Here is a 55,331-nt window from a genome sequence, read left to right on the forward strand (position 1 = left end):
CGTCTCAACCGTCTTTCCAGTCCGTCAGCACCGTCTCCAGCGCCCCAGCACCGCCTCAGCAGCGCCGGTGAAGGGGGTTCTAAGGTTTACCGATGGCCTCTGCAACAGCAAAATGACAAAAAGCGAAATTTTTTTGCGAAACTCTTTTTCTTTTATATTTCACAATCACTTAGGCTGCGCTTCGATGACGGAAACCTGCGTCCACCCATCGCAATCACCTAAGTACGCAAACGGCGAACCTCCAATCCAGTCTATATATAGTGGATGATACCTGTTTGGCCACAATAACGCCCGAGTCGAAGGGTGGATTCGACTCGGAATCCGCCCACCCAAAACCAAGTGAACCGCGCCAAAAAAACCAATTTCAACAGAACAGCCCCAGCTTAACCTTGCGCAATCTGACCTAATGGGGTCAGGTCGCAGTCAGGATAAGCGCGCATCATGAAATGACCTCTAAATACGCTGACACTTTTCCCTGTATTCGCACCGTTGGCTTCGACGGGCTGCTGATCTCATTTGCAGATACCATGGCTGAACCTTCCAACAGGGCGGCATTGGCATTTCGAGGGGTAATCGACGCGTTAAACTGGGCCGGCGTTCTTGAGACATCGGCCTCATTGGCGTCGGCCTATGTTCGTTTTGATCCGGCCGTGCTGCCGCATTCTGACATCAAGGACCGGTTGACACACCTGTTAGCACAACAGGACTGGTACAAAGCGGCGATGCCTGCGGGTCGCAGGCTTTGGACCGTCCCTACTGTTTATGGTGGTGAGCTTGCGCCGCAATTGGATGACGCCGCCCAGGCCGCTGGTCTGGAACCGGCCGAGGCTGTGCAGCGCCTCAGTGCCACGCGGGTGCGGGTACTGACCATTGGTTTTGCCCCTGGGCAACCTTACCTCGGGCCGCTTGGGCCGGAATTCAACATTCCGCGCCTCAAGGATCTGACCCCTATGGTGCCTGAAGGTGCCCTGGTTCTGGCCATATCGCAATTCGTTCTGTTTTCGGGGCCTACACCCACGGGCTGGCGGCATGTGGGGCAAACGGCGTTCCGATGCTTCCGTCCAGATGCGCCCGACAGCTTTGCCCTAAGACCCGGTGACGAGATGCAATTCGTTCCCATATCTGCCGATGAGTTGAACGCCATCCGCGCAGACAATGGAGACGGGATGGGCGGCGCGACGTGTCAGGAGATCGAAGGATGAGCCTGTCAGTTCTGCGCATCGGTCCCGCCTGCACCATACAGGATCAAGGCCGCACCGGATATCTGGATCAGGGCCTGTCGCGTTCGGGTGCCGCGGATATTACGGCCCTTCACGAAGGCGCGGCGCTGTTGGCGCAAAGCACGGATTTGGCCGCGTTGGAAATGGCCGGAATGGGCGGAGACTTCGAAGCCACTCTAGGCACTGATATCGCCCTGACCGGTGCACCGATGCAGGCCAGCATTGATGGCAGTCCGGCCATGTGGAACGCCTCGCACAGGTTGGAGCCAGGTCAACGTCTGTCCATTGGGGCGGCCACGCAAGGCACGTATGGCTACCTCCACCTGAGCGGCGGTATTGATACGCCTCTGTTTCTGGGGTCTCGCGCGGCCCATCTGACCGCCAAGGTCGGACGGGCCGTTCAGGCCGGGGATCAGTTGCCTGCCAAAGGCGGGGCTGGACGAGCGGGTATGAAGCTGCGGCCCGATGATAGGTTTTCCGGGGGGCGTCTTCGCGTTTTGGCCAGCTTCCAGACTTCTCTGTTCGATCAGGACACGCTGGATCGGTTCGCGCTGACCAGTTTCCAGCGGGGCGCGCGAGCGAACCGGATGGGGATGCAGCTTGAAAGCGCGGGCGAGGGCTTTGCCGCCAATGGGCAGCTCAATATCCTGTCCGAGGTTATTACTCCCGGAGACATTCAGATGACCGGCACGGGCAATCCTTTCATCCTGCTCCCCGAATGTCAGACAACGGGCGGTTATCCCCGTATCGCGACCGTACTGCCTTGCGACATTCCCCGCGCGGCGCAAACCCCGGCTGGGGGTGAGATACGGTTTGAGTTTGTGTCTCTGGAAGAGGCCATCACCCTGCACGCCGCCTATTTGGCCGATCTGGCGCAGCTGCCCGGCCGTGTTGAGCCGATGGTTCGCGATCCGCACGACATCCCGGACCTTCTGTCTTACCAGTTAATCGGCGGAGTGATCTCAGCCACCGAATAAAGGAGAATTGCCGATGCCCAGCGTCGATCTGAATGCGGATATGGGGGAAAGCTTTGGCCCCTGGAAGATGGGCGATGATGACAGCCTGCTGAAGATCATCACCTCGGCCAATATCGCATGTGGCTTTCATGCAGGCGACTGGGATGTGATGGCGCAGACGATGACGCTGGCCGCAGAAAACGGCGTTGGGATCGGTGCGCATCCCGGCTTTCCCGATCTACAGGGCTTTGGTCGCCGCAACATGAAAATACCACATGCGTCCTTGCGCAATCTGGTGCGCTATCAACTGGGGGCCGCGTTGGGTATGGCGCAGGCGGTTGGTACCAAAGTCCGGCATCTGAAATTGCACGGCGCGTTGGCCAATATGTGCTCGGTTGATGTGGATATGGCGCGCGCCTGCTATCAGGGTGCGTTGGACGTGGACCCCGATATCATCATCATGGTGCTGGCCGTCACCAAGCAAGAAGAGGCCGTGCGCGACCTTGGCTGCAAATGGGTCGGAGAGATTTTTGCCGACCGCGCCTATAATGACGACGGAACGCTGGTGGATCGAAGCTTGCCCGGCGCTGTCATCCATGACCCCGACCTAGCTGGCCCACGCATCCTGAACATGGTGCGCGAAGGGGCCATCATCACAGAATCCGGCAAACGGCTAGAAACTTCGATCGACACCATCTGCCTGCACGGAGATGGCCCAACGGCAGTGCAAATCGCAGCCTCGGTGCGCGAAAACCTGATTGCAGGCGGGGTCGAGGTGACGAAGTTCATCCGCTGATCAGATTGGCTTAAGACGAAGCGGCTACACCCTTGGTGTTGCCGGGGTCAGTTTCAGCCCCTAGCATGACCACAAGTCCATGTTCTGAATACCACAATCCCGGCAACACCCTGCGCCGCCTTTGAGGCGCAGGAGCAAGGAGATAGCTTAATGTCTTTCGACCTGATGTCTTACCAACCGCGCGGCGACAAGAAAAACTCGGATTTTTTCACCGAATATCTGCCCAAAATCTACGAACGCCGCACCAGCTCGGGCGTTGCCGATCTGGTCGGGGCGATGAAGGCAATCGTGATACAGGTGGAAACTGATGCGCTGTTTGACACTCTGGTCGAGCTCTACGTGATGACGCCCTATCGCCACACGGCCAGCTATCTGGGGCACACACATAAATTCTCGGTCCTGCACTCGCATCCCGACTATCCGGCGCTGGTTGTGATGGCGCCACTCAATCCATCGTTCGAAGACTTTATCCCCCGCATCAACCGTATGTATCCGCTGGCGCGGAAGACCCCGCAGACCCGCTATGTCGGAGAGGTTTTTGCCGCTTCCGACCTGACTGCGCTGACCCAAACGCTACAGGATCAGAATATTCGATTCGAATATTCTGGGGACACCGAAAACCCGTTCTACACGCTGGATGGCCTGCGCTTCACAACCCCGTCGGATTTCACCTGCAACCGGGTGGGCTATTCGACGCTGGATTTCAACGACACCGACAGCCTGGGCCTAGGCGACCGGGTTTTGCTGAGCGACGACGGAAAAGCCCATCTGGATCAGGCCGCCGCATTTGGTGCGGACAGCAAAATTGCACCGCTGATGCTGGGCATTGACCACCTCGCCACGCGGGTTCTGGCCGGCGAGCGTGAGGACGCGATCCTCGAATTTCTGACCATGGTGCCCTACTATTTCTGGGGGGCGTACAACATCTCTGAGATGAATTCGTCCACCAATGTGAACCGAAACCCAAACGTAGATGACGACAAGAAATCGCCTGCCAAAGTGTTCACCGCCAACAACACGCCGTCCTTCGTGAATTCCTTCGCCAAGCTGCCGATGCCGACCGAGGATTTTGTCCGCAATTTCGGCCGTCGCCTGCATCACATGGCGGTCGAAGTTCAGGATGGCGATCACGGCGCGGGTGAAAAGAACGTGGATTTCGTGGTGAATACGCTCAAGGACAAGGGCGTGCCATTTCTGGCCCATGTGGTGGGTGAATGTAAGGATGATCCGAACCTTAAGCAGATCTTCTCGAAACACTCGAAAAACACGCTGCTGATCACCGAATATATCGAACGTTGCCACAAATATGATGGCTTTTTCACCAAGGATAATGTCGCCGCGCTGACCGCTGCGGCCGGGCAGGATGAGCAATATCAGCACGGCCATGTGTTCGACTGAAGCGCTGATGTCTTGTATAAAGCGCAAAAAAGGCTGCGAGTTTCCTCGCAGCCAAATCCAACCAGGAGAGAGAATGTCGGGTCTTATGACGGCCCGATCATGAAACAGGTGACGTTACGGGCCTGCAGCCTGCGGCACGCCAGATCGGCCTGTTCGCGGGTCATGCCCTGAAACGTCGCATCGAAGCCACGCGCGCTTTGGTTCACTTTGCGCAACGTGCCTTCCAGAGTGGTCATTTCTGCCAGAGCGGTTTTCAACAACACCTTCTCGGCCTCGTATCGCGTGGTATAGCGGCCCACATTCACACCCCACAAATGTCCACCCGAGGTCGACAGACGGGTGACGATTTCGGGCTCGGGTTCTGGCTGAACATTCGGGTCGGTCGAGGCCAGAACCAGGCTATCCGGGCGCGCTGCAGGGCGCGGTGTGTCCCCCGTCGGGGCCTGCACATCCGCCTGCGCGATAGCTGCGGCGATCCCATTCTGGATGCGTGTATTATGCTGCGCCGCCGTGGCCGCGACGGCCCCGGCCAACTGCACAGTCGCCGCGCTTGGGCGCAAAACCGGACGCAGGCTGGTGGTCGGGGCACCGACCAGTCGCGCAACCTGCACATTCAGCCCGGCATTGCCCGCATAAGCCGGACGCGAAGGCTTGCGAATGGGCGCGCGCGACGGAGCGCGGCGGAAGCCCATATCCAGCAATTCTGCCACTTTGGCATTGCGCGATGCACCCGATTTGCCGCCAAAGACGGTAGCGATGATCCGTTCATCCTTGCGCTTGGCCGAGGCCACAAGGTTGAAACCCGCAGCCCGCGTGTAGCCGGTCTTGATCCCGTCCGCGCCTTTATAGGCGGCCAAAAGGCGGCGGTTCGTATTGGGCACCGTCTTGATCCCGGCATCGGTCGAACGACGCGAGAACAGGTTGTAATATTGCGGATAATCATACAGCAGATGCCGCCCCAGCGTGGTCATGTCGCGCGCCGTGGACAGGTGGCCCGACTCGGTCAGGCCATGGGCGTTCTTGAAGGTCGTGCGGTTCATACCCATCGCTTTGGCGGTCCGGGTCATGCGGCGGGCAAATGCTGCTTCGGAGCCGCTGATGGCGATCCCGATGGCCGTCGCCGCGTCATTTGCGGATTTCACCGCCGCCGCGCGGATCAGATACCGGAAAGCAATTCGCTGTCCCGAGCGCAAACCCAACTTGGACGGAGGCTCTGCAGCCGCCGCTTTGGTGATGCGAACCTGCGTGTCCAGCTCAATCTCACCATTCCGAACGGCCTCGAACGCGATATAGAGCGTCATCATCTTGGTCAGTGACGCAGGGTGCAGCCGGGTGTCGGCATTGCGCGAATGCAGCACCTCGCCGGTGCGTGCGTCAATCACCATCGCTGCATAAGGCGCGGCGACAGATTGCACCGGCACCAAGGAAAGCAGCCATACGAATGCTATAAGAAATAAGCCCATTCGGGCCGGAACTGTCCGCCGAACCTGCACGATCTTTGCCTCTGTCTACCTCGGGCCGCCGGGTTTTCCCGGTCAGCAAATCATTTATTTTATTGCCCACCAGCGTAACACAGAGGTCGCGCGAAAGAAACCGAAAGCTGGTTAAATCGTCGTTTGTTTCAAGGCGTGTCGCACCACAATATGTAGAACAGAACCACCGCACACCCACTAAATCAGCGCCTGACGCAGCGCCTCCACGCCCCTTGGCATCATTTTTTTGTAACTGGGGCCATTCGGCAACATCAGGAAAACGTGTTGATGAACCCCGACAACTCCCCAAGATCCCGCAGCTCTTTGTAGCGCTGTGAGGTGGATGGGACCTCGGCTTCTTCGATCTCCCATATCAGCCCGTGGGGTACATAGACGCCCCAACACCCAGCCTGAATCGGGGCGACCACATCGGACCGCATCGAATTGCCAACCATCATCGCATGTTCCGGCCCATCCCCGTGACGCGCGAAAATTTCGGTGTATGTCCCCGCGGTCTTTTCCGAAACGATCTCGACCTCATCAAACAGCTCGCCCAAACCTGATTGGGCCAGCTTACGCTCTTGGTCGATCAGATCACCTTTGGTGATCAAAACAACCTTGTGAGTCGTCGCGACAGCCTCGATCGCTTCGCGGGCATGGGGCAGCAATTCGATAGGGTGGGCCAACATCTCTTGCCCGGCTTCGATCAATTGGCGAATGACCGAGGCAGGCACTCGGTCTTCCGTCACCTCAATGGCTGTCTCGATCATCGACAAGGTGAAGCCTTTGATTCCATAACCATAATGGCGGATATTACGCTTTTCAGCGGCCAGAAGGCGGTCCATCAGATGATCCCGCTCGGCGTGATCTACCAGAAGGTCGGCGAAATGCGCCTGTGTAAGTTGAAAGAAACGCTCATTGTGCCACAACGTGTCATCAGCATCGAACCCGACGATGGTCAGCTTGTTTTCCATTGCATTTGCGTCCTGCTGGCTCTTTTCTCTGGCCCCTTGGACGTTATATAACCGCTCAGATAAACCGAAGCCTGAATCGGTATAGGTGCGCGCAATGTTAAAAAATGAATGGACAATGTCTGACAAATCGGATGACGAGGGTGACTCGTCTGTCCTGGTCGAGACGCGCCCAAAGACCAAACGCCCGCCGCTGTACAAAGTCCTTCTGCTGAATGATGACTACACCCCGATGGAGTTCGTGGTTCATGTGCTTGAACGTTTCTTCGGCATGACCCACGCGCAGGCGTTCGAGATCATGCTGACCGTGCATAAGAAAGGCGTCGCCGTCGTTGGCGTCTTCAGCCATGAGATTGCCGAAACCAAGGTGGGTCAGGTGATGGATTTCGCCCGCAGGCACCAGCACCCTCTGCAATGCACCATGGAACGCGAAGAGTAACACTACTCTTCCCGTAAATCGCTGATGTCCCCTCGTCTTGATCTCGCCTTGAACAGCGGCCTTGCGCTGTCACAGCCGCTGACTGTGATCGGTCCGACACCTACCCACGACCTGTCCGCGATGCCGCGCGACGCGCAGGTGGTGCAGTCGTTCAAACCATACCACGACCATTTTGAAGCGCAGGGGTTTGACGTCACACCCGAGGCCAGACATGCGTGTCAAGACGCGGTAATCTTTCTGCCCCGCGCCAAGTCGCTGGCTCGCAGTCTTGTGCAACAAGCCTGTTTACGCGCCGAGGGCTTAATCGTTGTGGACGGAGCCAAAACCGACGGGGTGGACAGCCTGCTGAAGGACATTCGCAAACGCGTTCCAGTCGAAGGGCCGATTTCCAAGGCGCATGGCAAGATATTCTGGTTCACCTCCGATCCAGCGGCGTTCGCCGATTGGGCTGCGCCCAAGTCGCAAGTGGTGGACGGGTTTAAAACTGCCCCCGGCGTCTTCTCAGCGGACGGAGTTGACCCGGCCTCGGCGCTGTTGCTGGACGCATTGCCCACTAAACTAGGCGCGCGGGTGGCTGATCTGGGCGCGGGCTGGGGCTTCCTGTCCGCCAACCTGCTGCAAAAACAAGGGCTGCGCAGTCTGTATCTGGTTGAGGCAGACCACATCGCCCTGGCCTGCGCCAAGACCAACGTCACCGACGAAAAGGCATCGTTCCATTGGGCTGACGCCGTGACATGGCGTGCGCCCGAGGGGCTGGACGCGGTTGTTATGAACCCGCCCTTTCACACTTCGCGCAGCGCAGACCCCGCGCTGGGTCAGGGCTTTATTCAATCCGCTGCGCGCAATCTGGCGAAGCACGGAGAGCTGTGGATGGTGGCCAATCGCCACCTGCCCTACGAAACAACTCTGAACGACACATTCGCGCGTGTCGAAGAAGTGACCGGAGACAATCGGTTCAAGGTGTTCCACGCCTCTCGCCCTCGGCGATGATCCCGGTTAACCTGCGCGCAACTCAGGGAGGTTCCGCATGTCCTTTTCCATAACAGGCAAGACCGCCATAGTGACCGGCGGCGCCAATGGCGTTGGCCTGGCAATCGGTCGGCATTTTGCGGATGCAGGCGCCAATGTGATGTTCGCTGACATGGACGAGAAGCGCCTGGCCGAGGAACTGGGCGAACAGGCCGATGACAGCAACATCCGCTTCTTCGCGGGCGATCTGCGTGAAAAACTGACCATTGCAAACCTACTTTCGGCCACGATAGACGCCTTCGACCAAGTGGATATCCTGATCAATGGCTCACGGCAGGTGATCCCGTCGGACCCGCTGGATACCGATGATGACTCGGTCAAAACCTTGCTGAATCAGAACCTGATGCCTGCTCTGCGTCTCAGCCAGGTTGTGGCCAAGCGCATGATCAAACAGGCCGGTGACGGCGACGCGCCCGCCGGATCGATCATCAACCTTTCCTCGATTGCCGCACGCCGTACGCACCCGGACCTGATGGCCTATTCGGTCTCGACCGCCGCGTTGGATCAGATGACGCGATCGTTGGCCGTGGCCTTCGCCCCGCATCGCATCCGCGTAAACTCGATCGCGTTGGGGTCGGTGATGAGCGCCTCGTTGCAGTCCACGCTCAAGGAAAACCGCGATTTCCGCGATGATATCGAGAAACACACCCCGCTGGCCCGCATTGCCGCCCCGACCGAATTGACCGAGACGGCGCAGTTCCTGGCCTCGGACGCGGCAGGGTTCATCACCGGACAAATCCTTACCATTGACGGCGGTCGCACCCTGCTAGACCCCGTCGCAGCCCCGGCCCACTAAGCTTATGTTCGAGATCGAAAAATCCACCGCCTCTGCCTGGTTCCGCCAACTGCGCGACGACATTGTAGTCGCGTTTGAAGCGCTGGAAGACAGCCACGACACCGGCCCCTTTGCCGCAGCTCAACCCGGCCGGTTCGAGGTCAAGGAAACCAAGCGCCATTCGGATGATGGGTCAGACGCGGGCGGAGGATTGATGTCGGTCATGCGCGGCGGTCGTGTGTTCGAGAAAGTGGGCGTCAACGTCTCGACCGTTTACGGCACGCTGGGCGAGCGAGCGCAGCACGCTATGGCAGCGCGCAAGGGCATTCCGGGCATGACCGAGGACCCGCGGTTCTGGGCTTCGGGCATTTCGCTGGTGGCGCATATGCAAAACCCACATGTCCCGGCGGTTCACATGAATACCCGAATGTTCTGGACCCCTCACGCCTGGTGGTTCGGCGGCGGGTCGGACCTGAACCCGTGTATCGAATATGAAGACGACACCGCCCATTTCCACTCCGTCCAAAAGGCGCATCTGGACCCGCATGGGCCGGGACATTACCCGCGCCTCAAAGAGTGGGCGGATGAGTATTTCTTTATCCCCCACCGCAAACGCGCACGCGGTGTGGGCGGGATATTCATGGATGACTATTGCACCGGTGACTGGACGGCGGACTTTACGTTGACTCAGGATATCGGCCGCGCGTTTTTGCCTGCCTTCCTACCGCTTGTTGAAAAGCGCCGGGTGCAGGGGTTTGATGACGCAGACAAAAACACCCAGTTGGTGCATCGCGGACTCTATGCGGAATACAACCTAGTCTATGATCGGGGCACCAAGTTCGGGCTGGAAACCGGCCACGATCCCGATGCTGTGCTGATGAGCTTGCCACCTTTGGCAAAGTGGGTTTGAGGTCAGAACCCAAACTCCAGGAAATTGTCAAAGCAATAGCCCTGCGCCGAGGCTGCCGACAGATTTTCGCCCACACGTTTGACGGTGACGGAATAACTCGTGCTGGTATCCGCGCCCTCCGGCGGCGTTAGGGAGAACTGCACGGTGCGGGTCTGTTTTTCGTAGGCGCGGTAGATATAGATGCGCTGTGTCGCCTTGGTTCTGAGCGTCCGAATAGCATAGTCGCCAATACCACACCAATAGGCCACCGGCGCCGACGTTCCCCGCGTCGAGACTTCGTAAACGCCATTGCCCTTGTCTGCCACATTGATCCGAATGGCCGGGTTCAACCTGAACCCCACCCCAACAGCCTGTGCCAGGCCCGGCACTACAATAGCGATTGCCACAATCGCCGCTTTCCATGATGTCATCTGCGTCCTTAATCGGGCCGAATTGGCCGCGCTATTTCTTCCTTCGGAAATCAATAACGCTATCATAGCACAGGTTTTCGGCCCGCGACGCAGATAAGTTTTCCCCCACGCGGTTAACAGTGAGCGAATAGCCAGGGGTCGTGTCGATGTCCGCCGGAGGATCGAACGAGAATTTGACGGTGCGCGCACCCGGCACATAGGCTTCGGCGATGTAGATACGCTGAGTTCTTGCCTTGCCCAAGGTCTGAACCGCGTAGTCCCCAATACCACACCAATAGACCGGGGCCGACGAAATGCCGACCGGTTCCACCCTGTAGACGCCACCCTTCTCAGGCGTGACAATCACTTGGAACGTGGGGAAAATCCCCACCCCCGGTCTGTTTGACTGCGCGGTCGCGGACCCTGCGACGACAACCAGAAAAATCGCGGCCAGAATAGCTTTCATGAAAATACCTCCGTCCTAAAGGCCTGATGCCACTGGGCTTAGGTCCATAAGACGAATTGAAATATTTAGTTACAAGCGCACGCTTGACCACGATTGCGTTACCCAATTGATAACAAAAGCAAGAGGTTAGCTTTGATTCACCCGTCCGCCCACGTCATGCGGGGCAAGCGCAACTGTCTTGATGACCGCATAACATTGCATCCCGGTTTGCAGACCCAGCGCATCGACCGAACGGCGCGTGATGCGGGCCAGAACCGGACCGGCAGTGGTTTGCAGCGACACGATAGCGCCCGGCCCGTCGCCTGCGCGGATCGTGTCGACCGTGCCAGACAGCACGTTCAGGGCCGAAAGCCCCTCGGGCGGTTTGTTCGACAGGATGACCTCTTGCGCTGGGATGCGGATACGCAGGGTCTCACCAATTTGATGCGGAATACGCGGCAGAAACAGGCTGGCCCCGCCCGCATCCAATTCCGTGAGGCCATCCGCATGGTGCTTCGACACCAGAACCTGCAACACCGCGCCAACCGCGCGGATACCCGCAGGCGCAACCGACGGGTCGGCCAGAACCTCGGAGGCCGGTCCGTGCCGTACCGCCTTGCCGTCCTGCAGAGCAACGACCGAAGTTGCCAGCCGCGCGACCTCAGCCGCAGAGTGGGTGACGTAGAGGATTGGGACCGAGACCTCATCCCTGAGCCGTTCGAAATAGGGCAGAATCTCACCCTTGCGCGCATCATCCAGAGCGGCCAGAGGCTCGTCGGCCAGAATAAGGCGCGGGCTGGCCAGCAAGGCCCGGCCAATCGCCACACGCTGTTTCTCACCCCCCGACAGGCCCGCAGGGCGGCGGTCCAGCAGATGGCCAATACCCAGCATCTCGATCACTTTGTCCGGGTTTTCACGCCGCGCGCCCTTGGGTGCGAACCAACGCCCGTAGGACAGGTTCTGGCGCACGGTCAGGTGGGGGAACAAGCGCCCTTCCTGAAACACATAGCCCAGGCGGCGTTTATGCGGTGGCAGCCACAAGCCCTGTTCGGTGTCAAACAACTCCCACCCGTCCACGGCCACGCGGCCCGAGGCAGGTTTCAGCAACCCCGCCACGGCATTGACGACAGTGGTTTTGCCCGAGCCAGACCGCCCGAACAGAACCGTCACGCCTGAAGGCGCATCAAAGCTGAGATCCAGCTTGATATGAGGCAGATCGTGCTGCAACCGGACAGATAAGCTCATGACCCGGCCACCCTTGCCGCAACACGGCGGCCGATAAATTCCGACAGCAAAAGCGCGCCCATGGCGATCATGATCGAGATCACGACCAGTCGAGTCGCCGCCGCCTCACCGCCTGGCACCTGAAGGAAGGCATAGACTGCCGAGGGTAAGGTCTGGGTTTGTCCGGGGATGTTGGAGACGAAAGTGATCGTGGCACCAAATTCGCCCATCGCCTTGGCAAAAGCCAGAATAGCGCCCGCTATCACGCCAGGCAGGATCATCGGCAGAGTGACGGTTGCGAAGACCATCAGGCGCGAGGCCCCAAGCGTCGCCCCCGCCTGCTCCAGCTTTGGGTCAACCGCCTCGATCGACAGACGGATCGCGCGCACCATCAGCGGAAAGGCCATGATGCCGGCGGCCAGCGCAGCGCCGGTCCAACGGAATGCGAAAACGATGCCGACCTCCGCCAGCACGCGTCCCAGGGGTCCCTGCAGCCCAAAGGTCAGCAACAGCAAATACCCGGTGACAACCGGAGGCAAGATCAAGGGTAGATGCACCAGCCCGTTCAATACCTGCCGCCCCGGAAACCGCCAACGTGCCAGCGCATAGGCCACGAATATCCCAAACGGCAGCGTCACCAGCGTCGCCCAGAATGAAACGCGCAGCGACAGTCGCAACGCCTCAAGCTCATCTGGTCCCAGCCAACCCATGCGTTACTGGCCCAGCAGGGAAAATCCCTGCCTCTCGAACACCGCCTGCGCGGTCGGGGATTGCAAGTGATCCAGAAAAGCTTTGGCCTTTGATCCCGCTATTGCGGTCAACGCGGCTGGATAGATGATAGGAGGATGCAAGTCGTCCGGAAAAGTCGCCATGACGCGGGCCCGGTCCTCGACCGTAGCATCCGACCGATAGACGACACCCAAAGGCACCGCACCTGCCGCGACAAGGGCCAGCGCCGCGCGCACATTATCAGTCTGCGCCACCTTGCCCTGCACATCGTCCCACAGGCCCAAATTAGTCAGAGCCGCTTTGCCGTAAATCCCGGCGGGCACCGCATCGACCAGCGCCATGGCCAGATGCCCGTCTTCTAATGCCGCCAGCAGATCAGTCTCGACCGCGAACCCGTTCAGCCCTGGGACCGTTGGGCCACCAATCAGAACCAACCTATTGCCCAGCAGATCAACCCGTGATCCGGGCGCAATCAGGCTGCCCTCCTGCAACACATCCATCCACTCGGCATTCGCCGAGATGAACAGGTCTGCCGGAGCGCCCTGCTGAATCTGGCGCGCTAGAACCGAAGAGGCCGCGTAGGACACCGTGACCTCTTGCCCGGTCGCGTCCTCGTACTGGATGGCGATTTCGTCCAACGCGTTTTTCAGGCTGGCGGCAGCAAAGACCAGAACGCCGTCGGCCCCCGCACGCATCGGGGTCAGCATCAGGACGCAGAAAGCGAAAACCGTGACCAGCGCCCGGCGCAGATGTGACAGGATCATTCCCAGCCCGCCCGTTAGATCAACATCCCCTCGGGGATATCTGAGGCAACAGGGCGCACGCAAGTACCGATGCACTTCGACCCCGTCCAGACGCCCGAAATTACGCACAAAAAAGGCGGTGCCGTGTCGCAAAGAGGATTGATCTGCCCAACCGCTGGAAGGATGCTGCTCTGAGCCACAGAACAGGACCACCGTAATGCTGCACACTACTCCCGGTCTGATTGATGCGATCCGCGCGCGCTTTGCCCATGTTGAAACCTGCCCGTTTCAAGGGCCCCGCATCTTCTTTGAAAACGCAGGCGGCGCGCTGACGCTCAATTCGGTGGTACAGACCTCGGCCAAATTCGCCGCGATCCCCGACAATCAGGGCCGCGACAACGTGGCTAGCCATGCGCTGGTCGATATCATCAACACAGCCAAGGCCGATTTGTCGGTGTTCATGAATGCGTCTTCGGGTCAGTTCTTTGTGGGCGAAAGCGGGACCGAACTGCTGTTTCGGATGATCCGCACCGCCTGCGTGAACGCGCCCAAAGGCAGCAAAGTGATCGGCAGCTCGATCGAGCATCCCGCTAGCCGCAGCGCCGCCCGACGCTGGGCCGATATTGCGGGGCTGGATTATGTCAACGTCCAGCACGATGACGAAACGGGGCTGGTCACCGCCGATGCCTACCGCGCCGCAATGACCCCAGACGTCCGTGTGGCCACGATCGTTCACGCGTCGCCCGTGACCGGTATGGGTATGGACGTTGCCGCCATCGCGCAGGCCATCCGCGACGTCTCGCCTGACTGTTTCATCATTGTCGACGGTATCCAGCACGCAGCCCATGGGCAGTTGGATATCGACAGCTACAACGTCGACGGCTATGCGATTTCACCCTACAAAGTGTTCTCGCGTCACGGCTATGGCATTGCCTGGATCTCGGACCGGTTGACCGCCCTACCCCATGACCAGTTGATCGACGCCCCCTCAGACGGGTGGGAGTTCGGAACCCGCGACACCGGCTCTTACGCCACCATGTCCGATGTCGTGGCCTATTTCGACTGGCTGGGCGCGCAGGTCTCGAACGCCACGGACCGCCGAGCAAGGATCGAGGCCGCGGGCCGCGCCATCTACGCCTATGAAACTCATTTGACAAACACCATGATCAACGGCACTGGCAACCTGCCCGGCCTGCGAGATATGGAGCATATCTCAGTCCTGGGCGGCGCAGATAATCCCGCGCGCGAAGGGTTGGTGTCTATCGTGGTGCACGGGAAACCCTCGGCCGAGGTCGTGACCCGCCTGAACGATCAGGGAATCCGCACCCATATCCGCAAAGCCGATCACTACAGCGGCAACGTTCTGACCCCGCTGGGCTTGAACGACTGCATCCGTATATCACTTTGCCACTACAATACCGAGCAGGAAGTAGCCCAACTTCTGGCCGCATTGAAAGAGATGACGGACTGATCAAAGAATTTCTGTCCAACCCTCTTGCGCCCGCGCGCAGGCTTGGCTACATGCACCGTCACGGGTGATTAGCTCAGTTGGTAGAGCGCTTCGTTTACACCGAAGATGTCGGGAGTTCGAGTCTCTCATCACCCACCATCCTTCCCCACAATGTATCAAGGTCTTGCGCGACTAGTGCCTATTGTTGTGCTGCGCGAAAAACTGTTTCCGCTGCGCTTAGACAAAAAAGCTGTCTCCAACACAGGAGAGATAGGCCATGGCAACAATCATAAAACGGCCTACCGAAAAGTGGCAGGCGACGGTCCGGAACGACGGCAATCCCGATCCAAGACCTTTCAAAAGCGTGCTGATCCGGCGAAGTGGACGTGAGAGATTGAGGTGCGCGCCAAGGAGGGTCGTTCACGGAGACAAACAAAGCGATCATTCAGCCGCGTCGCAGCATTCGGCACATTGGGCTCGGAGTGGTCATTCTGATCTGACGGGCAGCTGCCATGCGGACAAAGCTACCCAAAGCTGATTGGTTGCTGATGATCGTTCTCCATTCTAAAGCAGACTTTGGTTTTTTCGCTACTCCGAGGTTCCGCGAATTAGTTTGTTCTTCGTTGTTCTGACTGACTGGGTTTGGATCCGCCTGTTTTGGACATCATGGCCTTCGCGTAGTCGCGTTTTGCCTGCGCAGGGTCCTCGAAGCGAGCATGTACGACGCAAAAGAATAGGCTCTGTCATCTCGTCCGTTGCGAGGTGTGAACCAATCAAAGGGATCGCTCGGCTTTACCGATGCAGTCTGATTGGTTGGCGAAGTCGCAGGTGCGACACTGGCTTCACTGTTTGAAATGTCATCAAGCAGTGTTGGTCGGGCAGTGCCAGTATCCGGCGTAAGAATACCCATGATCTGCTCGCGACCAGCCGGAACAAAGCGCCCACTTTCTTCAACTGGAAACCGGATTGGCTGCCCAGCATAAACATCTCGTTGGACTTCGCTGTTCCGAACAACAATCGTGCCGTTAACAAGCACATGCGGAATGCCTTCTGACGGAAGACCTTGCTGACCGAGGGTATAGTTCGCCTTTTCGGTCACAGTCTCCGGATCAAAGATCGTGATGTCTGCGACCATGCCTTCCTGCATACGCCCACGCACCTGCATTGCGCGCAAGCCCGTATCTCCCAATCGCTTCGCATGTATGTAGCTTAGCTGTGTGAGCGTAAGCATCAGTGGCACATTCGCTTCGCGGGCCAATCTGAGGACAAGCGCGTGGCTACCTGCTGACCGAGGATGCCCGGCATAGTCTTCGTAGGGTGCATCCCAACTCATCAGATTGCCCTCGATATCCAACCCGGCCATACCGTCGCCCGAGATGCCATAGCCTGCGATAGTGATCCAATCATTGAGCCATTGCTCTCTTGGAGGGCTAAAAACAATGGCTGTCCGTCCCGGTTCATTCTCGGCAAAGCTCAAGAACTCGTCTTTGGTCACAAAGCGATCGAGTTGGGGATCAAAGATAGTGTCTTCGTATTTGTACCCCATCGAGCCTTCCCAATTTTCGGGGGCGATGATGGAGGCTCCGTAGTTTCCCGATCCGGCGGTCCAGGGATAGTAACTGGACCAGACGTTATAGCCTTGGTCGCGGGCCATCTGGAGTTTTTCCTGATTTTCCCACCACCCATAATCGTTGTCGTGATGAATGTGCAGCGGCGCGTCGAGCACCATCGCATTGACTAGGATTTCGTTGACGCCGGTCTGTGTCTCAGTGGGTGTCGAGGCACTGGGATGAAACCGGTGATGCACCGAAGTTAAACGCCCGTAACGCGCCGCAGCCCGCTGTGCTTCGAACATCTCGTAGGTTGTGATGCCTTCGCGGGCGTAGCCGATGGTCGATCCCACGCCGAGTGCTCCAAGACGTAGTCCTTCATCCAGTTGGGCAGTGATTTCGTTCATCTGCTCGCGGTTGCTTGGAACCGACGACCACCCTTCGACGCCGTCTTCCACAGATTGTGCCCGCAGTGCGAAAAAGTTCCGGAAGTCTATGTCCCCACCTTCCAGCACAAGGCCGTCATGCACCCGCATCCGCGCGAATTCTTGTCCAACGACCGTGCCATAGTTTGCCTGCGTCACGCCTTGGCGCGCTGCGTACCAGTCGTCGATATTCGCGGCCCCGACCTCAAAATCCATTTGCGTCGTAACACCGTCACGAAGGTTGACCTTGATACCCCAAGGATCCAGCCCGTGTTGTTCAAGGTCGATAAACCCGGGCGCCACAACGTGCCCTGTCGCATCGATGGCTTCGCTGCCGCCGATGTCTTCGTCGGTAATCGCAGTGATCCAGCCGTTGCTTATTCCAACATTAGCGATCTGGTCGAAACCGGTTTCCGGATCCATTACCCGACCATTGAGAATGACCACGTCGTACGTCTGCGCGACACATAAGGTCGAACACACAGACAATGTCCCAGCCAGAAACAGGGTACGCATGGTTAAGTCCTTTCTTTGGTCAGCAATTCAGGATGTTTCGTAATTTCTTGGCGTCTGCTTTCGCGACACATCAGAAAACGACCCGGGTTCTGAGGCTGAACAGTGTAATGCTGTCCTGCATGGGATTCAGCAGAGGGTTGGAAACGTATTGCAGGGACGGTGTGATCTGCAGCCCGGGCGAGATTGAAAACCGGTAGAAAGCTTCGAGCGTGAACTGGTCACCGTCTATGCCTCTTGCCTCGGCCCAGTTCAGGCCCAGCCCGGCCAAATCGGTATTGCGACCATAGTAGCCCAGACCTGCAGAGACGGACCGGTCATAAAGCGCTGCGGTCCCCTTTGAGGCCCCAGCCCGAAAGAACGGCATCCACTTGTTGTCAACAAACCATGCCGCTGAAAATGCTGCGCCGTAATCTTCCGCTCGACTGCCATCGTCAGCCGCATCCGCATGCCAGAGGGTCAGATGGATATTGTCGAAGTAGATGCGATCAAAGGCGGAGGTGTAACCAAGTTCGAGTGACTTGAAGAGATTGCCGTCGCTAAACAAATCAAAGTTTGGATCGGACGGGTCGGCGTTTGCGTCTGATACGCTGGCAATGGCGTAGAGGTTCTCGCTCAGCTTTACCCCACCGGCAATACCAAGGCCTTGGTTGGGCGAGTTAATTGTCGGATTGGTATTGAAAGACAGGTTTTGAAAACCGCTATAGGGGCTTACCAACCCGTAGATATCCACAAAGTCCGTTACATCAATCTGCCCGACTTGCAGCGTCCACGACCCATTCTCGGCCCTTTGGGTCCAGAAAAGGTTAGTCAATAGCAGACCATTGTCGTTGAAGGCTGTTCCCGTGATTGAAAGGGCTCCGCCATCCAGCCCGAGAAACTGCGGAGCAACGCCAGTATAACTGTGCCGGTCTTCGATCTTGAATGTCAGGGAACCCCGTTCAGTTGCCTGCCAACTGCCGTAGAAACGAGCGATGCCGCTGGCCGCTTCGCCGGTTCCCAGATCAGCGTTCGTGGTTTGGCCCAATGCCAAGTAATCAATGTTGAACCGAAACCCACTCTCAGCCAGCCGGTCTTTCCACTCAAACCAACCAGGCGCGATGTTGCGCGGAAAATCAGAACGGTATTGTGGGTCGGTCAGCCCGTCCCCGGGCTCTAGATCAGCTTCGACCGAAGATGGGCCGGATAATCCCTGAGCCGACGCTGCGCCAGCAAAGGCAATGCTCAATGCGGCAACCAAAAGTCTTATCATTCAGGCGCCCTTGCTCCGCCGGTCTTGCGATTTCCCGCCGCCCGGATGCGATCAGCGGCACGCTGCTTCCATTCCAGACTATCTGCTTCAGTTTCCAGAGTTTCGACGCGTTCCGTCTCTAGCTGGAAGGTCGCATTCATCGGCATGAGACCATCCACAACTATCATATTTTGAACGGAAGGATCGATAGTCAGCTTACCGGTCAGCCGAACGGGTTCGTGGACATAGCTGGGCGTCCAGTCCCCGTTCAACCGCACGCGGATCATCTGATTCGGCGGAGGTGGAGGCATATGACTGCACATCCCTCGTTCCGGCACTAAATACGCGACAGGCCGCCCGTCCGGATCATTCGGAGCAGGAATGGCAAAGCCCGCCAGTGTGATTGTTTGGCCGTCGAATTCCGGATTTCCGTTCGTGCCAGCCTTTCTTCGACGTTCCGTTACAACCTCTCGCTGATCGAGCAGCCAGTCGACGTCAATTCCATCAGATGCCAAGGCATCCTCAGTCTCGGTCAAAAGCATTTGCCACTTTTGCCGCTCTTCTTCGCTACCACCATCCTGCTGCAGCCTGCCACGCAATCGAACGACGTAAAGAACATCGTCAAATTGTTCAGGGCTAAGATCACGGTAGGGGTCTTCAAAGACCTGCGCAGATGGGTCTGGCAAGTCGGTCCAATCTAATGCGGTTTCAGGCGTTGCCAACGCAGAATGCCCACACCATAAAAACCCTGCGAATACTACCCAGCGGAACCAATGGTGCATAAATTCTCTCCGGCTACTTAGGCAGGTCAATTCAGTGTGTTTTTGTAGATAACGCCATCTTTCATGATCAGTCGAATCGTATCAGGGCTTTCAGGCCTCGGGTCAGCCCCAAACCATTGATCACCCGTACCAACCACCGAGAAATCTTCGAGCGGGTTACCGTCGATCAGCAGGATATCCGCATAGGCGCCTTCCTCGATCACACCGAGCTTGCCAGCCGTGTAAGGGTTCGAGAAATCGCCTGACAATGCTACGACCTCACCGCCGATTGACGTAAGCGTCACCATCGACTGGTACGGTCCGAAGAACTCGTTATTGAGATGTTTTTCATAAGCAATCTGGATGTTGCAGGCTTCCACTGATCCCACGCAATCGGTCTGAAAGCCGCGTTTTACAGGGCATTCCTTCATATTCGGAATGTAGTTCGCGAAAGTCGCGGACGCCGATATCGCTTTCGCGAGGCTCTTGGGCTCGTTCTTGACCGATGGAATATCCAACAAACCCGGATCAAAAGCCGTGAGGTTGGTCGTTATGTAAGCCCCTTTCTCGTTCATAATCTCGGCAATCTCGCAATCGAAGGAGAAGCCGTGTTCAATGGACATTACACCGGCCTCAAGGGCGTTCATGATTGCTTCCTTGCGATAAGAATGCGCCATGACATAGGTGCCGTATTCGTTGGCAACCTGAACGGCAGCTTCGATTTCTTCCTTGGAGCCGGCGAGCAACTGCCATGGGTCAAAGGCCGAGATCACCCCACCCGACTGCATGAATTTCAGCTGTGTCGCCCCCATGCGCATGTTATTACGACCATACAAGTAGACATCATCGACACCGCTGACCTGTTGCGCCATGTTCAGATTACCGAAGTTGGTCTGTCCGCCCGGCGGCGAGGTGAAGGATGCGAAGTCAGCGTGGCCGCCGCGTGTCCCGAGGAACGCGCCTGACGCATAGTGACGTGGACCGACGATCTGTCCGGCGTCGATGGCCCTCCGCAGACCGCCGTTGGCGCCGCCAGCATCTCTTACAGTCGTAAATCCTTGCATCAGGTACATCTCGGCCATCCTGGTTCCATGGATGCCAAAATCCTCCCAGGTCGAGTTCGTTTCCATGGAAGCGATAGACGGTCCCATGAGCATGAGGTGTGCGTGAAGCTCGATGAAGCCAGGTGTGAGTGTCCTACCGCCGCCATCGATCACCTCCGCATTGGGGGCATCAATCGCATCTGTTGAGACGGCCTTGATCAGGTTGCCTTCGATCAGAACGCTGGCATTTTCGATACGCTGTTCATTCACACCGTCGAAGACATGCACGTTGGTAAACAGCGTTTGGGGTTCTTCTTGATCCTGAGCTTGTGCAGACGTTGCAACAAAGAGACCTGCAGCGACAATTGACGCCGAGCAAAGAGACATTCGCAGACCGGACATAGGTACTCCCTTCATATTCTTATTTTACCAACTGTAGCCCGGAAAGTTTTGCCTCGGTTGCCAGTTTCGAATTATAATGTTCGAATGTGATGGTAAAAATGGCCACTGGACAGCGCATTCAATCCTAAAAATGGTGAAGAGATTGCCTTTCAACACCACCTCTCAAGAGCATAGCGAGGGCTTTATTCGCCTCTCTTTGGCTGCCCCGTTTTTGCAGTATCTCATCGACCGCGAGATCGATCCGCAACCAGCTTTGGATCAGGTCGGGTTGAAGGCAGAACTGTTGTCTGACCCATCCGTGTTCGTTCATTCAGAGTTGGTCTACGGGTTGGTTAATACCTTCTCAGAAGTTTCAAGGGATCGGTATCTTGGTCTGAATGTTGGGGAGACGTTTGACCTGCAAGCATGGCCACCTTTCGCCCAGGCCTTGCAATCGACAAAGACATTATTCGAGTTTTTTACCCGATTTGTCCGGCTTGTGCCGCAGGAATCCAATTCTGTGCGGCACAGCCTTGTCATTGAAGCGGACAAAGCGACCTATCGTATCGAAAGGCAGCAAGAACCGACTGTTCCACCCGTTCAGGTCACCGGCTTTGGAGCCGCAATCTATGTGCGCCTATTGCAGACCGTCGTCGGCGATTCCTGGGATTCTTCGCGCGTGCGATGGGAAAGCAGATACATCAATGGTCTACCTATCGACTATAAGGGGATCGAGGTTGGCTTGGGAACCTATCCCGGAATGCAAATTAGCTTTCCTGTGGAATGGTTGTTTTTGCACCATGTCTCTGAGTGTTCTGGCAAACCCGTAGCCGCACCGCGACAAGATGAAGAAGTAACCGTGGTGGCAGCTTTGCGATCTGTTTTACGTGACAAGCTAGATGAAACCGATTTGGGACCAAATGTAGTGGCTGGGTTGCTGGGGATACAGCCGGAACGGTTTCTGAAGGCCCTTCAGCAACAAGGCACAACGCTACCCCGCGAAATCAAGCGGCTTCGTGTCGATGTGGCAAAGGAGCGCCTAAAAGAAGACCAGATGACAATTGCAGAGATCGGTCTGATGCTCGGCTATTCTGACAAGTCCCATTTCACTCGCTTTTTTCGAGGTCAAACCGGAATGACACCGACCAAGTTCCGCCTTGGTGCATAATTGCTGGACTGCTTTTCCACTACTTTACAAGTGGGGACCAACAAGTATTCGCAACACATTTTTTGAAGCCCCTATCTTAGGATCGCAGTGGGACAATTTCCCCATAGCCCCTACGGCAGCTCTTACAGTGCTACGCCTCCGCTTCAGCAAACCTCTGATTAAGTTCGATCGACAGCAAATCTGATTGAAGCAAGTTGTCATGCGCTATTGAACCGTTGGGAAAACGGTGCGACCTCCAAGCCACTGACAACGCAAGGCATCTCTCCAAGATAGCACTGGTCGAGGCAGAGGAAAACAGCACCTTATTGCACGTGCGGTTTGAGTTAAAACGCTTCGTTGGCTCCGAGTTTGCCGGAAGGCCGTGTCTTTCATCACCCACCATCCCCTCAATCCAGGCCTGCGGCGATGCGACCTTGTTGCAACCGATTGCAAAATGGGTGCAACGGGGCATAGTATTTGCTCATGAAAATGTCGAATACCACCTTACTTGCTCACTGGCCCCGTTCATGAGTGTCACGCTAAAAGACGTTGCCGCACTTGCTGGGGTTTCGCGGTCCGCCGTGTCGCGCACCTTTACCGAAGGCGCGTCGGTTTCTGCCAAAACCCGCAGCAAAGTCGAAAAGGCTGCAGCTGAGCTGGGCTATAGCCCGAACGCGCTGGCCTCCAGCCTGACCACCGGGCGGACCAAACTGATCGGGCTGATCTCGAACAACTTCCACAACCCGATCTTCCTGGAGGTGTTTGATCAATTTACCCGCGCTCTGCAAGAACGCGGCTTGCGCCCGTTGATCGTGAACCTGACGGATGAGACCGAGCCCGCAAACTCGGTCAGAATGCTGCGGCAATATTCGGTGGATGCCGTCATTGTGGCCTCATCTACCCTGCCGCCCAGCTTTGCAAAGGCGTTTCATGATGCGGGCGTTCCGGTGGTGCACACATTCGGACGGTCGGCCACCTCGCCCGAGGTTCATGTGGTCGGGATCGACAACGTCGAATGCGGGCGGATGGCGGCGCGGGAATTGCTGGCGCGGGGATATCGGCACGTCGGCTATCTGGGTGGTCCCAAGGATGCTACATCGGCGATGGATCGCTATCACGGGTTCATGGAAGAGGTTGAAAAACACCCAAACCTGAAAGTCTCACATTCTTTCGCGACCGGATATTCGTTCGAGGCTGGCCGCGCCGAAATGCTGCGCCTGCTGGCCGGCACCCCGGCCGAAGGGTATTTCTGCGGCGACGACATCCTGTCGATCGGTGCGCTGTCGGCCCTGTCCGACCACGGCCTGCAACCCGGCAAAGATATTGGTATCATTGGTCTGAATGATATGGAGATGTCGCGCTGGGAAAGCGTCGATCTGACGACGATTCACCAGCCGATCAAGCAGATCATTACCGCGTCTGTCGATCTGGTCGAAGAGATGCTGAAAGACCCCGAGCGTTACCCCGAGGCCCGTATCTTTCCCTGCCGGGTGATCGAGCGGGGCACGTTACGGCCCCGCCCCTGATCAGCGAAACATTGGCGGGCGCGCGTCGGTCCAGGCACCATGATTCTTGGACGACGCGACCGCCGCGTGAACGGCGGCAATCGACCGCACGCCGTCGGCGGGGGTTGGCAGCCCGTCTCGGACCTCTCCCTGAATGGCATCGGCCAGATCGCAGTATATATTGGCCACCGCCAGCGGGAATCCTTCGGGGTGAGCAATCGCTACGCGCGACAGGCGCTGCGCGTCGTCATGCAACCCGCCTTCGCCTTTTTCGATGATCTGCGTGCGCCCTCCGACCGGGGTATAGACCAACTGATTGGGCTGCTCGGACGCCCAGCGCAGACCTCCGGTTTCGCCAAAGACCTGAATATCAAACCCATGCTGCCGCCCGATAGCCACAGAAGACGTCCACAGCCGACCAACCGCGCCGCCCTCGGTGCGGAAGTTGATCATGGCGTCATCCTCAAGCTCGCGGCTGACGATGGTCGAGGCCATGTCGGCAGACAGGGTTTTCACCTCATCATCGCTGATGAAGCTTGCCATGTGCAGCGCGTGGATGCCGCAATCGGCGAACTGCCCGGAGACGCCTGCCATCGCCGGGTCATAGCGCCAACGCACGCGGGGGTTATCCGCGTCGGTCGCGTCACCGTGGTGGCCGTGGCTGAAATTCGTCACCACCAGACGCACCTTGCCGATATCGCCCGCCCGCACCATCGCACGCGCCTGCCGCACCATCGGATAGGCGGAATAGCAATAGTTCACCGCGCAGATCTTGCCCGAGGCTTCGGCCACACGCACGATCTCCTCGCCCTCTTCCACCGTCATGGTCATCGGCTTTTCGCATAACACGTGGAAACCGGCCGTAAGAAAGGCTTTGGCGATCTCGAAATGTGTGGCGTTCGGGGTGGCGATCGTCACCAGATCAATGCGGTCGGGGCGGTCTTTTTCACCAGCCAGCATCTCTTGCCAATCGCCATATGCCCGGTCCTGCGCCACACCCAGACGCTGCGCATATTCTCGCCCGACATCCGGGCGGTGATCCAGCGCGCCTGCGGCGAATTCGAACATCCCGTCGGCCAGTGCGCCCAACCGGTGGGCGGGCCCGATCTGACTGCCTTCGCCACCGCCAATCATGCCCCATTTCAGCTTTGCCATGATCTTAGTCTCTCTGTTGTCTTGTCGTTTGTTCGGTCAGAATTGACTGACGTCCTGCCATTGCCGCTGGTCCGAAGACGCAAGCACCGCCGCAAGAACGCGGTTCACCTCATGCCCGTCGCGGAAGGTGGGCCAGATGTTTTCGCCCGTGTCGATGGCGTGCAGAAAATCCTTCGCCTCGATAATGATCTGGTCCTGATAGCCGGTACCATGGCCCGGTCCCTGACAGAAGGGCTCATAATCCGGGTGCGCGGGTCCGGTCAGGATCTTGGTGAAGCCTCGCGACGCCTCGGGGCCTTCCCGGCGATACAGCCACAGGGCATTCTGATCCTCTTGATCAAAGCGGATCGCGCCTTTGGTTCCCGTGATCTCATAAGCATAACCCATCTTTCGTCCCGTCGCGACGCGGCTGAAATAGAGGTTCCCCATGACCCCGTTTTCGAACCGGCACATCATCTGGGCATGGTCGTCATTCGTGACCTCTCCGCCCGGCCTGTGCCGGTGGACGGTTTCCACATCGGCCATCACCTGCGTGATCGGCCCGATCAGCGCCATCGCACCGTTGACCATATGCGGGGCCAGATCACCGATAGTGCCATTCGCCATGCCGGTCGTGCGCCACGTTGCCGGGGCCTGAGGGTCGGCGTAGAAATCCTCGGTATGTTCGCCCCGAAACCAAGTGATGTCCCCGATCTCTCCATCCGCGATCAACTGCCGCGCATATTGGCTGGCAGGCGTTCGGATATAGTTGAAGCCAACCATGTTGATGGCACCCGCTGCTTCGGCGGCCGCCACCATTGCGTGACTGTCTTCCAAAGACGCCCCCAAGGGTTTTTCGCACAGCGCCGGCTTGCCCAGCGCAAAGGCGGCTTCGGCGATCTGGCGATGCGTGGACTGAGGCGAGGCGATCACGACCGCCTCGACCTTTGGGTCGTTGACCAGCATCTGCCAGTCATCCGTCGCACGCGCGAACCCATAGGCTGCGCGGTAGCGTTCCGCACTGGCAGGGGTCGAGGCGCAGATCACCTCAAGACGCGGGCGTAAGGCTGTGTTGAACACGGCGCCAACAGCGGCCATCGCAACCGAATGGGCCTTGCCCATATAGCCGCCACCGACGATTCCAATTCCGATTTCAGGCATTTGCAGCGGCTCCGAACAATATATTTGCAACCGGTTGCAAAATCAGTATCGTGAGAATCGACTTAACGCAAGGACCAACGATCCCTGCACGCCCCTTTTCGCCGGAGGACAAGACGTGAGCGCTTTGATGGATGGGATCAAAGGAAACCGATTTGCCGTTTTCGGACGCGCAGGCATGGATATGTTTGCCGACCCCATCGGCACCAAAAGCGAACATGCCGAAACCTTTCGCGCCGATCTGGGCGGCTCGTCCGCCAATATCTGCGCCGGGTTGGTCAAGCTTGGAAGCCAGGCGTCGCTGATCACCTCGGTCTCGGATGACGCGGTGGGGCGGTTCTGCCTGAACCGGCTTGCGCACTATGGGGTGGATACCTCGTTCATTCGCGTGATTGGCGGTGAATATCGGATTTCGCTGGCGGTCTATGAAAGCTGTGTTGAGAATTTCCAGAACGTCATCTACCGCAACGGCGCGGTCGATTTCCAAGTTACCGAAGAGGATATGGACCGGGTGGACTATGGCCGATTTACCGCCGCGATTTCGGCCGGAACGGTTTTTGCCGCCGAACCCTCGCGCAGCGCGACGTTCCGCGCGTTCGACAATGCGCGCGCCGCCGGGCTGCCGATCATCTTTGACATCGACTACCGCCCCTATAGCTGGCCCTCACCCGAAGTGGCCGCTGACGTGCTGTCCCGCGCGGGCGAAGCCAGCGATCTGATCGTGGGCAATGACGAAGAGTTCGGATTCATGGCCGGCGGTATCGAGAAAGGCTTTGCTAAAGCTCAGGAATTGGCCCGCAAGCCGGGGCGCGTCGTCATCTATAAAATGGGTGAAAAGGGTGCGATCACGCTGGCGGATGGGCAGGAATACAAAACCGGCATCTATGCTGTTGACGCCATCAAACCCGTGGGCGCAGGCGACAGTTTCATGGCCGGTTTACTGGCATCGATCGCGGCGGGCCATTCGTTGCGCGATGCGGTGATGCGGGGCTCGGCCTGCGCATCGGTCGTGGTCTCGCAACCCGGCTGTGCGCCCGCCATGCCCACCACGGCTCAACTGGACGCCTTTCTTGCGTCCCATCCCGGTCCGACGACCTAGGAGGTCCCATGCATATCGCCCCTTTTGACAACCAGAACAAACCCATCGTGGATACCGACGATCCGACAGTGCCGCTGAACTATTTCAACATCGTCAAACTGAAAAAGGGCGAGGCTTTCGAATATCAGGTGCCCGGCTATGAGACCTGCATCGTGCCCGCCACCGGTAGTGTCGATATCGAAATCGAGGGCGTGCAATTCCCGGCGCTGGGGAACCGGGGCGAGGATGTCTGGGACGGCGAGCCCGAAGGGGCCTATGTGCCGGTAGGCGCCAAGGCGCAGATGGTCTGCGTGTCGGAGAGTGCCGAGGTCTTCGTGGCCGGTGCCAAATATGACAAGGTGCTGGACCCGTTCGATGTGCGCGAGCATGACCTTGTGCAATATGGCAGTGACGACACCAAAACCCATCGCAAGATCAAGCACATTCTGGGTCAAAAGCAGCACGACAAAGTGGGCCGTCTGTTGGTGAGCGAGCTGTTCACCGTCGGTCAGGGCGGCTGGTCCGGGTTCCCCAGCCACAAGCACGACACCAACCGCCTGCCCGATGAGACGCGGCATGATGAGACCTATAATTTCCGTTTCAAACCCAACTGGGGCTCGGGCCTGCAGATGTTGCAGCGCGAGGATAACGAACCGGGGGATGCTTATCACATCGTCGATGGCTCGACCGTTTGCATTGATAAAGGGTATCACCCCTGCTGCGTCCTGCCGGGCTATGAGATGTATTATTTCACCATCCTTGGCGGTCTGACCCAGCGGTCTCTGGTGCAGTATTTCCAACCCACCCATGCCTATCAGATCGAGACGATTCCGGGCATCAAAGACATGATCGCCAAGTTCAAATGACCCTCGTTACGCTGAAAGACGTCCTGCAACCGGCCTATGAACAAGGCTATGCCGTCGCCGGGCTTGTTACGCTGGGATGGGAGGACATGCGTGCCTATGTGGCCGCGGCCGAAGCGGAAAACGCCCCGGTTATCCTGCAGGCGGGCCCAAGCTGTCGTGAGCACACCCCTTTGCCCGTTCTGGGCAAGATGTTCCGGCATCTGGCGGAAAATGCCTCAGTCCCGGTCGTGGCGCATCTGGATCACGGCTATACGTATGAGGACTGCAAGATCGCACTGGACAGCGGCTTTACCTCGCTGATGTTTGACGGCTCGCGCAAGCCCTTGCAGCAGAATATCGATGAGACTGCTGCCATCGCCGCAATGGCCCATGCCGCAGGGATTTCCTGCGAGGGTGAGATTGGCTTTGTCGGCTATTCCGGGGGTGAGGGGTCAAACGGAACCGACCCTGCCGAGGCCGCGCAATTTGCCAGACAAAGCGGTGTCGACGCGATGGCGATCTCGGTCGGCAACGTCCACCTGCAACAAGACAAAGAGGGCGGGCTGGATGAAGCCCGTATCGCCGAGATTGACGCGATGACCGAGATGCCGCTGGTGATCCATGGTGGCTCGGGCGTGCCGGTCGAGCAACGCGCGCGTCTGGCCCGCGAGACGTCGATCTGCAAGTTCAACATCGGAACCGAGCTGCGCATGGCCTTTGGCGCCGCCATGCGAGAAGCCGTGAACCGTGACCCGGAGCGGTTCGACCGCGTGACCATCCTGAAAGAGACCCATGACCCGGTCGAGGCCGCCGCTCGTACCGTCATTCGGGCCTTTGGTGCACCGCCTCAGCGTTAAGCTCAGGCGTCGCGTTCCATGATCCATTCGACCTCAGGGGCCGGCACAAAGCGCCATTTGCGCAAGGGCCCGGCCATGACGTTCAGATAATACATCTCGAACCCATAGGGGGCGCCACAGGGGTGGTGGCCGCGCGGGACACAGACCACGTCGCCATCTGAAACGGCCATGGTTTCATCCAATTGGCCGTCATCCGTGTAGACTCGCTGAATGCCAAACCCGTTGGCGGGGTTCAGGCGGTGATAATAGGTTTCTTCCAGATAGGTGATGCGGGGATAGTCATCCTCGTCATGGCGATGGCTTGGATAAGATGACCAGTTGCCGTTTGGGGTAAAAACCTCGGTCACAAGCAGGCTGTCGGCGTAGTCTTCCGCCTCCATCGCGATGTTGTTGATATGGCGCGTGTTGGTGCCTTTGCCCCGTTCAGTCAAAGTAATGCCGTCCGGCCCGATACGACGCGCTTGATGTCCGCCTTGACCGGGGGCGGAACACACGGCCAGAACGCAATCAGTTTCCGCAACCGCCTGCCAATCGGTCCCGTTGGGCAAATAAAGGCAATGCGGAGGAGTCTTTTCGAACACATCCATCCGGTCGCCCAGCACGCCCCAATCCTGCCCCGCCCCGGTGATCTGCGCCTTACCTTCGACCATGACCAGGATGACCTCGCGATCACCGGTCACCTCGGAAGCTGTGTCGCCCGCGCGCAGATGGTAGAGGCCAAACCCGACATAGCGCCATCCGGCATTGGCCGGGGTGATGTCATGCACCTTTCCACGCGTGCCGAAGGGTTTTTTCAAAAGGTCCGCCATCTCGTGTTCTCCGTGTTGGGCGGGCATGTTCGCCCGCCCGATATTGTCTTATGCCGCCTGTCGGGTTTCCAGCGCTGCAAGCGCTTGTGCCAGCTGTTCTTCTGTCCACCCTTCGGATACCGCGCCGCGCAGGATATCGGCTTGGCTGGCCGGGGCGTTCCCGCCAACCGGTGGGTCCGTATCCAGATTGGTTGGAAACGGATACCCCTCGGCAGTGGCCGCGATGGCCGCGTCCAGTTCCGGCCCCGACAGATCGCCACGCTGCTTCAGCGCCACCAGCGCCGGGAACGCCCTCAGCGACATGGCGCGCCGGTCGATGGCCTCCATCGCGCGCCCGAAGGCTGAAGAGACCTGAAGCAGGTTTGCCATCCTGTTGATATCCGCGCTGCGGTTCTCGCCCGCCGCATGAAACAGCGCCGGGTTGAAGAAAACGGCATCGCCCTTGTCCAGCGGCAGCTGGATGTAGTTTGCTTCGAAATGGTCGCGGTGGGCTGTGTCGTGAAACGCCAGATAGCCCGGCGCATAGAGCTGCGAAAACGGCAACAGCTTGGTCGGTCCGCTTTGGACCGGCATATCGCAATGAGCGACCGCGCCCTGCAAGGTCAGAGTCGCCGTCACCAAATGCGCATGGGCCGGATACCGCGCGGCGCTTTCGGCGCTTTGAAACCCCAGATGATAGTCCCGATGCGCTTGCTGTGCCTTGCCGCCGGGGCGGACCTGATTGACCTGTGCAGTCATCTGATAGTTCGGACCCAGCCAGGCCTCACACGCGGCCGCAATCGAGGTGTTGCCGAAGTACAGCGCAAAGCCCTCGGGATCCTTCATGCATTGCTTTTGCAGCGCATTCCACACCCGGTCATTGGCACCCGAGGCCGCAAAGTGATCGCCTTCGCCTGCCCCACCTTCGCGCTCTTCGTCGATGATCTGTTGAAACACCTCCGTCGCCCTGTCTATCACGGTGGTATCCGCATAAGCACCTTTCAGCGCGATCACCCCGGCCGAGCTGTTCAACACCTGCCCCCATTCCGCAAGCAGAACTTGACGCCGCGCGCCATCCTCTAGCGCAGGCCGCAGGGCACTCATGTCATAAACGGGTACGTTCTTTTCAATGCCCGCCGCATGCGGCACCGCTGACGCCTGTAGGGCCTGGGAGGTCAACACCTTGAATTCATCCAGATCACAGGATTCCCGGTCAAAATATCCGACATATCCAAGCTCTTGGCTTACCATGATTTTCTCCTTTCTCATGGCTTCGGTGTTGCCCTTCGGGCGGTGAGTTATGCAGTGATCGTCAACCCAGCCTCCCCACAGACTTCGACAATGTGCTCGTAACCCTTCTTCGAATACTCGTAGGGTGGCGCTTTGGCGGGGTCCTGTTCGGCCTCAACCACGATCCAGCCGCTGTAACCCATCATCTTCAGCGCGTTTGCGACGGCCTGAAAGTCGATGCAGCCATCGCCCGGCACGGTGAAGGCTCCGGCGATAACGGCATCCAGAAAGCTGCGATTGTTCTCGCGCGTATCCTGCACAACCTGCGGGCGGATATCCTTGAAATGGACATGGTGTACCCGGTCACCCCAGCGGTTCAGAGTGGCCATCACATCGCCGCCCCCAAACAGCAGGTGGCCCGTGTCAAAGCACAGCTTAACCTCGGGGCCAGAACCCTCCATCAGCCAGTTCACGTCGTCTTCGCTTTCGATGATCGTACCCATGTGATGGTGATAGGCCATGGGCATACCCTGATCCGCCATCCACTTGGCCAATTCGGTGATCTTAGCGGCGTAGGCCAGAACTTCATCCTTCGACAGTTTCGGGCGGTCGTTCACCGGCGTTCCGATCTGACCCTGAACGGTGTTCGAGCATTCGGCGTATACGATACAGGGGCTGTTCAGCGCCGCGAATTGTTCGACCTGTTCGCGTACGGCCGCACGTTCGGTGGCAAAGTCATTCACCAGCGACGCGCCCGAGCACCAGCCACCGCAAAGCGCAATGTCATTCGCCTCAAGATAGGCGCGCAAACCTTCAGTATCGCCGGGCATCCGCTGGCCGCGCTCAACGCCTGTATAGCCGATCTCACGCGACTCCTTCAGCGCCTGCTCCATTGTGTAGGCAGCGGTCAGATCCGGCAGATCATCATTCTGCCACGCGATCGGAGAGATTCCGATTTTCACGCTCATTTGGTATTTCTTTCCTTGATCGCCAGCTCGTAAGCCGCGCGTTTTTCGTTCACTTCAGGGCGGATGCTGACCTCGGGCACCGCCACTTCCCACCACGTGCCACCATATTCGGTCGAGGGGTAGGGATCGGTGTCGATGACAACCACATAAGGCCCCTTGATATCGGCGCGTTTGGCAAGCGCGTCCTCGAGCTCGGCAATCGAGCCGACCTTGACAGAGGTCGCACCCATCGCCGCCGCATGGGCGGCAAAGTCGATATTGGACGGGTTCTCATGCACAGCATGGTCCAGCAGGTTGTTAAATTCGGCCCCACCGGTGCCCATCTGCAGGCGGTTGATGCAACCAAAGCCCCGGTTGTCGGTGATCACCACGGTGAACGAAACGCTCATCATCGCGGCCGAGGCCATCTCGGAATTGGCCATCATATAGGTGCCGTCGCCGGTAAAGCAGATAACGTCGCGCTCGGGCTCGGCCATCTTGATGCCCATGGCGCCCGCGATCTCGTACCCCATGCAGCTGAAGCCGTATTCCATGTGATATGCGCCAGGGCGCGGGGCTTTCCACAGTTTGTGCAGTTCACCCGGCATGGTCCCGGCCGCGCACATCACCACCGTATCGTTATGCGAGGCGCGCTGGACTGCGCCCACCACCTGCATATCCGTCGGCAGAGCGTTCCCGTCGCCGGGCGCGTCCGTGAGCTTGTCGACCTTACCGTACCAATCCGCCTTGAGCGTGTCCGAAACAGGATCGGCGCGATAGCCTTGAAGGGCAGCGCCCAGCTCGGTCAATCCGACGCGCGCGTCCGATTGCAACGGCATCGCGCTGTGTTTCTCAGCGTCATAGGCGTTGGTGTTCAGACACACCATCTCGCGATCCGGGTTCGAGAACAGGCCCCATGATCCGGTGGTGAAATCCTGCAACCGCGTCCCTACTGCCAAAACCAGATCAGCTTCGGCGCAGACCTCATTGGCCGGTTCGCCCCCGGTCACGCCAACGGGGCCCAGGTTCAACGGATGGTCCCAGGCCAACGCGGACTTGCCCGCCTGCGTTTCGGTGACGGGAATGTTGTGCATTTCAGCAAAGCTTTGCAACGCTTCTGTCGCATCCGAATAGTGCACGCCGCCCCCGGCGATGATCACCGGCCGTTTGGCCGCCTTGAGCGCCGCCACTGCGCGGGCCAGCTCACCTTCATCCGGGCGGATGCGGCGCTGATACCAGACGCGGGGCTCAAAGAAGCTTTCGGGATAGTCATAAGCTTCGGCCTGCACGTCCTGACAGAAGGACAACGTGACCGGCCCGCAATCGGCGGGGTCCGTCATGGTGCGGAACGCCCGCGGCAGAGCGGTCAGCAGGTGTTCAGGCCGAGTGATCCGGTCGAAGTAACGGCTGACCGGGCGGAAGCAGTCATTGGCACTGACCGTACCGTCGCTGAAATTCTCGGGCTGTTGCAGAACCGGATCAGGCCCGCGTGTCGCAAACACGTCGCCGGGCAACAGCAAGACCGGTAGGCGGTTCACATAGGCCAACGCCGCCGCCGTCACCATATTCGTGGCCCCCGGCCCGATCGAGGACGTCACCGCCATGGTCTGCGCCCGCCGCTTTTGCTTGGCATAGGCAATCGCGCAATGGGCCATGGTCTGCTCGTTATGGCCACGATAGGTGGGCAGGCTGTCTTTGACGGCGTGCAGCGCCTCGCCCAACCCGGCGACATTGCCGTGGCCGAAGATGGCCCAGACACCGGCGACAAAGGGCTCGCCGGCCTCGTTCATCTGCGCGCCAAGATAGCGGACCAGAGCCTGCGCCGCGGTCAGTCGGATTGTCTTGCTCATTCGTGTTTCCTTTCAACACAAGGCCCGTTTCGGCGTTCCGTTGAACTTCAGTTTTGCCAATATGCGTGACGGGGCCGTGTCAGACGGTCCCGCCCAGCGACCCTTCCAGTTCGGCCAGTTCCTGTCCACCGGCCATGAGGTCCTGCAACTCTTCGGGCGAGATTTCACCGCGTTTAGCAGTACCGAGCGTCTGTCCCCTATTTAGCACGGTGAACCTGTCGCCAACCGCCAAGGCGTGGCGCACGTTGTGGCTGATAAAGACCACGCCGACCCCCTGACTGCGCACCTTGTCGATTGTGGCCAGAACGTTCGAGGTCTGACGCACCCCAAGGGCCGACGTCGGTTCGTCCAAAATCAGGATCTTCGCGCCGAAATGCACCGCACGGGCTATGGCAACCGTCTGACGCTCACCCCCCGACAATGTGCCAACGGCCTGATCCGGACCACGCAGGTTGATGCCCATTTTGCGCATCTCTTCCATGGTGATCTCATCGGCCAGCTTCTTATCGAAGAAGTTGATCCCGGCCACTTTGCGCGTCGGCTCGTTGCCCATGAAGAAATTGCGGCTGACGCTCATCAGCGGAATCATCGCCAGATGCTGGTGCACCGTAGCAATCCCCGCTGCAATCGCATCGCGCGGGTCTTCGAAATGCATCGGCCTGTCTTCGAAAAAGATCTCACCCGACGTTGGTTTATGCACCCCTGACATGGTCTTGATGAAGGTCGATTTGCCTGCACCGTTGTCGCCCAGCAGGCAATGACACTCACCTGGCCTCAGATCGAAGCTCACCCCAGCCAGAGCGATCACCGAGCCAAAGTGTTTCTGGATATCGACCATCCGAATGATTGGGGCCCGTTCCTGCGCATCGCCGTGATGGAATTTGGTATCTTCGGTCATCTCAGCGCTCTCCTGTGATGATGCGGCGGATATAGGTGTTCAGGATCACCGCACCCAGCAGGATCACACCCAAAAACACCCGGAAGAGTGAGCTTTCGACCCCCGCAAAGAACAGCCCCTGCTGCACCACGCCAAAAATCAGCGCGCCCAAAGCCGCACCCAGCACCGAACCATAACCACCGGTTAGCAGCGCGCCGCCAATGACCACGGCAATGATAGCCTCGAATTCCTTCAGTAGGCCGCGATCCGCCCCGGCTGATCCGAACTCCATCACCTGACAGGTGGCGAAAACCGTGGCGCAGAAGGCAGTGAACATGAACATCAGGATTTTGACCCGGTTCACCGGCACACCAGAATTCCGCGCCGCCTCGGCATCGCCGCCCGCAGCAAAAATCCAATTGCCGAACTTGGTCTTGGTCAGAAGTATGTGACCAAAGAGGATGATGGCCAGCGCCCAAATGATCAGCATCGGAATGCCGTCGACCACAGGCTGACCGGCACGCGTACCGCGCTCGAAGGTCTCGATAATGCCCGCATCACCCAACCAGACGAACAGACCCTGCCCGACCTTGCCACCAAAAACTGCAGCCAGCCAATCGCCCTCGGCCACGTCGCGAATGCCACCTATGATGGTTTTACGCTCAATGGTTTGGGGCAAGTAGATGGTGAAGCCGCGCAGAATGAACAGAAAGGCCAGCGTTACGATAAAGCTGGGCAATCCCGTGCGCACAACGATGTAGCCGTTAACCGCACCGATAAAGATGCACAGCGCGAAGGTCACAATGATCGCCATCCAGACCGGCCAACTGAGCGTGACCGAGAAGATTGCGATCATCATCCCCGCGAACCCGATCATTGAGCCCACAGAAAGGTCAAACTCACCTGCAATCATTAGTAGGCAGGCGCCCACGGCAATGATCATGAATTGGGCCGAGACAATCGACCAGTTCATAACGCCCTGCGCGTTGAACATGCCGCTGTCAAAGGCGAATAGCAGGAAGAATGTGAACACGGCGACGGTGCCGACCATACCACCCAATTCGGGACGGATCAGGGCACGACGCAACGGCGAGATCTCTTTGATCCGTTCGTCACCGCCCATTGCGGATTGCGCTGATTCAGCCATAGGTGCCTCCCCTCGCGCTCTATAGAATGCTTAGATTTTGCTAGGGTGCGGACGCAGCAACCGCGTCCGCACCGAAATTGAAGATCAGCGGTATTCGCCCGCAAACTCTTCGATTTTACCCAGACCGTCTGCGGTCACGAAACCGGGGCCCGAGTTGATGTTGTTACCCGGCAGAACGCCATAGCGGTGGTAGTTGGCCATCACGACAACCGGCAGATAGGCCTGAAGGAAAGGCTGCTGGTCGATGCCCCACTGGATCACACCGCTTTTGATACCTTTGACGATCTCACCACCCAGATCGAAGGTGCCGAAATAGATGTCACCGGCCATGCCGTTCTCTTCCAGCGCCAGAATGGTCGGATCAGCCGAGGTCGGCCCCAGCGTCAGCACGGCATCCGTATCGGGATTAGCCGAAAGATAAGCCAGAACGCGGTTCTTGATCTCGGCCGGGTCCTGACCAGCGTCGATCATCTGCTCACCCAGTTCGATCCCCAGACCGTCGGCAAAACCCTGACACCGCTCCTGGCTGGAGGGCTGTACGATATAATGGTTCACACATAGGAACGAGCCGATACCGTCGCCCTTGGCGCGCAGACCGGCGGCGTAGCCTGCGTCATATTCCGGCTGGCCGACATACATCAACGCACCCACTTCGCGCGCCTTTTCCGGCGTGCCGGTGTTCATGATGATAACGTCGATGCCCGAATCCACGGCAGCTTTGATCGGGCCTTCCAGAATGTCGGGGTCCGCCAGCGTCGTGATAATCCCGTTCGGACCCGAAGCAGCGGCCTGATCGATGATCCGCGCCATGTCGGCCAAGTCACCGGTGGGCGGATTACGATATTCAACCTCGACACCCATCTGCTCGCCCGCCAGAGCGATACCGTTCTTGATGGTGTTCCACCAGCTGTCACTGTCCGGAGCGTGGCTGACCAGAATGTACTTCTCGCCCTCGGCCGCAGCGCCAGTGACGCCCGCGAACGCAACGGCGCTGGCCATCAGCACGCCTTTTACAAACTTCTTCATTTCCATTCCTCCCAATAGAACAGTCAATCAGTGTGCCGGGTTTGCCCGGCCATTCGGTTAAACCGAATCTCCTCTGCCCCGGTTCGGCACCGGGCTTTCCTCAGTTTGAGGATATCCGGCAATTTTGCAACCGGTTTCAAAACACATCCTCCAAAGCGACCGGTTGCCTGGTTTTTGCCGAGCGGGTCGCAGCCTCGGCCATTGCCAAGGCGGTCACGCCATCCTCCAACGTGACGGGCATCGCCATGCCGGTTTGCACCGCGCCGACAAACGCATCCCATTCGGCCCGGTAGGCTGGCATGTAGCGCTCCAGGAAAAAATACGTTGGCTTTGCTCCAACCACGCCATCGACCGTGGATTTGACGACCGTGTTTTCCAGAACGTTATGGGCCTGAAGTAACCCAGCGGCCCCAAGCAATTCAACCCGCTGATCATAACCATAGGCTGCACGCCGCGAATTCTTGATCACCGCGATGGCACCATTGGCGTAAGTCATTGTGGTTACAGCGGTATCCACGTCTCCAACAGCCCCGATTTCGGGATCCACAACCGAGGATCCAACCGCAGAAATCGTGATCGGCGCCTGCCCCATCAGGTAATTCGCCATATCGAAATCATGGATCATCATGTCCCGAAACAACCCGCCAGAGGTTTTGACATAGCTGACGGGCGGCGGAGCTGGATCGAAAGAGGTGATCGATAATAACTCGGCCTTGCCGATATCTCCGCTGGTGTAAGCCTGCTTCAAAGACGCGAAACTGGGATCGAAGCGGCGATTGAACCCGACCATCACGGGCTGACCCGTTGCGGCCGCGACCTGTTGGCAGGAAATTGCCCGTTTCAGGTCCAGATCAACCGGTTTCTCGCACAAAACCGCCTTTCCGGCACGGGTCGCCGCTTCGATCAGGTCCGAATGGGTGTCCGTCGGTGACGCGATCAGCACCGCATCAATCGCCGGGTCATTGATCACCGCCTCGGAGGTGCATGCCTGCGCCCCATATGCGCTTGCCAGAGCTTCGGCGGCCTCGGCCACAGCGTCAGACACGGCGCTCAACTTGGATTGCGCATGCCCGGCTATAGCCTCAGCATGAACACGGCCAATCCGTCCCGCGCCAATCAATCCGACGTTCAGCATGAGGGTTCCTCGAATCTTTATTCCACGCCACAGTGTTGGTTTTTGCAACCGGTTGCAAGATTTTTTTTGCTGTTGCGTATTCCAGTGTCAGCACCCGGTTCGACCGACAGAGGATTTTTCTTGGGTTTCATGATAAGATGCAGCCCTGTTTGCGAGTTCAGGGGGGTGTTGCAATGGTTGAATATGGAATTGCCACGGGTACGGTTGGCGGTTCTGTCGGCGGTGGCGGTGGCTACCGCGGCGGAGGTGGTGGCGGAGGGTCGAATATCTCGTACTGGGTCGGATATTTCGAACAGAACCCCGAGATCATGATCGCCGCACTTGTCGGCATCTTTCTGGTCGCGCGGTATGTTCTGGCGCGGTGATCGCGCGATGCTCGGGCCCGTCGGGCCAAACCGGTGAGAAATGGCGATCCCTGAAGGACTCGAACCCTCAACCTGCTGATTAGAAGTCAGCTGCTCTATCCAGTTGAGCTAAGGGACCGCTGCGCCCTTCTTGCGGTTTTTAAGCGCGGGGTTCAAGGGCCAAGCGCATGAAGGCACTGTTTGGGTCTTCGGAGTAACCAAAGATTGGGCCGCAATAGGAATAGCCCAGCGCCTCGTACAGCTTACGCGCCGCGTCATAGTCGGGCAAATGGGCTGCCCCGGTTTCCAGAACCAGTGCCTGCATCCCTTCAGACCGCGCGACATCCGCCAGATGGGCCATCATGGTGCGCGCCAGACCCCGGCCGCGCGCCGCTACGACGACATGCACGGATTTAACTTCGGCCGTGCCATCCGGCAATGCCTTGAGCGCACCACAGCCGATGGCCTGTTCGGCGTCAAACATCGCCCAGAACCGGATACCAGGCCCCGCAAGGCCGCTGGCATCCATCGTATGATTGCTTTCCGCCGGTCCCGCGGTTTCACTATGGGCAAAATGCGCCTCAATCACCGGGCGCAGCGCGTCCGATGTTGGGTCAGCTTCGCGGATGTCGATCAATTCAGTGCGTCCAGGGTGCGCGCCGGTTGGTGGCGAAATTCTCACCATATCCACCTGCTCGAACGTTGGGTTTGCGCTTGTGCGGCTCGGTCACCTGCGCATCAATTCCGTGGTCCTTGGCGTAATCCAACGCCTCTTCCTTGGTGTCGAATTTCAGGCGCACCTGAGTTTGCGTGTCGCTGGAGGACGTCCAGCCCATCAACGGATCAACCTCACGCGACGAAGCAGGGGCATACTCCAGAACCCACTTGCGGGTTTTGGCCATCCCCGAGGTCATCGCATTTCGCGAAGGCTGGTAAATCCGTGCGCGCATGTCGCCTCTCCGTACTCACTTGGCTGGGCATGTTTATGCGTCAGAGCTGCTGCGTGGACAAGTCCGTAAATGTCGCAACTTGGTGTGATTGAAATGGCCTCTTGAACAAGAACAAAAACAGATCAAAATCAGGCCCGAAAGGAATCTCCCCTTATGGCCTATGCACATTCCGACAAGACCCAGCTGACTGCCGAAGACGTCCGCGCCCGCCTGAAACTGGAAGGCGGCAAGGCATTTGTCATGCATACCGATTTTTCCCCTGCAGGGGATCAGCCAACGGCCATCAAGGAACTGGCAGGCGGCGTTCAGGATGGCGAGCGGGATCAGGTTCTGCTAGGCGCGACCGGCACGGGCAAGACCTTCACCATGGCCAAGGTGATCGAAGAAACCCAGCGTCCCGCCATCATCCTTGCGCCCAACAAGACGCTGGCCGCGCAGCTCTATGGTGAGTTCAAGGGGTTCTTCCCCGAAAACTCGGTCGAGTATTTCGTCAGCTACTATGACTACTACCAGCCCGAGGCCTATGTGCCGCGCAGCGACACATACATAGAAAAAGAATCCCAGATCAACGAACAGATCGACCGGATGCGCCACTCGGCCACCCGCGCGTTGTTGGAGCGTGATGATGTGATCATCGTGGCGTCGGTGTCTTGTATCTACGGCATCGGCTCAGTCGAAACCTACGGGGCGATGACGCAAGACCTGAAAGTCGGCAGCGAATATGATCAGCGGCAGGTGATGGCAGATCTGGTGGCTCAACAATACCGCCGCAACGACCAGGCGTTTCAGCGTGGGTCCTTTCGGGTTCGTGGGGACAGCTTGGAGATCTGGCCTGCCCACCTTGAGGACCGTGCGTGGAAGCTGTCATTCTTCGGTGAAGAACTGGAACAAATCACCGAGTTTGATCCTCTGACCGGTGAGAAAACTGATACGATGGAGCAGATCCGGGTCTACGCAAACTCCCACTACGTGACGCCGAAACCGACGATGCAACAGGCGATTATCGGGATCAAAAAGGAACTGCGCATCCGGCTGGATCAACTGGTCGGCGAAGGCAAGCTGCTGGAAGCACAGCGTCTGGAACAGCGCACAAACTTTGACCTTGAGATGCTTGAGGCCACGGGCGTCTGCAACGGGATCGAGAACTACTCGCGCTATCTGACCGGCCGCGCGCCGGGTGAGCCGCCCCCGACCCTGTTCGAATTCATCCCCGACAACGCCATTGTCTTCGCCGACGAATCCCACGTCTCCGTCCCGCAGATCGGCGGCATGTATCGGGGTGACTATCGCCGCAAGTTCACGCTGGCCGAACACGGGTTCCGCCTGCCGTCCTGCATGGATAACCGCCCGCTGAAATTCGAGGAATGGGACGCCATGCGCCCGCAATCCGTCTTTGTCTCGGCCACCCCGGCCAAGTGGGAGATCGAACAAACTGGCGGCGTCTTCACTGAACAGGTGATCCGCCCCACCGGCCTGCTGGACCCCGAGGTCGAAATCCGCCCGGTGTCTATGCAGGTGGACGACCTGCTGGATGAAGTGCGCAAAGTCACCGCTGATGGCTTCCGCACGCTGGTCACGACACTGACCAAACGCATGGCCGAAGACCTGACCGAATACCTGCACGAACAGGGCATCAAGGTGCGCTACATGCACTCGGATATCGACACGATAGAGCGGATCGAAATCCTGCGCGACCTTCGCTTAGGAGCCTTCGACGTCCTGATCGGCATCAACCTGCTGCGTGAAGGTTTGGACATCCCCGAATGCGGGCTGGTCGCCATTCTGGACGCCGACAAGGAAGGATTCCTGCGGTCCGAGACCTCTCTGGTCCAGACCATCGGCCGCGCCGCGCGCAATGCCGAGGGCCGTGTGATCATGTATGCCGACAAGATCACCGGCTCCATGGAACGCGCGTTGAACGAGACCAACCGCCGCCGCGCCAAACAGATCGCCTATAACGAAAAACACGGCATCACACCCGAGACGGTGAAGAAAAACGTCGAGGACGTTCTGGCCGGTCTCTACGAAGGCGACGTCGACATGAACCGCGTCACCGCCACCATCGACAAACCGATGCACGGCGCGAATCTCGAGGCGCATCTGGACGGGTTACGCGAGCAAATGCGCAAAGCCGCCGAGAACCTTGAATTCGAAGAAGCCGCCAATATCCGGGATGAGATCAAACGTCTGGAGGCGGTCGATCTGGCCGTCGCCGACGACCCCATGGCGCGGCAGTGGGCGGTCGAGAAAGCGTCCGAGGATGCGGTGAAATCGCGTGGTCGGTCAACGGCTGGACGTCCGGGGCAACGCGGTGGGAATGTTAAGCGACGGAAGCGTTAAACTGCTAGCGACGCAATACAAAGTTGCAGCACATGGCGTTGTTTGCTTCAGCCGCCTTGCCTAACCGCATTCCGTGGCTAGGTTCAAAGTATGCGAGCCGTTCTGCTATCACTGATCCTTAGCACGCCTGCCTATGCGTGGGATGCAACCGTTGGTCATATTTGCACGCTTTCGCACGAGACTGACGCAGCGAAAATATTTCTCACCTACGACCCGTCTAAACCGCTTTATTCAATCACCGTGACCCAAACGAACTCTGTTTGGAAACAAGCCCCGTGGTTTGCAATGCGTTTTGAAGGCTCGTCACCGATCGAGATTTCTACATCGCACCATGTTCTTTCCAACGGCGCAACGTCTTTGACCGTCACGAATACGGGCTTCGGAAACGTGCTTGATGGGTTGGAGTACAACCAAATAGCCTACGCATTCACGCAGGATCACGTGGCCACATTCTCGCTGGTCGGCGCTGCTGACCCAGTGCGGGTTTTTCGCGAATGTGCGGGAGCTCAACTATCCTAAGTCATCCGGAACGCAACCATCCCTAACATAGATTTCATCGCGTTTTCACGGCAATGTGGACTAAGTGAGCAAATCTCAATCGGTTTGAACCCGAGCGAGTTTTTCTCGCTCACGTCAGCGTTCACCCCTTGTCCCAATGGGCAATCACATCATACCCAACCGGTGTCGGCGGCCCTTCCATGAACTCGGCGAAATGGCCCCACAGTTCGGCCACTTTCGGGGCATTCGCGTTCGAGGTCGCCTCGCTCTCGACCACCGAGATCACATAGCCCGAGCCGTCTTCGTTCATCACATTGGTAAAGCTGTGCATGCCGGGCATGCTCATGATTTCTGACTTCAACGCGTTCATTTTCGCCGTCGCGGCCTCGCGCGTGCCTGGCTTCATTTTGAATTGAGTAATACGTGCAAACATGACTTTCCTCCCTCGTCTGGCGAAATTGCCATAGGGCGCGATCAAAGAAATCCCGCCGTGCAGAAGGTAGCATGGCAGGCACAAATCTCGTATTGATACTTACGAATTCAGCACATTTTCAACCGCGCGCCTCATCCGAGCATGCTGACTGACACTCCAAAGTTGCAACCCAGCGCATAGACCTGGCATGTTGCAGAACTGCCGCGTAGGTTAAACGCCCAACTCCGCCCGTACCTTCTTGGTCAGCTTCGCCACCACCAGATCATAAGACGTCACGATATGCTCGCGCAGCGAGGCATCGCTCATCCCGCGTTCCTCATAGACCTGTAACCACTTCATCCCGCGTGAGGCCAGATAGGGAGCGGGGCGGATGCCGGGGACGTCGCTCAGGACCTCAAACGCCAGATCGGTGGCTTTGAAGGTGACGGCGTCGCGCCCCTCGTGCCAGCCGCAGATCGCAAACACCTTGCCGCCCACTTTCCACACATCCGCATTGCCCCATTGCACCACAAGGGTTGTGGCTTTGAGATTGGCGCAGAACGCGTTGAATTCGTCTCGGGTCATCGCCATTGCCTGGAAAACTAGGGTCGCAGAAATTTGGCACTGCCGACGGAGCGCTCGGCCGGTTGAGCCACTTGCGGGGTTTCGGTCACGGCCGGGGTGGTAAGACGCGGGGCCGAACCGCACGCCACGCCATCCCCGTCAGGGTCGTTTCGCAGGTGATAACCCGGCTCACCAGCGTAGTATGGGCCGGGGATCACTTTGACTGCCGTCGCGCATCCAGCCATCGCGATCAGGTGTAGCATAGCCTCTTCCTGCTCAAACTCCGAGGTGCGCAGGTAGACGCCCAGCGCGATCCCCGCAGTCGTTACTGGCAGCATGAGGACCATCAACAGGATGCGAACGGGCGACAAAGCCCGTTTGCGCAGTGCCTCGGCGCGTCGAACACGTGCCGGAGCCTTGGGATCGGTAAAAAGCGAGCGCGGCTCGGATTCGTTTGTCGACATGGCCAAAGACTAACGCCGGTTTATGTCAAAACCGAGGCCCAAAAGATGGTGGCCAGAGTGATGGAGGCAGAAATCCGCGCCGCTAACGGACGACATGTACCGCGCAGGACGCGTGCCGGACCACATGGTTGGCCGTCGATCCCAACAAAAGGTCCTGCATCCCCGGACGATGCGACGCCATGATGATCAGGTCGGGCTTATGTTCTTCGGACCAATCCAGAATGGTGCGTCCGGAATGCCCTTCGACAACCACACCTTTGGCATTGGGAAGTTTGGCGGCCAAGCTGTCCAATTCGGTTTGCAGAGCCTTGCGGGCTTCGCGCAGATATTCGGGCGGCATATAGGAAATCGCGTAGTTCGGGATATGCTCGACCACATGCAGCAGCGTGACCTGTGCATCCGGGGTTGCCAACACCTTGGCCAGTTTCAGCGGGCCGGAAATATCCCGCTCTGCATCAAAGGAAATCGGGACCAGAATATTGTGATACATGACGCGCACCTCCGTTCATTTCGCGGTCAGGATGCGCCAATTCGCAAGGCACGGCTTTGATTTAGGTCACGATCCGCTAAAAGTTTCGGCAACATCATACATCACCGGTTCAAAGCTTTTGCACAGCTCGTTGATCTTGCGATTCCGGTCGCGCATTTCCGGGGTGCGCAGCATCGCCAGAAAATCCTCGCGCCGTTCCCATTGCGAGTAATTGGCGATCCGCGTCTGAGCGTCATTGACATGCAGCCCCGCCGCCACAAAGCCGGGCTGCTTCGAGATGAAATCGGCATAGGCGTCAGTCAGCGCCTCAAGCAGGTCTTGACAGGTACCGGGCGTCATCTCGAAGGTCGTGATCACGGTTTGGACGCTGGTGTTCTTGGCAATGTTCGGCATCTGGAATCTCCTGTTATTGAGCCTAGCCTAGCATAGGATTTCCAAAGGTCCCGCCTTTGTTGGCGAATTCAGCACTTTGCCACGGCTGCGGGAATTCGTCATTTCACTAACGATCCGTTAACCATGCTGACCGATGCTGCGCCCATGTACCGGGCTCTTTACCTTTTGTTCATTGTCCTGTTGGCCTCGCCTGCGTGGTCGGGCGCATGGTTGCGCGGCAAGGATTCCGCTTTTACGGCGGCGTCGGTGACGGTGTTCAAGGAACCCGACCAGGGGTATGACTATGCATCCGCGCTTTATGCCGAATGGGGTGCTCGGGACAATCTGACAATTGGGTTCGATTTTGAAGAGAACCGAGACCTCTACGGTCATGCGACCGTCTTTGCCCGCATCCCGGTTGCCGATTTGCAGCAAAAGGGGCGGTTTGCCGCAGAATTCGGGGTTGGCGTGCATCACCGCTATCGTGGAACATGGGCGCTGTACAAGGCAACCCTGTCGTATGGAAAGGGGTACTCGACCGGATGGGGCAATGGCTGGGTGACCCTGGATGCATCATTGGAATACCGCACCCACGACGCGCTCTATCGCAAACTGGACCTGACAACGGGCCTGAATTCAGCGCGGCTGATCAACCCTTTGCTTCAGGTCGAGACCGCTTATCGCAGCGGAAGCTCTCTGTTCTGGCGGGTCCGGCCGTCGGCCATGATCCGGTGGCAGGACAGCCCGACAACCTGGGTTCTGGGGCTGGAGCGGAAAGATGCCCGCAATGACACGGGCATCAAACTGGCAATCTGGTCCGAGTTCTGACGCCGCCGCTCAGCGCTCCATTCGGATGATGGTCGAGACTGATCCGCGCAAGGATTGCGCCCAGCGCAGGTTTATAACGTCCTTCCCGCTGCCCTGTTCCAGCTCCACATAAGGTGTGTCGTGGATAGTCCCGCCAAAAGCGTTCTTCAATGGACCCAACACAGTAACCGCGTCACACCCACGGGCTTTTCCGCCAAATGGAAGACGCGCTTGCGACCCAATACTCCAGACCGACGAATTCGAGCTTTGCGCGTGAACCAGACGCAGCGGGTTTTCAACCTTGGCCGAGATGCCATGAAACGTGTTGTCCCTGAAACTCACGTTCAGATGCGCGAAATGGTTGAAATCCGCGAAAGTCGTATCCACCCGCTCGGCCCGGTCGATCGCGCCGTTGATGGAGCGAAATTTGTTCCCAGCAACAACGACACCATTCAGGAAATGGCCGGGCCCGTGCGGCCGAATGACAATATTGCTGAACCAGGGTGCGACCTCGTTACAATAGAATATATTGTCGGTTATGGTCATCGCGCTGAACGAAAATCCCGCCGTGTACGCCGGATTGGCGTCCCGCTCATTAGTCCACTGCAAAAAGCAATTATCGACATAGTTCTCGGAAATGGTCGAGCTGTTATAGGTCCCGATCATAACCAACCCGGCGCTGCGCACGCCCTGAGCAATGCTGTCGCCCTGGAAGAAGTGGTTGCCCAGCACCAGGTTGTTCGTTCCACCCAGAACGGCAAAATGCAGGAACCTGACAGCACGATTGTGGCGCAGTTTGATATCATTCGCTGTCGCGTTCAGGGCGATGGATCTGCGATCCGAGACGTTGAAAGACTCCTCAGCCGACAGGAACTGGCAATTGTCGATCAACATCCCCTGACAGCCGGTACCGATTGAAGTAATCCCGCGATCCTTCGGACGGCTGACAAAGCAGTTGGTAATCGCAAATGTACTGCCAGACGGTGCCAGACGGATGCCGCTGCATCGCCCGTTGCACTGAAACTCGATCTCTTCCATGCCAAATTTGCGCAGGGTGCTGAATCCCATGAAATCCAGCAGGTACTTGAACGAAAAAAACGAGAACGACTGCGTGCCCGCCGCATCATAAATCGGGGCGTTCAGAGTGATTTCGCCCGCACCAACATTCTTGGACCGCACGTAAATCTCGCGCCCGACACCATTGCCCCCTACCAAGGACCCAACCGGAATATTCGCAACATTGGCGACATTGGTCAGCCGAGTCGGATCTGATGGGTTGTAGGTTGCGACCGAAGTGAAGGTCTCGGTATCCCAGGCTGCATTGTCTTTGACATCGAACTGGCCATTGCGAATGACGCGACGGGTGGAGAAACCACTCTGCCGGTTCGGAACGGCTGCGGCCATGTCAATCGGGCCGTTTACCGATATCTTGCGTCCACCCATGTCCAGGGATTCATGGTCCGCATTGTTCAACAGCGCCTGAAATGCCTTTTTAAATGCCAACTCCTCATCCCCGAACGCGTTGATATAAACTGGCAGGTCGAAATTCTTGGTCAACAGCAGCATCTTATCGTCAGGCATCGTGACGGTGCCCTCAAACTCGATCTCGGACGCGATGGTGGTATTTTCAGTCAGCAGGTAAGTGCCTTCAGACACAAAAACCCGGCGTCCACCCGCAGCCTGGTCCGCCGCGACAAAGGCGGACGTATCATCTGCAACCCCATCACCGACCGCGCCAAAATCGCGTACATCCACAAGGCTAATCATGTCGCGCAGAAAAACACCGGTCACATCCGTGATCTCGATATCGTCCAACCGCACGATCGAGCCATTCGCTCCGATCAGATCAAGTCCGAAATGGCCATAAATCGCGGTCACGCCCCAGGGCATATCCACGCCGGTGCGCTGCCCCGCCCCGACAATCGCGGTGATTTCATGGACGGCGCCATAGCCCGACAGTTGGGTTGCGGGGCCTTGCTCGATCACCCCATCAACATGGGTTTCACCCGCGCCACCAGCCCAGGCCGCGATCCGAACCTCGGGCAAAGGCCCGCTGATTGCCTTCACCCGCGCCTTGATCTGAAGATAGCACCCCGGCTGCAACGGGGTCTGCCCCATATAACGCAGCTTTTGCGTTGCGCTGACCTTGAGGATTTCAAGGCAGCCGCCGAAATCCGCATCCGCCGGAACAAAAGCGCCGGTGCCCGAGCCTTCATAGGTCGGCGAGCCGGGTGTTCCGTCGCCGCTGGACCACACGTTCAGGCCGTTTGCAAAAGCAGACGGCATGAACACGATGCCGTCGGTGATTGCCTTATTCATAGAAATCCCTTTCCCAATCGCACCCATCAGCGCGCATTAACCCAGGGCTCGGGGCCACCCCGAGCGCAAAAGCCTGAGTACAGAAAGGGTGTTAATCGCTACTCATGTCACCGTGACGGTGGTGTTGCGTCACGCCGCGGGGTCCGAGTTGCCCAGCAACTGCACGCCATTGATCTTCCAGCCATTTTCTAACTGAATCATCTGATAATCCAAAATATGAGTTTGTCCGGCACCATCAACGATCAGAACCTTTTGCCACAGCGCGCCCGCGATCTCGCGCAGTTCCAGAAACTGAATATCAGAGGGTCGCCAGACCATAGGATAGCCGTTGCGCACCATGTTTCCGAAATTCTCGGGAGTGCGGAAAATGCTCTGGATGTTGGGGCTTGCAAAGGTAAAGGCGGTGGCGAAATCATCCGCTTTGAACGCCTGTATCTGCGCCGCGATATTGGCTTCGATCTCGGTGCTTTGGGCAAATGCACCCGTGGCCAAAGCGGCACTCAACGAAAGGGCAAGCAAGATACGACGCATGGGGCTACCTCCTCTAGCAAGGGTAGCCCCACATCATGTTAGGTCAAATCAGGCCAGCTCTCCGGCCAAAGCCTTGTCGATCAGCGCAACCGTTTCGGGCACACCGTAAAGCGCAATAAACCCACCAAAGCGCGGCCCTTGCGAGGCCCCTAGCAGCACCTCGTAGAGCGCTGTGAACCACCCGCGCATCGGGTCGAACCGCTCGCGCCCGATGGAATAGACCACCGATTGCAGCGCTTCGTCCTCAAGCGGACCATCATAGGCTTGCAACGCGACCTTCAACGCTTCCAGCGCCTCACGTTCCTGATCGGTAGGTGCGCGGTGCTGTCGGGTGGGTTTGACGAAATCGTTGAAGTAACGCACCGCAAAGCCCGCCGCCTGATCCAGATCGGGATGCGTTTCTGCGGTCGCCTCGGGCGCATAGCGGCGGATGAAACCCCACAGCGCTTCTTTGTCCTCGGCACCAGACACTGATGCAAGGTTCAGTAGCATCGCAAACGGCACCATAAGCGTGGATGCAGGCACGTCACCGCCATGGATATGCCAGACAGGGTTGTTCAACTGCGCCTTCAGTTCTTGCCCGGGATAGGCGCGCAGCTGCTGATGATACTCGTCCACAGCCTTGGGAATGACATCGAAATACAGACGCTTGGCCGTCTTGGGCTTTTGATACATGAAATACGACAGGCTTTCGGGTGCGGCATAGGTCAGCCACTCTTCCATCGACAAGCCATTGCCCTTGGACTTCGAGATCTTCTGCCCCTGCTCATCATTGAACAGCTCATAGCTGAGCGCTTCGGGCGGCTGTTTGCCCAGCGCCCGGCAGATTTTCGACGATTGCGTGACTGAATCGATCAGGTCTTTGCCCGACATCTCGTAATCCACGCCCAGCGCGGCCCAACGCATGGCCCAGTCGGGCTTCCACTGCATCTTGACGTTGCCTCCCGTGACCGGGATTTCGACCTTTTCGCCATCAGGCTCCTGATAAACAATCGTGCCTTTGGCTACGTTACGTTCCAGCGTCGGCACTTGCAGCACGTGGCCGGTTTTCGGGCTGATCGGCAAGAAGCATGAATAGGTCTCGCGTCGCTCGGGCCCGAGGGTCGGCAGCATGATTTCTTGTATCTTGTCGAAGCGCTCCAGCGCGATCAGCAGCGCCTCATCAAACTTGCCGCTGGTGTAGTAGTCTGTGGCCGAGGCGAATTCATACTCGAATCCGAAACTGTCCAGAAAATCGCACAGCATCGCGTTGTTGTGCTGCGCGAACCCTTCATGCGTGCCAAATGGGTCGCGCACTTTGGTGAGCGGCAGATGCAGGTCTTCTTTCAGCTCGTCCTGCATCGGCACATTGGTCGGAACCTTGCGAAAGCCGTCCATATCATCCGAAAAGCAGATCAGCTTGGTCGGAATATCGCTGATCTGTTCAAACGCATGCCGTACCATCGAGGTCCGCGCGACCTCGCCAAAGGTGCCGATATGCGGCAGGCCCGACGGGCCATAGCCGGTCTGGAACAAAACATATCCCTTTTCCGGCGCACCTTGTCTGTAGCGTTTGAGGACCCGGCGCGCCTCTTCGAAAGGCCAGGCCTTGGACGACATCGCGGTTTCACGCAGTTCAGACATTTTTTAGGTGCTCCATCGGGAAATACAGCGCCGGACGCCCCATGCGACCCGACCGACCCCTCCTATTGTGCCGGTGCAGCATGAGTCAATAAAGCGCGCTGTTTTTCTGAGCGGAAACCCCGGTTGCGGTTTATTCGGCTGCCGTCACTTTCGGCGGGAACTTGTTCGGCAGCAAACCCATTCGCTGCGCCTGATGCACATCGGCCAGCAGATCCCGATCGGCAGCGGCAAACAGCTCTTCGGGATCGTCCAGCACGAAATACCCCATCTGATGCATGTCGATCCGATACGGCGTTCGCAAGATCGTCATGACATCGAACGGGTCCCGGTCGGGAACGTCGCTATCCACGGCATAAACCAGCTCCGTGGGCGAAGACGCCAGCCCCGAGCCCAGCGCCTTGATCTGCCCGTCCTGTCGGCGCAATCCGAATTCAATCGAAAACCAATATAGCCGGATCAACCAGGCATAGTCTTTGTCCCCCGCCTCAACCCCAGCGTTGCCGATCGCATAGCTGAAAGCGGCAAAACGTGGGTCGCTCAGTAGGGGCGTGTGGCCAAAGATTTCGTGAAAGATATCGGGTTCTTCAATATAGTCGAAATCCTCGCGTGAACGGATGAACGATGCAGCAGGAAAAACCCGATCCGCGAGCATGCCAAAAAAGGTCTTGAACCCGATCAGCGCCGGAACCGGTTGAACCCGCCACCCGGTCAGGTCCAGAAGACGCTCGGATATATCCGCGCAGGACGGCACGCGGGTCTTGGGCATCTCCAACCGATTCAACCCGTCCAGATATTCCCGCGCCATGTAGCGCTGCACATTTTCCTGCTGCGCCGCATAAAGGTCCGCCCAAACTGCATCCTCCTCGGCGGTATAAGCAATATGGCCGCGCGCGTCGGCCTGTTTGGCCACGTATTTGGTGGATTTGGGCATGGAACGTCCTCCTTGATAGAATTTTAGCCCTTACTCGTGGTAAAATTGACTTAATGGCGTGCGGAATTGCTGGATTTTTGGCCGAAACATTTCAATAATGTTCTGATTATGACCCAAACCCTTCAACCTGCTGACATCGCTATCCTGCAAGAGCTTCAGTCAGACGGACGTCTGTCCATGCAGGATCTCGCCGACCGAACCGGGCTGTCGGCCTCGCAATGCTGGCGGCGAGTACGAGATCTTGAGGCAACGGGTGTCGTCTCCGGTTATGCCGCGCGGGTGCCCGCAAAATCGGTGGGGCTGAATGCGATCGCCTACGTTCACATCGCGTTGAAAGACCACCAAGAGGACAGCATCGCGTCCTTCCTGCGCCTGGTTGAGACCGAAGCCCAGATCGTCGAATGCGCCTCGATCACCGGGGATCACGATTTCATCTTGAAGGTCTACGCGCGCACCCCCGAGGACCTTGAACATTTCATCATGCAACGCCTGTTGAAATCCGGCCTTGTCCGCGACACACGCAGCAATTTCGTACTGCGCCAGACCAAAACGCGTGGGCCGTTGCCCATCCTGTGACGCTTTGGCCGCCGAAATCCGTTGAACCCGATCCCGGTCCCTCCTATCGTGCGCGTTCAGAACAGCTCTATCAGGACCACGCCATGACCGATCAAGTGCCTCACCCGATGTCTCCGCAGGATTGCCTTGTTGCGATCATGGTGGCGATCTCAGCATCGGACGAAACCATTCGCACGGCTGAACTGGTCAAAATCGAAGCGGCTGTGAACATGCTGCCGGTCTTTGCCGAGTATGACATCGACCGCACCCGCCGCGTCTCGCAGATCGTGTTCGACCTGTTCGAACAAGAAGACGGGCTGGATGCGTTGTTTGGTCTGATCCGGGAAAACCTGCCCGAGCGGCTGAACGAAACCGCCTATGCCCTGGCTTGCGACGTGGCGGCGGCGGACGGATCCCTGGCCGAGACCGAACTGCGCCTGCTGGAAGAAATCCGTTACGAGTTGAACGTCGACCGCCTGCACGCCGCTGCAATTGAACGCGGCGCACGGGCACGTCACACCACCTGATCCTAGCTGCCGCTCAGCGTGCCCCAGCGTGTGATCAAAGCCCGCTGCAACCTGCGCGACCGCGCGTTCCAACTGCGTGCGCCCGCCGGGCGTTCTCGGTTCGCGCGCGGGATTGTGGCCCGGTGGTCGACATCAGCTGTGAAGATAGCAAAGGCCAGTTCGGACCCGTCTGGCGTGGTGATGAAACCTCCCAAACCTGAGACGAAATTCAACGTCCCTGTCTTGGCGTCCACCTTGATCGGGTGGTCTTTGACGGGTCTTCCCTGACTGTCCAACAACCTGAAATTCTTCAATAAAGGCCGCAGCGCTCCGGCTTTCTGCGCTGCGATCAACGCCTTGACCAGATCACCCGGCGCGACCCGAGACGCATCCCCCAGCCCCGAATGATCAACCATCTCAATGCCGTTGACCCCATATGCCTCGGCGGCCCAGCGATTCATTTCGTCGGCCGAGTCTTGCAGGGTGTGCAGATCGGCACCACGCGCCTTGGACGCCGTCATGCCCACCAATTCCGCCGTCACATTGGTCGAATATTTCAGCATTCCCCGCAAAATATTGTCCAGCGTTTCACTAAAATGCGTGACCAGAAAACTGCCCTGAGGGCTTTCGTTCGTCACCTGCAAACGGTCCAGCACAATCCCGTTCGACCGCGCCAATGTCCGAAACACATCCCCGGCGTAGAGCGCCGGTTTGCGTACCGGCAACCACCGGGCGCCACCTTTGCCCAGCGCCCCGCGGGCAACGGTCCAGCGATCTTGCCGCGCGCTTGGCTCATAGGTGTAGATCGGGGCTTTCCTGCTTTCGACCCGCATAGTTGCCACATCTACAGCCGGCTTGTAGCGCGCGCTTCGGGCATCCATCGTCACGGTATAATCCGTGCCCTCGCGCTTCCATTCAAAGTGAACCCGGTTGAAGTTCAACGCAATCCCGCTCAGCGCCGGGCTGTATCCCAGATGATCCGGCTGACCGGCGTCAATGCTGAACACATAGGGCAACGCCCCGTCATAGACCTTGAACGCACCGCGCACCTCGGTGATCCCGGCCTCTCGCAAATTGGCCGCCATTGTGGCCAGCGCATCCGTATCCAGCAGCGGGTCACCGCCGCCGACCAGAATAAGATCTCCGTTCAGAATGCCATTCTCGACCGGCCCATTCGCGATCAGTTTGGTTTCAAAGCGATAGTCTGACCCCAGTACGTCCAGCGCATAAAGCGCGGTCAGAGCTTTCGCCACACTGGCCGGAGGCAACCCGAGATCTCCGCCCACCGCCTCTAACTCGACACCGGTCTTGACGTCGGCCACGGCAAAAGCCACTTCGCCCCGCAGCCCGGCCGATTGGATCAGCCGTTCGGCCCCGTTTTTCTGTGGTCCACGGATCTGAGGCCGCAACGAAACCAAGGGCGCATTCGCCAGCGCAATGCCGGGGGCCACAACCGCCCCAAGGCTTGCAAGAAAACCACGTCGTGAAAAACGATCAGCCATGGGTCAATAAAATCCCAGAGGGTTCAGGCAAACAACCAGTCAAAAAGGATTATGTGCGCACGAAGGTTATTCCGGCAACACCCCATTTGCCCAGATGCCGCGATTGCGAAGATCAGTTGAACTGACGTCAACCATCGGCATGTTGACGAAACACCATGCCGGGGCCTCGGCCCGCCCCAGCAAATGCCGCGCCTGCCCGTCGATCCTGTAGCTGGAATAGACCCGTGCCGCCGGCGACATCCGGGCCGAGATGCGATCTCCCGGCCGCGCGACCACGCCCACCGGGATGCTGTCCATGATCAAACGCCAGTCTTTCCAGCGATGAAACTGCGCCAGATTGTCAGCCCCCATCAGCCACACGAACCTGACCCTCGGGTACAACCTGCGCAGCGCCGCCAACGTATCCGCGGTCGCGCGCGTCCCCGTCAGAGCCTCGATATCCGTCACCTCGACCGAGGGATGCTGCATCACATCCCGCGCCGCCTGCACCCGCTGGGACATGGGTGCTGGCCTGCGCTCCTTCAACGGATTTCCCGGAGATACGAGCCACCACACGCGATCCAACCCAAAGGCCTTCATCGCCTCACGCGTGACATGCACATGGCCCTGATGCGGCGGATCAAATGATCCCCCGAACAGCCCAATCACCTGACCGGGCCGCGCATATGGTATCGCGTAACGCTCCATACCCTGCTGATGTTCAGAACTGGGACGGCTTGTCAATCAACCGGCTGCACGACATCACCCAACCTAACCCATCCGGGTTTGACGACCTCAGCGCACCACCCCCCATGGCCGCGCACGGCGGAATAGCCACCTTTACCAAACGCTTCCTCCATCCGGCTGCACGGCGCACAGATCACGGTAAAACGCAAAATCGCCTCGCCCACCTGCACCTCACGTCTTTTGAGCGCAGCCAGATTGATTCCCGACACGACCACGTTGCGCCGTAAGACTTCAGGCGTAACAGGCCCCTGCCCCAGATAAGAGCCAATCGCCGCCAGATGTTCTTGTTGGATCAAAGTCACCGCTCGCTTGCCCGCACGGGCGCGGTCGCCGTCCAAACCATCGGCAGAGATCACAACGGCATCGACCGGTTGAACCTCGACCCTGCGATCAGGGCGCACACCAATCCATTCCAAACGACCCGGCTGGGCCCATCCTGCAATCAGTTCTGCCAAATCCGCCATGCATCCCCCTTTGCTACAATTCGGACATCTACCGCCGCCCATCCGAATGCAAAATTCACAAAACCACCAGCTTGCCCCGCCCGCCCGGCTTGGATATCAAGCGGGCCAACCCAATTTCCCCGACCCAGAGGACGCGACATGGCCGCCTATCAATATGTCTACCACATGCAGGGTGTCTCAAAGACCTATCCCGGTGGCAAGAAGTGCTTTGAAAACATCCACCTGAGCTTTCTGCCCGGCGTGAAAATCGGTGTTGTCGGCGTCAACGGCGCGGGTAAGTCGACGCTGATGAAGATCATGGCCGGCCTCGACAAGGATTTCACCGGCGAGGCCTGGGCGGCCGAAGGTGCCAAAGTCGGTTACCTTCCGCAGGAACCAAAGCTGGACGAAACCCTGACCGTGCGCGAAAACGTCATGCTGGGCGTGGCGGAAAAGAAGGCGATCCTCGACCGCTATAATGAACTGGCCATGAACTACTCGGACGAAACTGCCGAGGAAATGGCCAAGCTTCAGGACGAAATCGACAGCCAGAACCTCTGGGATCTGGACAGCCAGATCGACGTCTCGATGGAGGCGCTGCGCTGCCCGCCGGACGATGCCAACATCGCCAACCTTTCGGGGGGTGAGAAACGCCGCGTTGCGCTGTGCAAGCTGCTGCTGGAAGCGCCCGACATGCTGCTGCTGGACGAACCAACCAACCACCTGGACGCCGAGACCATCGCCTGGCTGCAACAGCACCTGATCGACTACAAGGGCACCATCCTGATCGTCACCCACGACCGCTATTTCCTGGATGACATTACGGGATGGATCCTCGAACTCGACCGTGGTCGTGGCATTCCCTACGAGGGCAACTACTCCGCATGGCTGGAACAAAAAGCCAAACGGCTGGAGCAGGAGGCCCGCGAGGACAAATCCAAGCAGAAGACCCTGCAACGCGAGCTGGAATGGATGCGTCAGGGTCAAAAGGCCCGTCAGGCCAAATCCAAGGCCCGGATCAACGCTTATAACGAGCTGGCTGAGCAGTCCGAGCGCGAAAAACTGACCCGCGCCCAGATCGTCATCCCCAACGGCCAGCGCCTTGGCGGCAAGGTGATTGAGGTCGAGGGCCTGTCGAAGCACATGGGCGACAAGCAACTGATCGAAGGGCTGGACTTCGCCCTGCCCCCCGGCGGCATTGTGGGCGTCATCGGCCCCAACGGTGCCGGTAAATCGACCCTGTTCAAAATGCTCACCGGTCAGGAACAGCCCGACAGCGGCACCATCACGCTGGGCGACACCGTCGAGCTGTCCTACGTCGACCAGTCCCGCGACGATCTAGCGGACAACGACACCGTGTGGGAGGCGATCACCGGCGGG

At 58.3% G+C, this 55,331-nt stretch carries 56 protein-coding genes, 2 tRNA genes and 1 pseudogene (1 of these 59 running past the window's edge); 23 read left to right on the forward strand and 36 right to left on the reverse strand.

Annotated features, from left to right (window positions below; translation table 11 throughout):
• The 5 genes from ACR0DB_RS20615 to ACR0DB_RS20635 all read left to right on the forward strand — a co-directional run.
• On the forward strand, positions 1 to 222 hold a 222-nt coding region (locus ACR0DB_RS20615), incomplete at its 5' end, for a hypothetical protein (protein ID WP_480552696.1).
• 224 nt (positions 223 to 446) lie between these two features.
• Positions 447 to 1,202, forward strand: a complete 756-nt coding sequence (locus tag ACR0DB_RS20620; protein ID WP_480552698.1) for a 5-oxoprolinase subunit B family protein — start codon at positions 447 to 449, stop codon at positions 1,200 to 1,202.
• On the forward strand, positions 1,199 to 2,197 hold the full coding sequence (locus tag ACR0DB_RS20625; protein ID WP_480552700.1) for a 5-oxoprolinase subunit C family protein: 999 nt from the start codon (positions 1,199 to 1,201) through the stop codon (positions 2,195 to 2,197). Before ACR0DB_RS20620 ends, ACR0DB_RS20625 begins: the two co-directional genes overlap by 4 nt.
• A 13-nt stretch (positions 2,198 to 2,210) precedes the next feature.
• Complete coding sequence (locus ACR0DB_RS20630; protein WP_170789809.1) at positions 2,211 to 2,972, forward strand: LamB/YcsF family protein; 762 nt, start codon at positions 2,211 to 2,213, stop codon at positions 2,970 to 2,972.
• 150 nt (positions 2,973 to 3,122) lie between these two features.
• Complete coding sequence (locus ACR0DB_RS20635) at positions 3,123 to 4,370, forward strand: hypothetical protein (protein WP_480552703.1); 1,248 nt, start codon at positions 3,123 to 3,125, stop codon at positions 4,368 to 4,370.
• Between the two features lie 83 nt (positions 4,371 to 4,453).
• On the opposite strand, the gene ACR0DB_RS20640 is transcribed toward ACR0DB_RS20635, so the two are convergent.
• Both ACR0DB_RS20640 and ACR0DB_RS20645 read right to left on the reverse strand, forming a co-directional pair.
• Positions 4,454 to 5,833, reverse strand: coding sequence for a D-alanyl-D-alanine carboxypeptidase family protein (locus tag ACR0DB_RS20640; RefSeq protein WP_480552705.1), 1,380 nt, complete (start codon positions 5,831 to 5,833; stop codon positions 4,454 to 4,456).
• A 281-nt stretch (positions 5,834 to 6,114) separates the two neighbouring features.
• Positions 6,115 to 6,816 carry an HAD family hydrolase gene (locus ACR0DB_RS20645; protein ID WP_170775800.1) on the reverse strand — a complete coding sequence of 234 codons (702 nt, stop codon included), beginning with the start codon at positions 6,814 to 6,816 and terminating at the stop codon, positions 6,115 to 6,117.
• A gap of 115 nt (positions 6,817 to 6,931) precedes the next feature.
• Here ACR0DB_RS20645 and clpS point away from each other — a divergent pair, with 115 nt between their 5' ends.
• Genes clpS through hemF form a run of 4 tightly spaced genes read left to right on the forward strand, consistent with a single transcriptional unit; the run spans position 6,932 to position 9,966 of the window.
• Positions 6,932 to 7,252, forward strand: coding sequence for an ATP-dependent Clp protease adapter ClpS (gene clpS, locus ACR0DB_RS20650; protein ID WP_480552707.1), 321 nt, complete (start codon positions 6,932 to 6,934; stop codon positions 7,250 to 7,252).
• A 24-nt stretch (positions 7,253 to 7,276) separates the two neighbouring features.
• Positions 7,277 to 8,242 (forward strand): class I SAM-dependent methyltransferase, encoded by a 966-nt coding sequence (locus tag ACR0DB_RS20655; RefSeq protein ID WP_480552709.1) that lies wholly within the window; start codon positions 7,277 to 7,279, stop codon positions 8,240 to 8,242.
• A gap of 37 nt (positions 8,243 to 8,279) precedes the next feature.
• Positions 8,280 to 9,077, forward strand: coding sequence for an SDR family NAD(P)-dependent oxidoreductase (locus tag ACR0DB_RS20660; protein WP_170775794.1), 798 nt, complete (start codon positions 8,280 to 8,282; stop codon positions 9,075 to 9,077).
• Between the two features lie 4 nt (positions 9,078 to 9,081).
• Positions 9,082 to 9,966, forward strand: a complete 885-nt coding sequence (gene hemF, locus ACR0DB_RS20665; protein WP_480552711.1) for an oxygen-dependent coproporphyrinogen oxidase — start codon at positions 9,082 to 9,084, stop codon at positions 9,964 to 9,966.
• Between the two features lie 2 nt (positions 9,967 to 9,968).
• Here hemF and ACR0DB_RS20670 read toward each other — a convergent pair whose 3' ends face one another.
• From ACR0DB_RS20670 to modA, 5 genes are all read right to left on the reverse strand, one after another.
• Positions 9,969 to 10,376 (reverse strand): hypothetical protein, encoded by a 408-nt coding sequence (locus ACR0DB_RS20670; protein ID WP_170775791.1) that lies wholly within the window; start codon positions 10,374 to 10,376, stop codon positions 9,969 to 9,971.
• A gap of 31 nt (positions 10,377 to 10,407) precedes the next feature.
• A complete protein-coding gene (locus ACR0DB_RS20675) occupies positions 10,408 to 10,821 on the reverse strand; it encodes a hypothetical protein (RefSeq protein WP_480552713.1) in 414 nt (137 codons plus the stop codon).
• Positions 10,822 to 10,947: 126 nt separating this feature from the next.
• Complete coding sequence (gene modC / locus ACR0DB_RS20680; protein ID WP_480552715.1) at positions 10,948 to 12,045, reverse strand: molybdenum ABC transporter ATP-binding protein; 1,098 nt, start codon at positions 12,043 to 12,045, stop codon at positions 10,948 to 10,950.
• Entirely contained in the window at positions 12,042 to 12,734 is a 693-nt protein-coding gene (modB, locus tag ACR0DB_RS20685) for a molybdate ABC transporter permease subunit (protein ID WP_480552717.1), read from the reverse strand. Before modB ends, modC begins: the two co-directional genes overlap by 4 nt.
• 3 nt (positions 12,735 to 12,737) lie before the next feature.
• The gene (modA, locus tag ACR0DB_RS20690; protein ID WP_480552719.1) at positions 12,738 to 13,517 is read right to left on the reverse strand and encodes a molybdate ABC transporter substrate-binding protein; all 780 of its coding nucleotides are present in this window, start codon (positions 13,515 to 13,517) and stop codon (positions 12,738 to 12,740) included.
• 196 nt (positions 13,518 to 13,713) lie between these two features.
• Here modA and ACR0DB_RS20695 point away from each other — a divergent pair, with 196 nt between their 5' ends.
• On the forward strand, positions 13,714 to 14,967 hold the full coding sequence (locus ACR0DB_RS20695) for an aminotransferase class V-fold PLP-dependent enzyme (RefSeq protein ID WP_480552721.1): 1,254 nt from the start codon (positions 13,714 to 13,716) through the stop codon (positions 14,965 to 14,967).
• Positions 14,968 to 15,029: 62 nt separating this feature from the next.
• Positions 15,030 to 15,105: transfer RNA gene (locus tag ACR0DB_RS20700), tRNA-Val, on the forward strand.
• A 505-nt stretch (positions 15,106 to 15,610) separates the two neighbouring features.
• Here the strand turns inward: ACR0DB_RS20700 and ACR0DB_RS20705 are convergent.
• The 4 genes from ACR0DB_RS20705 to ACR0DB_RS20720 all read right to left on the reverse strand — a co-directional run bounded on the left by ACR0DB_RS20705 (position 15,611) and on the right by ACR0DB_RS20720 (position 20,871).
• Positions 15,611 to 17,437 carry an amidohydrolase family protein gene (locus tag ACR0DB_RS20705; protein ID WP_480552723.1) on the reverse strand — a complete coding sequence of 609 codons (1,827 nt, stop codon included), beginning with the start codon at positions 17,435 to 17,437 and terminating at the stop codon, positions 15,611 to 15,613.
• 70 nt (positions 17,438 to 17,507) lie between these two features.
• A complete protein-coding gene (locus ACR0DB_RS20710; RefSeq protein WP_480552725.1) occupies positions 17,508 to 18,686 on the reverse strand; it encodes a carbohydrate porin in 1,179 nt (392 codons plus the stop codon).
• Positions 18,683 to 19,447 (reverse strand): DUF3299 domain-containing protein, encoded by a 765-nt coding sequence (locus ACR0DB_RS20715; RefSeq protein WP_480552727.1) that lies wholly within the window; start codon positions 19,445 to 19,447, stop codon positions 18,683 to 18,685. Before ACR0DB_RS20715 ends, ACR0DB_RS20710 begins: the two co-directional genes overlap by 4 nt.
• A 26-nt stretch (positions 19,448 to 19,473) precedes the next feature.
• Positions 19,474 to 20,871, reverse strand: a complete 1,398-nt coding sequence (locus ACR0DB_RS20720) for an amidohydrolase family protein (RefSeq protein ID WP_170464209.1) — start codon at positions 20,869 to 20,871, stop codon at positions 19,474 to 19,476.
• Positions 20,872 to 21,013: 142 nt separating this feature from the next.
• Here ACR0DB_RS20720 and ACR0DB_RS20725 point away from each other — a divergent pair, with 142 nt between their 5' ends.
• Both ACR0DB_RS20725 and ACR0DB_RS20730 read left to right on the forward strand, forming a co-directional pair.
• The gene (locus ACR0DB_RS20725; protein WP_480552729.1) at positions 21,014 to 22,018 is read left to right on the forward strand and encodes an AraC family transcriptional regulator; all 1,005 of its coding nucleotides are present in this window, start codon (positions 21,014 to 21,016) and stop codon (positions 22,016 to 22,018) included.
• Positions 22,019 to 22,524: 506 nt separating this feature from the next.
• Positions 22,525 to 23,523: a LacI family DNA-binding transcriptional regulator gene (locus tag ACR0DB_RS20730; RefSeq protein WP_170784741.1), complete on the forward strand. Its 999-nt coding sequence runs from the start codon at positions 22,525 to 22,527 to the stop codon at positions 23,521 to 23,523.
• On the opposite strand, the gene ACR0DB_RS20735 is transcribed toward ACR0DB_RS20730, so the two are convergent.
• Positions 23,524 to 24,657, reverse strand: a complete 1,134-nt coding sequence (locus tag ACR0DB_RS20735; protein ID WP_480552731.1) for a Gfo/Idh/MocA family protein — start codon at positions 24,655 to 24,657, stop codon at positions 23,524 to 23,526. It abuts the gene before it with no gap.
• A gap of 36 nt (positions 24,658 to 24,693) precedes the next feature.
• Complete coding sequence (locus tag ACR0DB_RS20740) at positions 24,694 to 25,797, reverse strand: Gfo/Idh/MocA family protein (protein WP_480552732.1); 1,104 nt, start codon at positions 25,795 to 25,797, stop codon at positions 24,694 to 24,696.
• Between the two features lie 127 nt (positions 25,798 to 25,924).
• On the opposite strand from ACR0DB_RS20740, the gene ACR0DB_RS20745 reads away from it, so the two are divergent.
• The 3 genes from ACR0DB_RS20745 to ACR0DB_RS20755 are packed head-to-tail and all read left to right on the forward strand — an operon-like array spanning position 25,925 to position 28,574.
• Positions 25,925 to 26,893 carry a PfkB family carbohydrate kinase gene (locus tag ACR0DB_RS20745; protein ID WP_170773048.1) on the forward strand — a complete coding sequence of 323 codons (969 nt, stop codon included), beginning with the start codon at positions 25,925 to 25,927 and terminating at the stop codon, positions 26,891 to 26,893.
• Between the two features lie 8 nt (positions 26,894 to 26,901).
• On the forward strand, positions 26,902 to 27,738 hold the full coding sequence (locus ACR0DB_RS20750; protein ID WP_480552734.1) for a 5-deoxy-glucuronate isomerase: 837 nt from the start codon (positions 26,902 to 26,904) through the stop codon (positions 27,736 to 27,738).
• A complete protein-coding gene (locus ACR0DB_RS20755) occupies positions 27,735 to 28,574 on the forward strand; it encodes a class II fructose-bisphosphate aldolase (RefSeq protein WP_480552736.1) in 840 nt (279 codons plus the stop codon). The genes ACR0DB_RS20750 and ACR0DB_RS20755 overlap by 4 nt, the downstream gene beginning before the upstream one ends.
• Before the next feature lie 2 nt (positions 28,575 to 28,576).
• On the opposite strand, the gene iolB is transcribed toward ACR0DB_RS20755, so the two are convergent.
• The 8 genes from iolB to iolG all read right to left on the reverse strand — a co-directional run bounded on the left by iolB (position 28,577) and on the right by iolG (position 37,574).
• Positions 28,577 to 29,383 (reverse strand): 5-deoxy-glucuronate isomerase, encoded by an 807-nt coding sequence (gene iolB, locus ACR0DB_RS20760; RefSeq protein WP_170772357.1) that lies wholly within the window; start codon positions 29,381 to 29,383, stop codon positions 28,577 to 28,579.
• A gap of 48 nt (positions 29,384 to 29,431) precedes the next feature.
• Complete coding sequence (locus ACR0DB_RS20765; RefSeq protein WP_170784751.1) at positions 29,432 to 30,613, reverse strand: phytanoyl-CoA dioxygenase family protein; 1,182 nt, start codon at positions 30,611 to 30,613, stop codon at positions 29,432 to 29,434.
• 47 nt (positions 30,614 to 30,660) lie between these two features.
• Positions 30,661 to 31,560 (reverse strand): myo-inosose-2 dehydratase, encoded by a 900-nt coding sequence (gene iolE, locus ACR0DB_RS20770; RefSeq protein WP_480552738.1) that lies wholly within the window; start codon positions 31,558 to 31,560, stop codon positions 30,661 to 30,663.
• On the reverse strand, positions 31,557 to 33,389 hold the full coding sequence (gene iolD, locus ACR0DB_RS20775; protein ID WP_480552740.1) for a 3D-(3,5/4)-trihydroxycyclohexane-1,2-dione acylhydrolase (decyclizing): 1,833 nt from the start codon (positions 33,387 to 33,389) through the stop codon (positions 31,557 to 31,559). Before iolD ends, iolE begins: the two co-directional genes overlap by 4 nt.
• 79 nt (positions 33,390 to 33,468) lie before the next feature.
• Positions 33,469 to 34,287: an ATP-binding cassette domain-containing protein gene (locus ACR0DB_RS20780; RefSeq protein WP_480552742.1), complete on the reverse strand. Its 819-nt coding sequence runs from the start codon at positions 34,285 to 34,287 to the stop codon at positions 33,469 to 33,471.
• Position 34,288: 1 nt separating this feature from the next.
• Complete coding sequence (locus ACR0DB_RS20785; RefSeq protein ID WP_170784759.1) at positions 34,289 to 35,413, reverse strand: ABC transporter permease; 1,125 nt, start codon at positions 35,411 to 35,413, stop codon at positions 34,289 to 34,291.
• Between the two features lie 84 nt (positions 35,414 to 35,497).
• Complete coding sequence (locus ACR0DB_RS20790; protein ID WP_237215832.1) at positions 35,498 to 36,412, reverse strand: sugar ABC transporter substrate-binding protein; 915 nt, start codon at positions 36,410 to 36,412, stop codon at positions 35,498 to 35,500.
• A gap of 163 nt (positions 36,413 to 36,575) precedes the next feature.
• Positions 36,576 to 37,574, reverse strand: a complete 999-nt coding sequence (iolG, locus tag ACR0DB_RS20795; RefSeq protein ID WP_480552743.1) for an inositol 2-dehydrogenase — start codon at positions 37,572 to 37,574, stop codon at positions 36,576 to 36,578.
• Between the two features lie 173 nt (positions 37,575 to 37,747).
• Here iolG and ACR0DB_RS20800 point away from each other — a divergent pair, with 173 nt between their 5' ends.
• A complete protein-coding gene (locus tag ACR0DB_RS20800) occupies positions 37,748 to 37,939 on the forward strand; it encodes a hypothetical protein (RefSeq protein ID WP_170772373.1) in 192 nt (63 codons plus the stop codon).
• A gap of 41 nt (positions 37,940 to 37,980) precedes the next feature.
• Here ACR0DB_RS20800 and ACR0DB_RS20805 read toward each other — a convergent pair.
• The 3 genes from ACR0DB_RS20805 to ACR0DB_RS20815 all read right to left on the reverse strand — a co-directional run bounded on the left by ACR0DB_RS20805 (position 37,981) and on the right by ACR0DB_RS20815 (position 38,868).
• Positions 37,981 to 38,057: transfer RNA gene (locus ACR0DB_RS20805), tRNA-Arg, on the reverse strand.
• A 21-nt stretch (positions 38,058 to 38,078) separates the two neighbouring features.
• Positions 38,079 to 38,603, reverse strand: coding sequence for a GNAT family N-acetyltransferase (locus ACR0DB_RS20810; RefSeq protein WP_237215803.1), 525 nt, complete (start codon positions 38,601 to 38,603; stop codon positions 38,079 to 38,081).
• The gene (locus ACR0DB_RS20815) at positions 38,557 to 38,868 is read right to left on the reverse strand and encodes an ETC complex I subunit (RefSeq protein ID WP_170772375.1); all 312 of its coding nucleotides are present in this window, start codon (positions 38,866 to 38,868) and stop codon (positions 38,557 to 38,559) included. Before ACR0DB_RS20815 ends, ACR0DB_RS20810 begins: the two co-directional genes overlap by 47 nt.
• A gap of 153 nt (positions 38,869 to 39,021) precedes the next feature.
• Here ACR0DB_RS20815 and uvrB point away from each other — a divergent pair, with 153 nt between their 5' ends.
• Positions 39,022 to 41,208, forward strand: a complete 2,187-nt coding sequence (gene uvrB / locus ACR0DB_RS20820) for an excinuclease ABC subunit UvrB (protein WP_480552745.1) — start codon at positions 39,022 to 39,024, stop codon at positions 41,206 to 41,208.
• 90 nt (positions 41,209 to 41,298) lie between these two features.
• Positions 41,299 to 41,727 carry a hypothetical protein gene (locus tag ACR0DB_RS20825; protein ID WP_480552747.1) on the forward strand — a complete coding sequence of 143 codons (429 nt, stop codon included), beginning with the start codon at positions 41,299 to 41,301 and terminating at the stop codon, positions 41,725 to 41,727.
• A gap of 121 nt (positions 41,728 to 41,848) precedes the next feature.
• Here the strand turns inward: ACR0DB_RS20825 and ACR0DB_RS20830 are convergent, their stop codons facing one another.
• From ACR0DB_RS20830 to ACR0DB_RS20850, 5 genes are all read right to left on the reverse strand, one after another.
• Positions 41,849 to 42,139 carry an antibiotic biosynthesis monooxygenase family protein gene (locus tag ACR0DB_RS20830; protein WP_170784767.1) on the reverse strand — a complete coding sequence of 97 codons (291 nt, stop codon included), beginning with the start codon at positions 42,137 to 42,139 and terminating at the stop codon, positions 41,849 to 41,851.
• Between the two features lie 210 nt (positions 42,140 to 42,349).
• A complete protein-coding gene (locus ACR0DB_RS20835) occupies positions 42,350 to 42,703 on the reverse strand; it encodes an MmcQ/YjbR family DNA-binding protein (protein WP_480552749.1) in 354 nt (117 codons plus the stop codon).
• Between the two features lie 17 nt (positions 42,704 to 42,720).
• A complete protein-coding gene (locus ACR0DB_RS20840) occupies positions 42,721 to 43,146 on the reverse strand; it encodes an excalibur calcium-binding domain-containing protein (protein ID WP_170772385.1) in 426 nt (141 codons plus the stop codon).
• A gap of 82 nt (positions 43,147 to 43,228) precedes the next feature.
• The gene (locus ACR0DB_RS20845; protein ID WP_170772387.1) at positions 43,229 to 43,636 is read right to left on the reverse strand and encodes a universal stress protein; all 408 of its coding nucleotides are present in this window, start codon (positions 43,634 to 43,636) and stop codon (positions 43,229 to 43,231) included.
• Between the two features lie 66 nt (positions 43,637 to 43,702).
• Entirely contained in the window at positions 43,703 to 44,029 is a 327-nt protein-coding gene (locus tag ACR0DB_RS20850; RefSeq protein WP_170772389.1) for an antibiotic biosynthesis monooxygenase family protein, read from the reverse strand.
• Between the two features lie 123 nt (positions 44,030 to 44,152).
• Here ACR0DB_RS20850 and ACR0DB_RS20855 point away from each other — a divergent pair, with 123 nt between their 5' ends.
• Complete coding sequence (locus ACR0DB_RS20855) at positions 44,153 to 44,836, forward strand: hypothetical protein (RefSeq protein ID WP_480552751.1); 684 nt, start codon at positions 44,153 to 44,155, stop codon at positions 44,834 to 44,836.
• A 9-nt stretch (positions 44,837 to 44,845) separates the two neighbouring features.
• On the opposite strand, the gene ACR0DB_RS20860 is transcribed toward ACR0DB_RS20855, so the two are convergent.
• The 4 genes and pseudogenes from ACR0DB_RS20860 to phhA form a co-directional block, all read right to left on the reverse strand.
• On the reverse strand, positions 44,846 to 47,134 hold the full coding sequence (locus ACR0DB_RS20860) for a glycosyl hydrolase family 28-related protein (protein ID WP_480552752.1): 2,289 nt from the start codon (positions 47,132 to 47,134) through the stop codon (positions 44,846 to 44,848).
• 129 nt (positions 47,135 to 47,263) lie between these two features.
• Entirely contained in the window at positions 47,264 to 47,665 is a 402-nt protein-coding gene (locus ACR0DB_RS20865) for a DUF4864 domain-containing protein (RefSeq protein WP_480552753.1), read from the reverse strand.
• 48 nt (positions 47,666 to 47,713) lie between these two features.
• Positions 47,714 to 49,288: a lysine--tRNA ligase gene (locus tag ACR0DB_RS20870; protein WP_480552755.1), complete on the reverse strand. Its 1,575-nt coding sequence runs from the start codon at positions 49,286 to 49,288 to the stop codon at positions 47,714 to 47,716.
• 130 nt (positions 49,289 to 49,418) lie between these two features.
• Positions 49,419 to 50,225, reverse strand: a pseudogene (phhA, locus tag ACR0DB_RS20875) (phenylalanine 4-monooxygenase); the annotation flags it as partial.
• A 102-nt stretch (positions 50,226 to 50,327) separates the two neighbouring features.
• Here phhA and ACR0DB_RS20880 point away from each other — a divergent pair.
• Together ACR0DB_RS20880 and ACR0DB_RS20885 are read left to right on the forward strand one after the other, a co-directional pair.
• A complete protein-coding gene (locus ACR0DB_RS20880; protein ID WP_170789778.1) occupies positions 50,328 to 50,795 on the forward strand; it encodes an Lrp/AsnC family transcriptional regulator in 468 nt (155 codons plus the stop codon).
• An 83-nt stretch (positions 50,796 to 50,878) separates the two neighbouring features.
• A complete protein-coding gene (locus ACR0DB_RS20885) occupies positions 50,879 to 51,301 on the forward strand; it encodes a tellurite resistance TerB family protein (RefSeq protein ID WP_170772402.1) in 423 nt (140 codons plus the stop codon).
• Between the two features lie 2 nt (positions 51,302 to 51,303).
• Here the strand turns inward: ACR0DB_RS20885 and dacB are convergent, their stop codons facing one another.
• The 3 genes from dacB to ACR0DB_RS20900 all read right to left on the reverse strand — a co-directional run bounded on the left by dacB (position 51,304) and on the right by ACR0DB_RS20900 (position 53,972).
• Complete coding sequence (gene dacB / locus ACR0DB_RS20890) at positions 51,304 to 52,782, reverse strand: D-alanyl-D-alanine carboxypeptidase/D-alanyl-D-alanine endopeptidase (RefSeq protein ID WP_480552757.1); 1,479 nt, start codon at positions 52,780 to 52,782, stop codon at positions 51,304 to 51,306.
• 66 nt (positions 52,783 to 52,848) lie between these two features.
• Positions 52,849 to 53,469, reverse strand: a complete 621-nt coding sequence (locus ACR0DB_RS20895; RefSeq protein ID WP_480552783.1) for a nicotinate-nucleotide adenylyltransferase — start codon at positions 53,467 to 53,469, stop codon at positions 52,849 to 52,851.
• A gap of 32 nt (positions 53,470 to 53,501) precedes the next feature.
• A complete protein-coding gene (locus ACR0DB_RS20900; RefSeq protein WP_480552759.1) occupies positions 53,502 to 53,972 on the reverse strand; it encodes an MOSC domain-containing protein in 471 nt (156 codons plus the stop codon).
• A gap of 138 nt (positions 53,973 to 54,110) precedes the next feature.
• On the opposite strand from ACR0DB_RS20900, the gene ettA reads away from it, so the two are divergent.
• On the forward strand, positions 54,111 to 55,331 hold the 5' portion of the coding sequence (gene ettA, locus ACR0DB_RS20905; protein ID WP_480552760.1) for an energy-dependent translational throttle protein EttA. It continues 435 nt past the right edge of the window; the window shows 1,221 of its 1,656 coding nt (coding positions 1-1,221); its start codon is at positions 54,111 to 54,113; its stop codon lies beyond the right edge, outside the window.

This window comes from Ruegeria sp. AB6, assembly GCF_056542685.1.

What these genes read in the sequence shown, in the direction of transcription:
- modC (WP_480552715.1), bottom strand. Translation starts at nt 12,045, where the DNA reads ATGAGCTTATCTGTCCGGTTGCAGCACGATCTGCCTCATATCAAGCTG.
- ACR0DB_RS20790 (WP_237215832.1), bottom strand. Translation starts at nt 36,412, where the DNA reads ATGGCCAGCGCCGTTGCGTTCGCGGGCGTCACTGGCGCTGCGGCCGAG.
- ACR0DB_RS20855 (WP_480552751.1), top strand. Translation starts at nt 44,153, where the DNA reads ATGCTGACCGATGCTGCGCCCATGTACCGGGCTCTTTACCTTTTGTTC.
- ACR0DB_RS20640 (WP_480552705.1), bottom strand. Translation starts at nt 5,833, where the DNA reads ATGGGCTTATTTCTTATAGCATTCGTATGGCTGCTTTCCTTGGTGCCG.
- ACR0DB_RS20815 (WP_170772375.1), bottom strand. Translation starts at nt 38,868, where the DNA reads ATGCGCGCACGGATTTACCAGCCTTCGCGAAATGCGATGACCTCGGGG.
- iolB (WP_170772357.1), bottom strand. Translation starts at nt 29,383, where the DNA reads ATGGCGGACCTTTTGAAAAAACCCTTCGGCACGCGTGGAAAGGTGCAT.
- dacB (WP_480552757.1), bottom strand. Translation starts at nt 52,782, where the DNA reads ATGGCTGATCGTTTTTCACGACGTGGTTTTCTTGCAAGCCTTGGGGCG.
- iolD (WP_480552740.1), bottom strand. Translation starts at nt 33,389, where the DNA reads ATGAGCAAGACAATCCGACTGACCGCGGCGCAGGCTCTGGTCCGCTAT.
- ACR0DB_RS20860 (WP_480552752.1), bottom strand. Translation starts at nt 47,134, where the DNA reads ATGAATAAGGCAATCACCGACGGCATCGTGTTCATGCCGTCTGCTTTT.
- ACR0DB_RS20840 (WP_170772385.1), bottom strand. Translation starts at nt 43,146, where the DNA reads ATGTCGACAAACGAATCCGAGCCGCGCTCGCTTTTTACCGATCCCAAG.
- ACR0DB_RS20695 (WP_480552721.1), top strand. Translation starts at nt 13,714, where the DNA reads ATGCTGCACACTACTCCCGGTCTGATTGATGCGATCCGCGCGCGCTTT.
- ACR0DB_RS20885 (WP_170772402.1), top strand. Translation starts at nt 50,879, where the DNA reads ATGACCGATCAAGTGCCTCACCCGATGTCTCCGCAGGATTGCCTTGTT.
- ACR0DB_RS20715 (WP_480552727.1), bottom strand. Translation starts at nt 19,447, where the DNA reads ATGCACCATTGGTTCCGCTGGGTAGTATTCGCAGGGTTTTTATGGTGT.
- uvrB (WP_480552745.1), top strand. Translation starts at nt 39,022, where the DNA reads ATGGCCTATGCACATTCCGACAAGACCCAGCTGACTGCCGAAGACGTC.
- ACR0DB_RS20620 (WP_480552698.1), top strand. Translation starts at nt 447, where the DNA reads ATGACCTCTAAATACGCTGACACTTTTCCCTGTATTCGCACCGTTGGC.
- ACR0DB_RS20850 (WP_170772389.1), bottom strand. Translation starts at nt 44,029, where the DNA reads ATGCCGAACATTGCCAAGAACACCAGCGTCCAAACCGTGATCACGACC.
- ACR0DB_RS20865 (WP_480552753.1), bottom strand. Translation starts at nt 47,665, where the DNA reads ATGCGTCGTATCTTGCTTGCCCTTTCGTTGAGTGCCGCTTTGGCCACG.
- clpS (WP_480552707.1), top strand. Translation starts at nt 6,932, where the DNA reads ATGTCTGACAAATCGGATGACGAGGGTGACTCGTCTGTCCTGGTCGAG.
- modB (WP_480552717.1), bottom strand. Translation starts at nt 12,734, where the DNA reads ATGGGTTGGCTGGGACCAGATGAGCTTGAGGCGTTGCGACTGTCGCTG.
- ACR0DB_RS20780 (WP_480552742.1), bottom strand. Translation starts at nt 34,287, where the DNA reads ATGACCGAAGATACCAAATTCCATCACGGCGATGCGCAGGAACGGGCC.
- ACR0DB_RS20625 (WP_480552700.1), top strand. Translation starts at nt 1,199, where the DNA reads ATGAGCCTGTCAGTTCTGCGCATCGGTCCCGCCTGCACCATACAGGAT.
- ACR0DB_RS20895 (WP_480552783.1), bottom strand. Translation starts at nt 53,469, where the DNA reads ATGGAGCGTTACGCGATACCATATGCGCGGCCCGGTCAGGTGATTGGG.
- ACR0DB_RS20740 (WP_480552732.1), bottom strand. Translation starts at nt 25,797, where the DNA reads ATGCCTGAAATCGGAATTGGAATCGTCGGTGGCGGCTATATGGGCAAG.
- ACR0DB_RS20720 (WP_170464209.1), bottom strand. Translation starts at nt 20,871, where the DNA reads ATGTCCGGTCTGCGAATGTCTCTTTGCTCGGCGTCAATTGTCGCTGCA.
- ACR0DB_RS20735 (WP_480552731.1), bottom strand. Translation starts at nt 24,657, where the DNA reads ATGGCAAAGCTGAAATGGGGCATGATTGGCGGTGGCGAAGGCAGTCAG.
- ACR0DB_RS20635 (WP_480552703.1), top strand. Translation starts at nt 3,123, where the DNA reads ATGTCTTTCGACCTGATGTCTTACCAACCGCGCGGCGACAAGAAAAAC.
- ACR0DB_RS20870 (WP_480552755.1), bottom strand. Translation starts at nt 49,288, where the DNA reads ATGTCTGAACTGCGTGAAACCGCGATGTCGTCCAAGGCCTGGCCTTTC.
- ACR0DB_RS20655 (WP_480552709.1), top strand. Translation starts at nt 7,277, where the DNA reads ATGTCCCCTCGTCTTGATCTCGCCTTGAACAGCGGCCTTGCGCTGTCA.
- ACR0DB_RS20745 (WP_170773048.1), top strand. Translation starts at nt 25,925, where the DNA reads ATGGATGGGATCAAAGGAAACCGATTTGCCGTTTTCGGACGCGCAGGC.
- ACR0DB_RS20750 (WP_480552734.1), top strand. Translation starts at nt 26,902, where the DNA reads ATGCATATCGCCCCTTTTGACAACCAGAACAAACCCATCGTGGATACC.
- hemF (WP_480552711.1), top strand. Translation starts at nt 9,082, where the DNA reads ATGTTCGAGATCGAAAAATCCACCGCCTCTGCCTGGTTCCGCCAACTG.
- ACR0DB_RS20660 (WP_170775794.1), top strand. Translation starts at nt 8,280, where the DNA reads ATGTCCTTTTCCATAACAGGCAAGACCGCCATAGTGACCGGCGGCGCC.
- ACR0DB_RS20785 (WP_170784759.1), bottom strand. Translation starts at nt 35,413, where the DNA reads ATGGCTGAATCAGCGCAATCCGCAATGGGCGGTGACGAACGGATCAAA.
- ACR0DB_RS20710 (WP_480552725.1), bottom strand. Translation starts at nt 18,686, where the DNA reads ATGATAAGACTTTTGGTTGCCGCATTGAGCATTGCCTTTGCTGGCGCA.
- ACR0DB_RS20830 (WP_170784767.1), bottom strand. Translation starts at nt 42,139, where the DNA reads ATGTTTGCACGTATTACTCAATTCAAAATGAAGCCAGGCACGCGCGAG.
- iolE (WP_480552738.1), bottom strand. Translation starts at nt 31,560, where the DNA reads ATGAGCGTGAAAATCGGAATCTCTCCGATCGCGTGGCAGAATGATGAT.
- ACR0DB_RS20825 (WP_480552747.1), top strand. Translation starts at nt 41,299, where the DNA reads ATGCGAGCCGTTCTGCTATCACTGATCCTTAGCACGCCTGCCTATGCG.
- ACR0DB_RS20730 (WP_170784741.1), top strand. Translation starts at nt 22,525, where the DNA reads ATGAGTGTCACGCTAAAAGACGTTGCCGCACTTGCTGGGGTTTCGCGG.
- ACR0DB_RS20675 (WP_480552713.1), bottom strand. Translation starts at nt 10,821, where the DNA reads ATGAAAGCTATTCTGGCCGCGATTTTTCTGGTTGTCGTCGCAGGGTCC.
- ACR0DB_RS20755 (WP_480552736.1), top strand. Translation starts at nt 27,735, where the DNA reads ATGACCCTCGTTACGCTGAAAGACGTCCTGCAACCGGCCTATGAACAA.
- ACR0DB_RS20900 (WP_480552759.1), bottom strand. Translation starts at nt 53,972, where the DNA reads ATGGCGGATTTGGCAGAACTGATTGCAGGATGGGCCCAGCCGGGTCGT.
- iolG (WP_480552743.1), bottom strand. Translation starts at nt 37,574, where the DNA reads ATGCTGAACGTCGGATTGATTGGCGCGGGACGGATTGGCCGTGTTCAT.
- ACR0DB_RS20670 (WP_170775791.1), bottom strand. Translation starts at nt 10,376, where the DNA reads ATGACATCATGGAAAGCGGCGATTGTGGCAATCGCTATTGTAGTGCCG.
- ACR0DB_RS20810 (WP_237215803.1), bottom strand. Translation starts at nt 38,603, where the DNA reads ATGGTGAGAATTTCGCCACCAACCGGCGCGCACCCTGGACGCACTGAA.
- modA (WP_480552719.1), bottom strand. Translation starts at nt 13,517, where the DNA reads ATGATCCTGTCACATCTGCGCCGGGCGCTGGTCACGGTTTTCGCTTTC.
- ACR0DB_RS20705 (WP_480552723.1), bottom strand. Translation starts at nt 17,437, where the DNA reads ATGCGTACCCTGTTTCTGGCTGGGACATTGTCTGTGTGTTCGACCTTA.
- ACR0DB_RS20800 (WP_170772373.1), top strand. Translation starts at nt 37,748, where the DNA reads ATGGTTGAATATGGAATTGCCACGGGTACGGTTGGCGGTTCTGTCGGC.
- ACR0DB_RS20630 (WP_170789809.1), top strand. Translation starts at nt 2,211, where the DNA reads ATGCCCAGCGTCGATCTGAATGCGGATATGGGGGAAAGCTTTGGCCCC.
- ACR0DB_RS20880 (WP_170789778.1), top strand. Translation starts at nt 50,328, where the DNA reads ATGACCCAAACCCTTCAACCTGCTGACATCGCTATCCTGCAAGAGCTT.
- ACR0DB_RS20835 (WP_480552749.1), bottom strand. Translation starts at nt 42,703, where the DNA reads ATGACCCGAGACGAATTCAACGCGTTCTGCGCCAATCTCAAAGCCACA.
- ACR0DB_RS20645 (WP_170775800.1), bottom strand. Translation starts at nt 6,816, where the DNA reads ATGGAAAACAAGCTGACCATCGTCGGGTTCGATGCTGATGACACGTTG.
- ACR0DB_RS20845 (WP_170772387.1), bottom strand. Translation starts at nt 43,636, where the DNA reads ATGTATCACAATATTCTGGTCCCGATTTCCTTTGATGCAGAGCGGGAT.
- ACR0DB_RS20765 (WP_170784751.1), bottom strand. Translation starts at nt 30,613, where the DNA reads ATGGTAAGCCAAGAGCTTGGATATGTCGGATATTTTGACCGGGAATCC.